Annotated in this window: 45 protein-coding genes (2 of these 45 running past the window's edge); 24 read left to right on the top strand and 21 right to left on the bottom strand. The window is 33.8% G+C overall.

What is annotated here, in order from left to right:
- The 10 genes from vgrG to BXU10_RS21060 all read right to left on the bottom strand — a co-directional run.
- A protein-coding gene (gene vgrG / locus BXU10_RS21100; protein WP_078229466.1) for a type VI secretion system tip protein VgrG crosses the window boundary here: on the bottom strand, positions 1-151 show its 5' end (the start). 1,646 nt of this gene lie to the left of the window's left edge; the window shows 151 of its 1,797 coding nt (coding positions 1-151); the start codon lies at positions 149-151; its stop codon lies off the left edge, out of view.
- 2 nt (positions 152-153) lie between these two features.
- Complete coding sequence (locus BXU10_RS21095; protein WP_078229465.1) at positions 154-825, bottom strand: hypothetical protein; 672 nt, start codon at positions 823-825, stop codon at positions 154-156.
- A gap of 10 nt (positions 826-835) precedes the next feature.
- Positions 836-1,006 (bottom strand): DUF5908 family protein, encoded by a 171-nt coding sequence (locus BXU10_RS25080; RefSeq protein WP_189328112.1) that lies wholly within the window; start codon positions 1,004-1,006, stop codon positions 836-838.
- Positions 1,007-1,011: 5 nt separating this feature from the next.
- A complete protein-coding gene (locus BXU10_RS21090) occupies positions 1,012-1,470 on the bottom strand; it encodes a phage tail protein (protein WP_078229464.1) in 459 nt (152 codons plus the stop codon).
- Positions 1,470-1,943 (bottom strand): phage tail protein, encoded by a 474-nt coding sequence (locus BXU10_RS21085; protein WP_031455486.1) that lies wholly within the window; start codon positions 1,941-1,943, stop codon positions 1,470-1,472. Before BXU10_RS21085 ends, BXU10_RS21090 begins: the two co-directional genes overlap by 1 nt.
- Positions 1,944-1,996: 53 nt before the next feature.
- On the bottom strand, positions 1,997-3,574 hold the full coding sequence (locus BXU10_RS21080) for a phage tail sheath C-terminal domain-containing protein (RefSeq protein ID WP_078229463.1): 1,578 nt from the start codon (positions 3,572-3,574) through the stop codon (positions 1,997-1,999).
- 37 nt (positions 3,575-3,611) lie between these two features.
- Positions 3,612-4,445 carry a hypothetical protein gene (locus BXU10_RS21075; protein WP_078229462.1) on the bottom strand — a complete coding sequence of 278 codons (834 nt, stop codon included), beginning with the start codon at positions 4,443-4,445 and terminating at the stop codon, positions 3,612-3,614.
- The gene (locus BXU10_RS21070) at positions 4,442-5,011 is read right to left on the bottom strand and encodes a DUF4255 domain-containing protein (protein WP_078229502.1); all 570 of its coding nucleotides are present in this window, start codon (positions 5,009-5,011) and stop codon (positions 4,442-4,444) included. The genes BXU10_RS21075 and BXU10_RS21070 overlap by 4 nt, the downstream gene beginning before the upstream one ends.
- A 357-nt stretch (positions 5,012-5,368) precedes the next feature.
- A complete protein-coding gene (locus BXU10_RS21065) occupies positions 5,369-6,223 on the bottom strand; it encodes a hypothetical protein (RefSeq protein WP_078229461.1) in 855 nt (284 codons plus the stop codon).
- Between the two features lie 274 nt (positions 6,224-6,497).
- Positions 6,498-7,403 (bottom strand): IS1595 family transposase, encoded by a 906-nt coding sequence (locus tag BXU10_RS21060; RefSeq protein WP_078226492.1) that lies wholly within the window; start codon positions 7,401-7,403, stop codon positions 6,498-6,500.
- Positions 7,404-7,558: 155 nt separating this feature from the next.
- Between BXU10_RS21060 and BXU10_RS21055 the strand changes: the two genes are divergently transcribed.
- Positions 7,559-8,788, top strand: a complete 1,230-nt coding sequence (locus BXU10_RS21055) for a PQQ-dependent sugar dehydrogenase (RefSeq protein ID WP_078229460.1) — start codon at positions 7,559-7,561, stop codon at positions 8,786-8,788.
- A gap of 37 nt (positions 8,789-8,825) precedes the next feature.
- Here BXU10_RS21055 and BXU10_RS21050 read toward each other — a convergent pair whose 3' ends face one another.
- Positions 8,826-9,881, bottom strand: coding sequence for a winged helix-turn-helix domain-containing protein (locus BXU10_RS21050; RefSeq protein ID WP_078229459.1), 1,056 nt, complete (start codon positions 9,879-9,881; stop codon positions 8,826-8,828).
- Between the two features lie 424 nt (positions 9,882-10,305).
- Here BXU10_RS21050 and BXU10_RS21045 point away from each other — a divergent pair, with 424 nt between their 5' ends.
- From BXU10_RS21045 to BXU10_RS21025, 5 genes are all read left to right on the top strand, one after another.
- Entirely contained in the window at positions 10,306-10,707 is a 402-nt protein-coding gene (locus BXU10_RS21045) for a DoxX family protein (protein ID WP_031455495.1), read from the top strand.
- Between the two features lie 190 nt (positions 10,708-10,897).
- Entirely contained in the window at positions 10,898-11,374 is a 477-nt protein-coding gene (locus tag BXU10_RS21040; protein ID WP_223255518.1) for a hypothetical protein, read from the top strand.
- Positions 11,375-11,476: 102 nt separating this feature from the next.
- A complete protein-coding gene (locus BXU10_RS21035) occupies positions 11,477-13,132 on the top strand; it encodes a peptidase domain-containing ABC transporter (protein ID WP_078229457.1) in 1,656 nt (551 codons plus the stop codon).
- 2 nt (positions 13,133-13,134) lie between these two features.
- Positions 13,135-14,490 carry an HlyD family secretion protein gene (locus BXU10_RS21030; RefSeq protein WP_078229456.1) on the top strand — a complete coding sequence of 452 codons (1,356 nt, stop codon included), beginning with the start codon at positions 13,135-13,137 and terminating at the stop codon, positions 14,488-14,490.
- The gene (locus tag BXU10_RS21025) at positions 14,471-15,889 is read left to right on the top strand and encodes a TolC family protein (RefSeq protein WP_078229455.1); all 1,419 of its coding nucleotides are present in this window, start codon (positions 14,471-14,473) and stop codon (positions 15,887-15,889) included. The genes BXU10_RS21030 and BXU10_RS21025 overlap by 20 nt, the downstream gene beginning before the upstream one ends.
- 66 nt (positions 15,890-15,955) lie before the next feature.
- Here the strand turns inward: BXU10_RS21025 and BXU10_RS21020 are convergent, their stop codons facing one another.
- The gene (locus BXU10_RS21020) at positions 15,956-16,315 is read right to left on the bottom strand and encodes a hypothetical protein (RefSeq protein ID WP_078229454.1); all 360 of its coding nucleotides are present in this window, start codon (positions 16,313-16,315) and stop codon (positions 15,956-15,958) included.
- A 165-nt stretch (positions 16,316-16,480) separates the two neighbouring features.
- On the opposite strand from BXU10_RS21020, the gene BXU10_RS21015 reads away from it, so the two are divergent.
- On the top strand, positions 16,481-20,521 hold the full coding sequence (locus BXU10_RS21015; RefSeq protein ID WP_078229453.1) for a two-component regulator propeller domain-containing protein: 4,041 nt from the start codon (positions 16,481-16,483) through the stop codon (positions 20,519-20,521).
- 75 nt (positions 20,522-20,596) lie between these two features.
- On the opposite strand, the gene BXU10_RS21010 is transcribed toward BXU10_RS21015, so the two are convergent.
- The 9 genes from BXU10_RS21010 to BXU10_RS20970 form a co-directional block, all read right to left on the bottom strand.
- On the bottom strand, positions 20,597-20,779 hold the full coding sequence (locus BXU10_RS21010; protein WP_223255527.1) for a helix-turn-helix domain-containing protein: 183 nt from the start codon (positions 20,777-20,779) through the stop codon (positions 20,597-20,599).
- A 5-nt stretch (positions 20,780-20,784) separates the two neighbouring features.
- A complete protein-coding gene (locus BXU10_RS21005) occupies positions 20,785-21,285 on the bottom strand; it encodes a hypothetical protein (RefSeq protein ID WP_078229452.1) in 501 nt (166 codons plus the stop codon).
- A gap of 68 nt (positions 21,286-21,353) precedes the next feature.
- Positions 21,354-22,028 carry a hypothetical protein gene (locus tag BXU10_RS21000; protein ID WP_078229451.1) on the bottom strand — a complete coding sequence of 225 codons (675 nt, stop codon included), beginning with the start codon at positions 22,026-22,028 and terminating at the stop codon, positions 21,354-21,356.
- Between the two features lie 269 nt (positions 22,029-22,297).
- Complete coding sequence (locus BXU10_RS20995; protein ID WP_078229450.1) at positions 22,298-23,464, bottom strand: PQQ-binding-like beta-propeller repeat protein; 1,167 nt, start codon at positions 23,462-23,464, stop codon at positions 22,298-22,300.
- Positions 23,451-24,164, bottom strand: a complete 714-nt coding sequence (locus BXU10_RS20990) for a hypothetical protein (RefSeq protein WP_078229449.1) — start codon at positions 24,162-24,164, stop codon at positions 23,451-23,453. The genes BXU10_RS20995 and BXU10_RS20990 overlap by 14 nt, the downstream gene beginning before the upstream one ends.
- A 3-nt stretch (positions 24,165-24,167) precedes the next feature.
- The gene (locus tag BXU10_RS20985) at positions 24,168-25,160 is read right to left on the bottom strand and encodes a hypothetical protein (RefSeq protein WP_078229448.1); all 993 of its coding nucleotides are present in this window, start codon (positions 25,158-25,160) and stop codon (positions 24,168-24,170) included.
- 6 nt (positions 25,161-25,166) lie between these two features.
- Positions 25,167-28,040: an OmpA family protein gene (locus tag BXU10_RS20980; RefSeq protein ID WP_078229447.1), complete on the bottom strand. Its 2,874-nt coding sequence runs from the start codon at positions 28,038-28,040 to the stop codon at positions 25,167-25,169.
- 2 nt (positions 28,041-28,042) lie between these two features.
- Positions 28,043-28,540, bottom strand: coding sequence for a DUF4280 domain-containing protein (locus BXU10_RS20975; protein ID WP_078229446.1), 498 nt, complete (start codon positions 28,538-28,540; stop codon positions 28,043-28,045).
- Between the two features lie 11 nt (positions 28,541-28,551).
- Positions 28,552-29,742 carry a hypothetical protein gene (locus tag BXU10_RS20970; protein WP_078229445.1) on the bottom strand — a complete coding sequence of 397 codons (1,191 nt, stop codon included), beginning with the start codon at positions 29,740-29,742 and terminating at the stop codon, positions 28,552-28,554.
- 1,251 nt (positions 29,743-30,993) lie between these two features.
- On the opposite strand from BXU10_RS20970, the gene BXU10_RS20965 reads away from it, so the two are divergent.
- The 17 genes from BXU10_RS20965 to BXU10_RS20885 form a co-directional block, all read left to right on the top strand.
- On the top strand, positions 30,994-32,394 hold the full coding sequence (locus tag BXU10_RS20965; RefSeq protein ID WP_078229444.1) for a hypothetical protein: 1,401 nt from the start codon (positions 30,994-30,996) through the stop codon (positions 32,392-32,394).
- Between the two features lie 46 nt (positions 32,395-32,440).
- The gene (locus BXU10_RS20960; RefSeq protein ID WP_078229443.1) at positions 32,441-35,473 is read left to right on the top strand and encodes a TonB-dependent receptor; all 3,033 of its coding nucleotides are present in this window, start codon (positions 32,441-32,443) and stop codon (positions 35,471-35,473) included.
- Positions 35,474-35,484: 11 nt separating this feature from the next.
- On the top strand, positions 35,485-37,086 hold the full coding sequence (locus BXU10_RS20955; protein ID WP_078229442.1) for a RagB/SusD family nutrient uptake outer membrane protein: 1,602 nt from the start codon (positions 35,485-35,487) through the stop codon (positions 37,084-37,086).
- A gap of 1 nt (position 37,087) precedes the next feature.
- Positions 37,088-38,725 carry a glycoside hydrolase gene (locus BXU10_RS20950; protein WP_078229441.1) on the top strand — a complete coding sequence of 546 codons (1,638 nt, stop codon included), beginning with the start codon at positions 37,088-37,090 and terminating at the stop codon, positions 38,723-38,725.
- 212 nt (positions 38,726-38,937) lie between these two features.
- The gene (locus tag BXU10_RS20945; protein ID WP_078229440.1) at positions 38,938-40,524 is read left to right on the top strand and encodes a glycoside hydrolase; all 1,587 of its coding nucleotides are present in this window, start codon (positions 38,938-38,940) and stop codon (positions 40,522-40,524) included.
- A 130-nt stretch (positions 40,525-40,654) separates the two neighbouring features.
- Positions 40,655-43,075 (top strand): sugar-binding domain-containing protein, encoded by a 2,421-nt coding sequence (locus tag BXU10_RS20940; protein WP_078229439.1) that lies wholly within the window; start codon positions 40,655-40,657, stop codon positions 43,073-43,075.
- 130 nt (positions 43,076-43,205) lie between these two features.
- The gene (locus tag BXU10_RS20935; protein ID WP_078229438.1) at positions 43,206-44,576 is read left to right on the top strand and encodes a glycoside hydrolase family 27 protein; all 1,371 of its coding nucleotides are present in this window, start codon (positions 43,206-43,208) and stop codon (positions 44,574-44,576) included.
- Positions 44,576-47,155 (top strand): alpha-L-arabinofuranosidase C-terminal domain-containing protein, encoded by a 2,580-nt coding sequence (locus BXU10_RS20930; RefSeq protein ID WP_078229437.1) that lies wholly within the window; start codon positions 44,576-44,578, stop codon positions 47,153-47,155. Before BXU10_RS20935 ends, BXU10_RS20930 begins: the two co-directional genes overlap by 1 nt.
- 41 nt (positions 47,156-47,196) lie before the next feature.
- Positions 47,197-49,128 carry a family 43 glycosylhydrolase gene (locus BXU10_RS20925; protein ID WP_078229436.1) on the top strand — a complete coding sequence of 644 codons (1,932 nt, stop codon included), beginning with the start codon at positions 47,197-47,199 and terminating at the stop codon, positions 49,126-49,128.
- A gap of 1,013 nt (positions 49,129-50,141) precedes the next feature.
- The gene (locus tag BXU10_RS20915) at positions 50,142-50,897 is read left to right on the top strand and encodes a hypothetical protein (protein ID WP_078229434.1); all 756 of its coding nucleotides are present in this window, start codon (positions 50,142-50,144) and stop codon (positions 50,895-50,897) included.
- Positions 50,898-51,054: 157 nt separating this feature from the next.
- Positions 51,055-52,488, top strand: a complete 1,434-nt coding sequence (locus BXU10_RS20910) for a serine hydrolase (RefSeq protein ID WP_123922072.1) — start codon at positions 51,055-51,057, stop codon at positions 52,486-52,488.
- Between the two features lie 308 nt (positions 52,489-52,796).
- A complete protein-coding gene (locus BXU10_RS25365; protein WP_223255517.1) occupies positions 52,797-53,006 on the top strand; it encodes a hypothetical protein in 210 nt (69 codons plus the stop codon).
- Between the two features lie 5 nt (positions 53,007-53,011).
- Positions 53,012-53,332 carry an STM3941 family protein gene (locus BXU10_RS25360; protein ID WP_223255516.1) on the top strand — a complete coding sequence of 107 codons (321 nt, stop codon included), beginning with the start codon at positions 53,012-53,014 and terminating at the stop codon, positions 53,330-53,332.
- Between the two features lie 180 nt (positions 53,333-53,512).
- On the top strand, positions 53,513-54,082 hold the full coding sequence (locus BXU10_RS20900) for a hypothetical protein (protein ID WP_123922070.1): 570 nt from the start codon (positions 53,513-53,515) through the stop codon (positions 54,080-54,082).
- Between the two features lie 341 nt (positions 54,083-54,423).
- Positions 54,424-55,293 carry an alpha/beta hydrolase gene (locus BXU10_RS20895; RefSeq protein ID WP_078229431.1) on the top strand — a complete coding sequence of 290 codons (870 nt, stop codon included), beginning with the start codon at positions 54,424-54,426 and terminating at the stop codon, positions 55,291-55,293.
- A 142-nt stretch (positions 55,294-55,435) separates the two neighbouring features.
- A complete protein-coding gene (locus BXU10_RS20890; protein WP_078229430.1) occupies positions 55,436-56,722 on the top strand; it encodes a retropepsin-like aspartic protease in 1,287 nt (428 codons plus the stop codon).
- Positions 56,723-56,815: 93 nt separating this feature from the next.
- A protein-coding gene (locus tag BXU10_RS20885) for a WG repeat-containing protein (protein ID WP_078229429.1) crosses the window boundary here: on the top strand, positions 56,816-57,671 show its 5' portion. The gene runs 5 nt beyond the window's last position; 856 of the gene's 861 nt are visible here — the first part of the coding sequence; the start codon lies at positions 56,816-56,818; its stop codon lies beyond the right edge, outside the window.

The raw sequence follows: 57,671 nt of genomic DNA, 5'->3' as shown, positions 1-57,671 counted from the left end.
CAAGAATTACAATTTTTGCAATAGCGATTCGGTTTACTTTTTTTTCGATGTGAACAGAAAGCACGCTCAGTTCATCAGGTATTGTACTACCGTTAATTTTAACTGAGAATGTTGCAATTCCGCCACTTGGTATTTCGTTTGAAGCACTCATGATTAAGAAGGATTTACAGGAGGAAATATTAATTTACTGATACCTTTGAGATTTCTGAATTTGTTCAGGTTGTTGAATTGTGCCACTTGTATATAAAGGGAGTCATCATCCCACGTTTGTAAACACAACTGAGGTAATGACATTCCCTCTGTTACATTGACAATATGCGTTAAGTCCGGTGATTGAGGAGCATCAATCATTGTTACTGATTTGGGAGAAATATATTGACTGAAAGCCAAAGATATTTTTGCTCTCAAAGGATTCCCGTCTGGTTTAAACAGAGTGTATGAAATATCTATAGAATCCAGAACCCCATTAAAAGTAATATTCTGACCCCATTGTACTTTTACGAAATTAGGACGGTGAATTTTACCGTTATACGTATAAATAATAGTTTCCAACGCCTCTATTTCCTGTGCCATATCAATGCGTTTTGCATCTACAATACCTGTACAGTCTATTATGATTTCGAAACTTAGTTTATCGCTGGGAGTACTTTTATATTTTTGAGATGCAGAGCTCGTTGCAGGAGCCTGCTGTTCATTATATTCAATGCTTTTTTGTATTTTAATGGTATCAGGATTAATCATAAAGGCATACGGGCTTGCTGAGAATTTATTTTGAAATTCTTCATCAGTATATCCTGTTATTTTCATTAATTCCAGACTTGCCATTTTTTTATTTTTAACGTTTATAGCTATTCTCCTGATTTTTTTCGGCAATCAGCCTTTTGCATTCTTCTAATACCTGTTTTCTTAAAACAGATAATTCTTTTTCTTTCACTACAGAAGAATTTCTCGTATTGCTGCTTACGATTTCTGTCTTGATAATGAGTTCTCTTATTTCTATTGGCATAATTATTAAGCAAAAAGGTTATCAAATTTTGTGTCTGAAGAAATATCAAAATAGGTATAGGCGAGTTCAATAGATTCTATTGCAATACCGCTTTCCTGCGAGTTTAAGTCAGAAATAGCATATTTTACAGGATAAGCATTATTAAAAGTCCATTGCATGCATACAATACCGGTGGCATTAAGCAAACTCAAAATCACATTGTGGGGCTGAATCGTATTTGATAATCCCTGATCAATAGAGTTTGCACACCAGTTTACCAATTGAGATCCCACGGGTACTACGGCTCTTTTAAGAACTAAGTTTTGGCTGTTAGAAACAGTTGGGAGGCGGTATTTAAAACGATTCTCGCCTCCGCAAACAATTTCTTCAACACTTAATTCTTTCGAAATTCCTGATACCTCTTTGAAAGCTGCATCTACACCTGAAAATGAAAGTGTAAAATAGAAGCTAACCGGATAATCCATTATTTGCCACCATTTTTAATGATGAGCTGCTCATGTGCAATTTCGATAGTGTCTACTGCAACCTCATTTCCATCAGATTTTAAATCGGTGCTGGTAATTTTGGTTGGCCAGGCATTATTTAATGTCCATTGCATAGTTACATCGCCTTTTTCGTCTAATAATTTGATCAAAACTGTTCTTCTTTTAATCGTATTCATCACGATTTGCTGATGCCAGTCCCAAAAAGTATTATCGTTTACAAAAATGCCACGCTTCATGGTAACATTTCCGTATTTGGTAATTCCCGGCATTTTTTCTACAGAAAAAAGAGGGCTGTTACTTTTACGATATTCTATAATTTGATTTTCGACATCCATTCCTGTAACTTCCTGAAAAGCTACTTTTGTCAATTCAGTTCCAAGGTCTACTTCGAACCTAAACTTTGGCATTGGCCATGTTGCGCCTTGTACGCTTCCGTCATCTGGTGGTGGCATAATATTTTATTTTAAATTAAAAATTTCTTTGATTTACTAGAGTATTTCTTTGATTAACTAGAAGTTGCCATTTGCTGTTGAAATGTCAATACGATAAATTCTGCAGGATGAACTACTGCTACTTTTACAGTTACATTCATAAAACCATTCAAAAGATCATCTGCTGTCATTGTAGAGCCCAATCCACAGGCAACTGAATAAGCATCTGATGCACTCGCACCTTGCAGACCGCCTTGTTTCCAGATCGAATTAAGAAAACTGCTGATCATAGAAATTACGGCTTCCCAGGTATTTTTGTCATTTGGCTGAAACACATAAGCCTGAGCTGCGAGTTTACAAGACTGTTCAAGAAAAATCATGGTTCTTCTTACCGGAATATATCGCCAGTCCTGGCTATTTCCGTCTAAGGTTCTTGAACCCCAAATTAAAATACCCAATCCATTAAACATTCTGATTGCATTGATAGATTTTCCTGAAACGGCATCAACATTTAAATTTGCCTGCTGACTTTCAGAAATACTGATTGGTAATGAAGCTGCTCCAACAATAGAAGTATTTGCAGGTGCTTGCCAAGGGCCAACAGCATTGTCAGTGGTAGTAATAACCCCAGCCATAGCACCGCTTGGAGGCAGAATATTAGCATCAGTCAGTACGTGTTTTATGATTAACGAGTAAATTGGGCTCGCAATCAAAAGAGCGTTGTTGTTTTGAGTAACACTTAAACCGCTATCAGGATTTTGAATGTTGGCAATAATCGTAGCAACGGCCGGGTTAGGTGCATTTGGCGGATTGAGAATTGAGGCAAGCTGTTTTATATCACCACCAAATAAATTGGTATAATCAATATCCGAATTCTGCATTATGGTAGTTCCAATAAATGGATAATAGGCCATACCATAATTTAGGCCCAGAGCACCCGTGTTATTCCTGAAATTGGTAATGTCCTGAGTATACAAAATAGGATCAGGATCATCACCTCCAATAATATCAAATAAACACATGGCCGTTTGCATTTTTGTAGCCTGAAGAAGCATTGATTGCATAAGGGTACCATTGTCTGCAAGATTTAACAAAGTAGCTTCAGGACAAATGTACATCGTTGGTTCCGGTTCGTTTAGTAATAAAGTAAGACCGTTAGATAAGTCGTTTAACTGTACATTCGGATTCACAATCGGAGTACCCGGAGTCATTGGCTTTTGTGATCCGGGGCCATAAGTACCCACAGATACAATATACGCATCGCCACCGCCATTTTCATAAAAAAGCTTCACGCTGTTATACAAATAATAGACTGTATTAGGATCCGGAACTATAGAATAGTAAGATCCGTTGATCAACATATAGTCTCCCTTTGCCGGCTGACTTTTTTGTTCTACCAAATAATATTCAGGGCTATATTGTTTAGCAGGACTTGCTGGACTCGCAGGATCCGGTAAACAAAAAAATGCCTGAAAATCAGAGAACGATGTGATTCTTACCGGTACATTCGTGTACGATGTACCTTCATAAGAAGCTTGTGGCGTGTATCCAATAAATGCCGGTACAGCCGTAGCAACTGCTACTACTGAATTTGGAAAGGCATTTAATTCCTGAATATACACACCAGGGGTTTGGATGGTAGATAAATTCATTGATTTTTAATTTTTAATGTTCATTTTAATTTGTTTTTTATAGATAGATATACATTGGTGATGCTATTTGATTTGTGTTACTGTTTTTGACTATTTCAATTTGTGAAACATCAGGAACAGGTAGTCCTTTAATGATTACTCTTCCGTTTAAATTGCTTTGACCGGATCCATTTGATGTATTTTTATTAATTAAATCAAATTTGTACTTTGGTTTTTCACTAAGCAGAATATTAGTAGTGCTTGATGTAAAAAGGAGCGCTTTTTCTCCTGTTTGAAGAGTAACCTGCTGCGGACCATCAAATTGAATATTTTCTTTTTCAGTAATCGCCGGATTGTTTAAGGTAACGGCATTTTTATTAATAAAATAGTATTGCCATTGTGTCGCTCTGGCTTTAAATTTTATTTCAAACTGAAAGGGAGTAGTGGTTTGATTTTTTAGAATATCAGCAAAATAAATTTTTAAACTGCCAAAAAACGGAGCCATTGATTTTGTTTCTAATGTTGGGCTGAGCGTTGTAATACCATTATTATTCTGATTTTTATCATCATGGCTGTCAAATATAATTTCGCCGAGCCAGTTTATAGGTAATGCTGTAAAAAGAATGAAATTTGGATTACTGCATCTAATATCAAATTCAAAGTAATTCTGTGTAGTAGTTTTCGAAATATAATCGAATAAATTTGATAGTGATGATGTAGTACTGAACAAATCAAAACCGTTGTAAATAGTATTGATTTTAAAACCAAATCTCTTTAGTATTTTTTCTGTTTTATGATTAGCAATAAAATGAAGACAATTGCACTTGGTGTTATCAAAATAAGTATGATACACAGCTGTAGTAAATATTTTTATGTAATTGCTTTGTATCATGTTGTCAGAGCATTACTGGTATTGGTTACAGCTGGTGTAATCGCGATTGTTTCATTAGCCTGAACTTTTATAAGTTTCATTTTATAAATTATTGACGGCTGGTATTTTGCTCCCATTGCGGTCCATAAACTATGCATCTGATGGTACGAAATCTTTTCGTATTCAAATTCCAGTTTTGACAAGCCTTCCGGAATAGAAGAAGAGCTGGAAGCATCCAGATAATTATTAATCTGAAAAAAATAAATAATGGCATCGAGAAATTTTAGAGATTCATTATAATCGTCAAAATTACTGCTGATCAGGATGTCCAGATTGTATCTTTCGACAGGGTTAAAACTGGAATAATTTCCGTTTTCGAGCTGTTTGTTTTTTATATAAAATGGCTGATTGGTTTCTTTCTCCACATTGATTAAGGATAAAACCACTTTATTCTGATTCACTTTAGGAAATGTACCATTCACATCTACAATATAATTCAGGACGATTTTATCTTCGTCCAGTCCAAAACGGTTTTTTAAAAACTGTCCCAGTAATTTATTCGTAAATTGAAGTGATTGATTGATCATTTTAATATGATTTAAATTATTCAGAAAAGAGATTGTCAATGGCAGTGGTAAAATTACTTTAGAATTGAATTTGTGTAAGATTTTCAGAATGTACTTTTCGTATACATTGTTTAAAATTTCTGATGTTATATAGACAAAATGTAGACAGGAATATTTTTTAGTAAAAAGAAAGGATTTATTCATTATGTATGGTCAGTTTTAATACGATTTATGAAAGATGATTTTAGTGGTTTTTAGTTTTATTTAGGGTATGCTGTTAGTTTGTTATAAAATAAAAATTGATTCAGTTACAGGTTGTAAAATGAATCAATTAAGCTTTTTTATATCGAAAGATGAAGTGATTTTAAGAGACGCTTCTTAAATACGAAATGATATCCTGTTTTTTTCAAGTGTCAATTTCTTTTTTAAGCGGTATTTATGAGTTCGTACGCTTTCCTGATTAATACCGAGAAGGTTGGTAATGTCATTATTACTCATATTCCTTTTAATGTAGCAGCAATACTTTAAATCTTTAGGACTAAGGGAAGGATGTTTTTTGGCAAGGGCCAATAAAAATTCTGGATCTGATTGTTCAAAATAAATTTTAAAATCGTCCCAGAGTTTATTGTCATTGGCAGCCGTTTTAATACAATTTGCGATAGACATTAATTCTCTTCTGATAGTATCATCAACATTTGGGTACAGGAACGAAATACGTTTTTTAATATTTTGAAGTACTTCTACTTTTTGATCAAGTTCCATCACATAATGACTTAATTCTCTGGTATGATTAAAATCATTTTTTTGTAAGGCTGCTTCTGCAAATGTTGAACTCGCTTTATTTGTAGTTTCTGTTTTTTTTAAGACAAATATAGATTTGATTCTGTAGATTAAAAAAGCAACATTATTAATAAGCTTATATGGATGTGTAAAAATAATACAGTTTTTTGGCCAGTATGACGATTCGCATTCATAGCTTTGAGTTAAACATAAAATAGGAATATCTATTTTACTGGAATTGAAAGTACTGTCGTTTATAACAGGCTGATTTCTTTTGAAGCCTAAAATAATTAAGTCCGGTGCTAATGATTTTGCGGCATTATATAAATCGATAGCTCTGGAAACAGTAACCGTAGAAAAAGTAAAATCAGACATTGTTGACAATACATTTAATACCTGGGTTAAAACGAAGGTATCATCACATCCTATCAATATTGATTTTTTTTCAGGCATTTTGGTGATCGTTTTTTTGGGTTGGTTTATTATAGCAGTTTAAAATTAAAAATCTAATCATTTTAAAAAAGGAGAGTTTGTCACAGAACAGGTTTTTCTTGTCATGAAAAACATATTTTTTGTGTTGTTGATTAAAATGAAATGACTTTCTGTGAATTTTTAGCCGAGATTTATTTCCTTACTTTTTATTCTTTAATTGTCTAAATTGTATTTTATATTGTTATATGAAATAAGTTGCTAATGTTTAAAATTATATTTTATTATCCGTTTTTAGTCATAACCCTGTGATGCTTGCTATTACTAGCCTGTCGAATAATTTTTCCTCAAAATACCTCCTATTAAGCTTGTAAACGAACTCATTTAGGTATAATTGAAGATATTTTCCTTTAATTTTATGGAAATTTCCTAGGAAATTTCTTTTTGCATTACTAATTGCAATATGAACCCATCTTAAAGTTTCTGTGGTTGTTTCTTTATTGGATTTTTCAGTTATATGAATTTCTACATATTCTGCAATGTCTATATATGAAGTACTCTTGTCTGTAAAAAGGATACTTTTTTCAGAAATAGATTCCTGTATAGTTTGATTTATTTGCTCCGATGTATGATCCGTTAAAACCTTTGCTTTAAAATACCTGCACTGATTTGATTTTTCACCCGTTTCTATATCTTCTAAAACGGTAGATTCTGCCATAATTGCAACGTTAGATTTCCCAACAGCACCACGTCCACGAATTCCTTTTTCTTGTTCTATTTCAGTAGATTCAATTGTAAAATAACCCTCGTCAAATTCAATCATTCCTTCCAAAGTATAGCGTGCATCTCTATTTCCCATTGCTTTTCGAAGTTTATGAACCATAGACCAAACTGGCTCGTAACGTTTCAATCCCAATTGTTTTTGAATTTCTTTACTCGAAAATCCTTTTTTTGTTGCCGTTAATAAAAATATAGTTTTGTACCAAACCAAAAATGATAAATTCGAACTTTGCATTATCGTTCCACTACGTAATGAAATTCGACTTCTACATTTTTTACATTCATAGCTCCATCTGCTTTTTATCCAAAAATGTTCTGTGCTTCCGCATTTACATTGAACTCCGATCTTATCTCTTTCTTCTTTAAAATGAAGTCGGCAAGATTCTTCGCTTCCAAAATTTGCAGTAAAATTGAATATATTCATCGCTTTTTTTTATCAAAAATAAGGCTTTTTATTCAATTATGAGTAATTACGGATAATCAATAAATTATATAAATCATAAGATAAATCGTATAATTTTTTATAGAATTAATTTTAGATTTTTGAAAACTATTACAAAAAATTAAATCCCAAATACGATGAGAAATACAAATCAAATTCTGAGTCTTTTAATTGCATCTTTTACATTATTCAGCTGCTCGAACGATGATAAAAACACAAACGATCCGGGAACACCGACAAATCCGGTTGAAAATAATTCAGCCAATACAACTTATACTCCTGCTTTTGAGGGACAAACACGAATAGGCGGACTACAGACCAATACGAGTTATGAGGCAAAGATTATCACTTCAGCATTGACCAGTCCCTGGGGGGTCAAAAGCCTTCCGGATGGCAGACTTTTAGTTACCGAGAAAACAACAGGAAACTTACGCATTGTTAAAGTAACAGGTGAAGTAAGTGCCGCAATTACAGGTTTACCAGCGGTAAATTCGGCAAATCAGGGAGGTTTATTGGGCTTGTGTCTTGATCCTGATTTTACATCCAATAGAATGATTTATTGGGTGTTTGCTGAAGCAGGAACAGGCGGAAACCTAACAGCAGTTGCGAAAGGAAAGTTATCAAATGATGAAAAAACAATCGAAGGAGCGACTGTAATTTATCGTGCAAATCCGGCAAATGCAAGTACGCTTCATTATGGAGGCCGTATTCTTTTTGATAAAACCGGAAATCTTATCGTTAGTACAGGAGAACGTTCAGTGTTAGCAACCAGACCGTTGGCACAGTCGGTTTCTGCCGGTTTAGGAAAAGTGGTCAGAATAACCAAAGACGGACTGCCAGCAACTGGCAATGCTGTTTTTAGTCAGACAGGAGCTTTAGCAGAATTGTATACTATAGGGCATAGAAATCCGCAAGGGCTGGCACTTCACCCGACTACAGGTGAAATTTGGCTAAGTGAACATGGACCGCGTGGGGGAGATGAAATTAATCGATTAAAAGCAGGCTCAAATTACGGATGGCCAATCATAACTTATGGTATAGAATACGGAGGAGAGGCAATTGGAGATGCTATCCAGAAAAAAGAAGGCATGGAACAACCGGTGTATTACTGGGATCCTGTTATATCACCAAGCGGTATGACTTTTTATAAGGGTGACCGTGTGCCGGAATGGAAAAATAATTTATTTATAGGGGCATTAAGTGGTCAACATATAGCACGTCTTGCAATAGTAAATAACCGTGTTGTGGGAGAAGAAAGGCTTTTAGCTGGCGAAGGTCAGCGATTTAGAGATATTACTCAGGGCAATGACGGTGCTTTGTATGCTGTAACCGATCAGGGTAGACTTTATAAGATAGATAAGAAATAATGATTTCAATAAAAATGGCGCTCTCAGGCGCCATTTTTTATAGAGAACTGCGTTCAATATATCCAAACGGATTTTTGAAAAACTCTTTTTTATTGCTCAGTACTAATTCTGCAGCTTTTTGTCCCATGGCTTTAAAATCGCTGCTTAGAACACTAATGTCAAGAAGCGCCTTGAGTGGGGTTTCATTATAAGAAATGACACCTACATCAATACCAATTTGTAGCTTTTTTTCTTTTATCTGCTGAACAAGCTGCACCAAATCATTATCATCAATAACGATATAAGCTTCTTTTGATTCAAATTTCAGATCATTATTTACTTCTTCTATGATTTCAAAGTCAAGGGAATTATTTTGACAGAATTCTTTAAAACCATGTAATAAACCAACCGGAATTGGAAATAAGGTTTGGGTTGAAAACACCAAAATGATCTTTTTGTATTTTTTTAATTTTGCGAAAGCTTTTGTCAGCGCATACATTATATCCTCTTTAAAATCCTGATAAACTGCTGTAAAATTCCCTGAAATTTCAGAATAAGAATTGTCGAGTATCAAAAGTTTATCTTTCGGAATGGTTTCAATAGCTTTTAGAACTCTGTTTGTATAATTAATATGAGTTTTTTTGCTGGTTCTAAAATGAGGCATAATTATAAAATAGTTATAATTATTAATGTTTTTTTTCAAAGCATTAATAAAAAGCTGCTCATCACAATAATAGATATACATATTGACATGTCCTTTATTTCCAATTGTATCAACAAAAGCATTGTAAGCCTCCATTTTATAGGTACATGGTTTATTGATAAGAAAAAAAACATCAAACTTTGCTTTTGAGCCGGCATAGGAAACAAAATTTCCTGATCCCATCACGGAAACTATTAATTTCTGATCCCTTAATATTTTGTAAGCTTTTTCTGCAGTGTCCCGCGAGATCGAATTTTGGGTACTCAATTCATTTATTGATGGCATTTGCTGACCGGTCTTCATTTTACCATTCACAATTTCTGTGGCGAGAAAATCGGCTACCTGTATAAATTTAGGAGAGCCGGAATCCATTTTCAGGTTTATAGTTACATTATTTCTTTTTGATGCCATATAGGGGTTTCGGATATATTTTATAAAACTTTCGTTAATTTTTAACCACCTTCATTTTTGAAAATTATAGGTATGAGTTTAATTGTATGAATACTGAGTAAAGAATTAAAATTTTAACAAATATTTTATTTTATTTTTATGATTAATGTGTTTGGGTTGCTAAATGTTAATTTGATTGTTCTCAAAAATATAGAAATAGAATGCTGCATCTGTCCTGTGCTGTGCTGAAAATGTTTAGGGAATTATTTTTTTAACAAATACTAAATATCCAACTGCTAAATCATAAGTTGTAAAACTCAAAAGAATGAGTTTTTTAATCTTTCAGGAAGTATATTTTTACTATTTTTACCTTTAGCAGCTATCATACAGCAGCATTGTTTTGTATGAAATACTGATTTGTTTTACTAAATTTAAATATTAAAAAATGAGAAAAAACAATGATTTAGGTTTGTTAATACTTCGTATTACAATTGGATTTTTAATGCTTTTGCACGGTTTTGCAAAATTTGGCGGAGGGTTGGAATTCATAAGCGGTATGCTTGTAGAAAAAGGACTTCCGGGATTCTTTGCTTATGGTGTTTTAGTTGGTGAAATTTTGGCTCCAATTGCCATTTTAATTGGTTTTAGAACAAGGCTTGCAGCACTTATTTATGCATTCAATTGTTTAGTTGCCGTATTAATGGCGCATAGTGCAGATATATTCAAATTAGGAGAACACGGAGGCTGGGCGCTTGAGCTTTTAGGATTGTATTTCTTTGGTGCTCTTGCTTTATTTTTTACTGGTGGGGGAAAACTGGCAGTTTCAAAAAACAACAACTGGGACTAAAATATTCATTTTAAATCTGTAGTGAACTAGAGATAAGGGTCAGGCTGAGCAGAGTCGAAGTGGCTTTCAAATTATAAAATTTTTATCATCCTGTCAATTTCATCCAACAGATTAGGATAGACTATTTTATCATATACAAAGAGACTTTCGGGTCTCTTTTTTTGTTTTCTATTAAGAAAAAAATAACAGAATGAAATCCAATTCTAATGTTATTTTAATGTTGGTCATAAAATTTCGTCCTAACTTGCGCCACTTTAAGGACAGGGAAATGTTGAGCAGAATTAAAAATAGTATCTTATGTAAATGCCTTCAGGTATTGCTAATTGGGTACTTTCTAATCAGCAGTATTAACGTCTCAAATAGTTTTGGCCTTATCATCGCTGATAATGCAGAAACAAATACGGTTAGAGGTATTACCTGTAATTTCCTGAAAAAAATATTCAATTGCGACAGTATTCCGGAAGAATTGGATGACTACGAAACTAAGGAAACAAAAACCACTAAACTCGCAAAAGGGATTCCGTCATTAGATTATCTGGTACCTTTAAACACTTCATTAACTGTTTTGTACTTTCAAATTAGTTTAAAAACAAAAAACTATGTTGATAATCAAATATTCTCATTTGGTTTTCATGGTAAAATTCATTTACCTCCACCTCGATTCTAATATAAATACTTAATTTTGTTTGCTGTTAGAAGTAATTCTGACATCCTTATCTATGGTTTTTACCGTATGTAACATTTATTAATATTGTATTTATATAAATTCATGACACCATTAAAACGTTTTTACAATTTGCTTCATCTTGACAAACGCGATGTATATCAAATTATTTTTTATGCTGCTTTTGCCGGCCTTGTAAACCTTTCACTTCCTTTAGGGATTCAGGCAATTATTAATTTTATCCAGAGCGGACAGCTGAGTGTTTCCTGGATTGTACTTGTAATTTTGGTTACAATAGGAGTTGGTTTCGGCGGAATTCTGACCATTTTACAGCTTCGCATCGTAGAAAATCTGCAGCAGCGAATTTTTGTGCGCTCTTCATTTGAATTTGCCTACAGATTGCCTCTAATCAAATTTAAGGAAATGTATTCTGAATATGCCCCGGAAAAAGCCAATCGTTTTTTTGATACTTTAATGGTACAAAAAGGAACGGCAAAACTTTTACTGGATTTTTGTACTGCTTTTTTACAAGTTGGTCTGGGGATTATATTATTAGTCTTGTACCATTCTTTCTTTACGGTAATTGGTCTTTTGTTTATCGTCATTTTATATATCATTTTTAAATTTTCGTATAAAGATGGACTGGAGACGAGTCTTAACGAATCAAAATTTAAGTATAAAGTGGCAGCGTGGCTTCAGGAAATTGCCCGTAATAGGGATAGTTTTCGCAAAAAAGGAGGTTTTGAATATGCATTAGAAAGAAATGATGACTATGTAAGCAAGTACATAAACTATCGTGAAAAGCATTTTCAGGTAATGAAAAAACAATATATTCAGCTTATTGTTTTTAAAGTTATTGTTACGGCTGCCTTATTGTCTATTGGTGGTTTCCTGGTAATTCACCATCAAATGAACATCGGGCAGTTTGTAGCAGCTGAAATTGTTATCGTATTGCTGATCAATTCGGTTGAAAAAATTATTTTCGGATTGGAATCTTTTTATGATGTACTGACTTCATTGGAAAAAATTGGACAAGTAACAGACATGGAAATCTCATGTATCCCTGAAACATCAGCAGTCTCTGAAACAGGAATTAATATTGAAACAGAAAGCGTGGTTTACAATTATCCGGATCACAATAAAAAATCACTTAAAAATATTAATCTGAAAATAAATCAGGGGGAAAAAATCATTTTAAGAGGAACAAACGGAGCAGGAAAAAGTACTTTATTACGTTTATTATCTGGTTTACTTGAACCTGAAAGCGGTGCGATGTATGTGACAGATAATTATATGAACCGTTTAGACGAAGATGCCTACAGAGCACAGGCCGGAACTTTTTTACAGGGGGATACGCTTTTTGCCGGAACCATTCGCGAAAATATCCTTTTTGGAAACGATGAATTGAATAATGATGATCTAAAGTGGGCTCTTGATAATGTTGGGCTGACGCCTGACATCAAAACATTCCCAAACGGACTAGAACATCAGGTGCATCCGGGTGGTAATGAACTTTCTGCTTCAGATATCCAAAAGATTCTTTTAGCACGTAGTATTGTTCATAAACCTAATATATTATTTCTTGAAGATCCTGTTGATAAAATGGACGAACTGACTTCTGGTAAAATTGTAGATTTTTTACTTTCTGAAGAAAATGACTGGACGGTAATTGTAACTTCTAAAAACGATATCTGGAAGAACAAATGTGACCGTATGATAACGATCGATAACGGAAAAATTATTAACGACATAAAGCTTTAATCATGCTCAATATATCTAAAGATAATAATGTACTGATAACTCCGGGTAAATACAAATCTATTACCAGCGTAGCCCGCAGGCCACATTATAAAATTTTAAACAGGGTTATAATCGGATTTTTGATCTTTTGTGTAGCTTGCCTTTTTCTGCCATGGACACAAAACATTTCAGGGAGCGGTTCAGTAACGACCTTAAAACCTGATCAGAGACCACAAACAGTACATAATGCTATTGCCGGAAGAATAGAAAAATGGTACGTGCAGGAAGGTGATTATGTAAAAAAAGGAGATACAATTGTTTTTATTTCGGAGGTAAAAGAAGATTATCTGGATCCGAATCTTGTTGGCAACACCAAACAGCAGGTTGATGCCAAGAAAATGGCTGTAGAATCGTATGGAGACAAAGTAAATTCGCTTGAAGTTCAGGCACAATCGCTTAATACAGAAAGAGAATTAAAACTGCAGCAGGCCCAGAATAAAATTAAACAGGCCCAGCTGAAAATCAAGAGTGACAGTATGGATCTTGAAGCGATAAAAACACAGTTAAGAATCGCTAAAACTCAATTTGACCGTTCGACAGCATTGAATAAGGAAGGTTTGAAGCCGCTTACCGATGTGGAGCAAAAAAGACTGAAACTTCAGGAGTCTGAAGCATATATAGTGACGCAGCAAAACAAGCTTTTGAGCAGTAAAAACGAATTGATAAATGCAAGAGTTGAAATTAACCGAATTACAGCTGAGTACACCGAGAAAATTTCGAAATCAAAAAGCGATAAATATACTGCTTTGAGTACGCAATATGATACAGAAGCCCAAGTAAATAAATTGCAGAATCAATATGTAAATTATAGTCTTAGAAACGGTCTGTACTACATTAAGGCTCCTCAGAGCGGTTATGTCAACCGTGCTTTGCTGGCAGGTTTGGGAGAAACAATCAAAGAAGGGACTCCAATTGTGAGTATTATGCCGGCAAGTTATGATATTGCGGTTGAAACCTATGTTGATCCTATCGATCTTCCGTTGGTACATCGCGGTGCGAAAGTACGTGTCTGGTTTGACGGATGGCCAAGAATCGTATTTTCAGGATGGCCTGGATTATCTTATGGAACCTATGGTGGAAGAATCGTGGCAATCGAGAATTTTATAAGTTCTAATGGGAAATACAGAGTGCTTGTTTCACCTGATGGTCCGGATAATAAATGGCCAAAAGAATTAAGTATAGGAGCAGGGGCACAAAGTATCGCTTTACTTGAAACCGTTTCAGTATGGTACGAAATATGGCGTAACCTGAATGGCTTCCCTCCAAATTATTATAAATCAGACGAAAAAGAGGCGAAGGATGGTAAGGACAAAAAATAAATTGAAGTATGCTGTATCAGTCTTTTCTCTTTTATTTTTATTCGGCTTTTCTAATTTATACAGTCAGGATTTTAATAAAGAAGAATTGAGCTATAGCGAGTTTTTGGGATACGTAAAAAAGTATCATCCGCTGGTCAAGCAGGCTAATCTTGAAATTAGTACGGCTCAGGCTGCATTGATGCTTGCCCGAGGAGGATTTGATCCTAAAATCGAAGTCGATTACAATAAAAAAGAATTTAAAGGAACAGAATATTATTCGCTTTTAAACAGCAGTTTTAAAATTCCTACCTGGTACGGAATCGAAATTAAAGCAGGTTTTGACCAGACAGACGGGCAATACTACAACCCACAAAATCGTACTCCTGAAGCGGGTTTGACTTCTTTGGGAATTAATGTAGCCTTAGGTCAGGGAATGTTCATCAATCAGCGAATGGCTGATGTAAGGGAAGGGAAACTGCAGGTAAAACTGAGTGATGCACAGCGAAAACTTAAAGCTATTGAGGTTTTGTACAAAGCCAGCGAAGCGTATTTTGAATGGAGAAAAAGCTACAATGAAGCTGAACTTTATAAAAGATATCTTGGTTTTGCCAGCACTCGTTTTCAGGGTGTAAAAAAGCTGATTGAACTGGGGGACGCTCCGGCCATAGACAGTGTAGAGGCCGGAATTACTGTTCGAAACCGTGAATTAAACGTAGAAAACGGAAATCTGAAATTGGCTAAAGCGAAATTATATCTTTCGAATTATTTATGGATAGAAAATGTTCCTGTTGAGTTAGGAGATGCTGTTAAACCGGAAGAAAATCTGATAAAAACGCTGGAAGAAACCCTAAGAACCGATGCAATGATGGTGGATGTTCAGGGTCTGGACTCTCATCCGAAGATTCAGGCTCTGGAAACTAAAATGGGGATGCTCGAAATTAGCAGGGAACTGAAAGCGAATTCCTTGCTTCCTAAGCTGAATGTGGGGTACAATTATATTTCGGAGCCTTCTTATTTTAATTCTTTCAATACCGACGATTATAAGTTTAATGTCGATTTCAGCATTCCGATTTTTTTGAGAAAAGAGCGCGGAAGTTTAAAACTGGCAAAACTTAAAATTCAGGATTTAAAATATGACATTGACCAGCAGCGACTCGAACTTAAAAATAAAATCAAAGCACAGCAAACCGAAATTGCTTCTTTAAAAAGGCAAAAAGGAGTCATTGATAATCTGGTAAAAGACTATCTGACTATGCTGAATTCTGAAGAAAAGTTGTTCTCTTTTGGTGAAAGTTCTATCTTCCTGATCAATTCAAGGGAAAATAATCTGGTAAGTGCCAAACTATCACAAATTAGCATCGAAAATCAGTTTTACATTTCAAATGCCGAATTGTTTAAAATACTGGCAAATCCTGATTGATATTTTTTTTCTTTTCAAACCACTCATTTATTCAGGTAAAATAAGTGGTTTTTTATTTAAAGGATATTAGTTCAACCGTTCAGAAGTTGCTGTTCTAATGCAATGTTCGGTTCCCAGATAGAGCGGGTTTCCGTGTTTTTCAGACCAAAATCCTTCGAGTATATCTTTGGTAATGCATCTGTAAACCGCCACTCCTTTGTATGTTTTTTTGTCTTCTCCTTTATAACTAAAATTGATTACGAGAATATTATCCTTAAAAAATCCTGAGCCTTTTTGTTCCTGAACATTGTTGATGATCCACCTGGCTTTAATCCTGTTGTTTTTATCAAGAGAGAGTGTCAGAACACCTTTATAAGTCATTTCATCAGAACCGTCCTGATTACTTCCCAAAATAGAATAGCTGCCAGTTAAATCTTGTATTGTCATTATTTTATTTGTGTTTTAAAAAGAAAGTCGGCAAATATAATCGAACTTTTAATAATATAGGTAAATTGTGATTTTATTTATTTTTTATTCTTTTTTCTTGTGATTTTTTAAATTATTGATAAATTTATTGCTTGATTATTCTTTTCAATTTAAAATAAACAAATCTTGAAGAAATTTTTTATAAACCTGATTCTATTAGTGGGATTTTACGCACTTGTTTCGGCGCAGGAGAATCCGGTAAAATTTCTTGACATATCTGATGGGTTATCCAACAATTCGGTGACTACAATATTTCAAGATAGTGATGGTTATATGTGGTTTGGAACTTATGATGGACTGAACCGATATGACGGATATAATTTTAAAGTATTCCGAAACCGTATCAACGATAAAAAATCCTTGCCATTCAATACTATTTATAACATCGAAGGAGACTCGAAAAAAAATATCTGGGTTGGTGGTTCGAATGGGGTTTGTATTTACAATAAAAATACAGCCACATTTCATCCTGTTCGTTATACAGCTACAAATAAAAAAGTAAAAGTTTTAAAAGACATTATTCATCAGATGCGTTCTGTTTCTGATGATTTAGTACTGATAGCTTCTCAGAGTTTAGGACTGATAAGTTTTGAAAACGGCTCTTTCATCGGCAAACAAATTCCGCTTAAAATTCAAGGTAAAAAAAATAGTATTGATAATTATGATGCAGTAGCTATTCAGGATGATAAAAAAAACAGCCATTCCTGGGTATATGTCCGTAATATTGGAATCTGCAGGTATTCCTATCAGTCTAAAGTTTTACAAGTAGTTTTTCCGCTTTCAAAAGAAGTAAAAGCAATGAAACCGTCTTCTGATAGAAACCTTTGGTTAGGCACAGATGAAGGGCTTTTTCTTTTTGATACAAGATCGGGTACTCTTTCTGATAATTATTTTTCAAATAAATGCAGTGTTACCGATATTCTTGTTGATAAGAAAAAAGAAATCTGGATTACTACTGACGGTTGTGGGATTTACAGAATTATTGGTAACCAGGCTATTTGGCAGAATGAAGTTAATGGTAATCAACTGGCCAAAAGTAATTCGGTTTGGAGTTTGTATGAAGATAAAACCGGAAATAAATGGTTTGGCTCATTGCGTGGGGGAGTCAGTATGCTAAGCAATATTCCCAAGTATTTTAAAAGCATTAGATATAATGCAAAAGATCCCGCTGAAAATTTTATTTTGTCTTTTTGCGAGGATGAGAAAAATAACATTTGGGTAGGAACAGACGGTGCAGGTTTAAAATACTGGAACCGAAAAAATAATACTTATGTAAACTACGGAAATACCCTTTCGAGCAAATTTATTACCGGAATAACACGTGATAATAATAACGATATCTGGATCTCTACCTGGGCCGGAGGTGTAAACCGAATTAATAAAAATAATAACAGTGTAACCCAGTTTTCATGTTACAACCCATATACCAAACAAATAGAAAAAAATATCTGGTTTGTTTATATGGATTCAAAAGCCAATATCTGGGCAAGTGCTACAAACGAAGGTTCCTTGTATCTTTTTGACCGCAATAAAAACAGTTTTGTACTTTTTGACCGAAACATCAATAATTTGCAATGTCTAATAGAAACCAGGGATGGTAAGCTTTGGGGAGCAAATTACAGTACTTTGTTTTGTATAGAAAAAACACCAAAAAAAGTCAAAAAAACGGTAATTGGCAATCCGATTCGATGTATTCATGAAGATAAAGACAAAAATCTCTGGCTGGGGACACAGGAAGGCGGATTGGTTATGTTTGACAGAAAAACCAATCGTATTAAAAGATTTACTACAGATGAAGGCCTTCCGTCAAATACGGTTTTGAGATTACTGGAAGATAAGGAAGGGAATCTCTGGATGAGTACTTACAGCGGTATTTGCAGATTTGATAAAAAACGAAAAACATTCCGTAATTTTTCTGTAAATGACGGACTTCAAAGCAATCAGTTTAGTTTTAATGCCGGGATTCAATTATCGACAGGCGAATTTCTTTTTGGCGGTATAAACGGTTTTAATATCTTTTTTCCGGAAGCGATTAAGGGTTTCAATCAAAAAAATAACGTATTGCTGACTGATTTTTATGTCAACAATCAGCCAATTGAAGTAAGCGGAGTGGAAGTAACAACTTTAGACTCCGACAAAATGAAAGAAGTAAGTCTGGATTACGATCAGACCACTTTATCGGTAGAATTTGTTGCTTTGGATTATAATAATGCCGATAAAATAAATTATGCTTACCTGCTCGACGGCTGGGATGACCAATGGAATTATGTGGGTCAGGCCCGAAAGGCAAACTATTCAAGACTGCCGGAAGGAAAATATACTTTTAAAGTAAAAACCACCAATTTTGAGGGGGGCTGGAACAATGAAATCAATCTGATTTCAATTGAAGTTTTGCCGCCCTGGTACAGAACGTGGTGGGCTTATAGTTTATATGTTCTGGCTGTGGCAGGAATTCTTTTTGTGTATCTTGATTATCAAAAGAATAAGGAAAAATTAAAATATAAGGTAAAAATCGCTGAACTTGAAAGCAAGAAAGAAAAAGAAGTTGCTGAGAAACAATCATCGATGTTTACCTATATTTCACACGAATTCAGAACACCGCTTTCGCTCATTATAAATCCGCTTAAAAAAGCAGTTCAGAAAGAAAGTGTTCAAAATGGATCTTCAGGAAGTGATTTGGCTATTGCACACCGAAATGCCAGAAGACTTTTGAGTCTGGTAGATCAGCTTCTGCTTTTTAGAAAAGCCGAAAATGATGCTGATTCCCTTAGATTATCTCCTATAAATGTCAACAATCTTTGTAATGAAGTGTATCAGTGTTTTGTAAATCAGGCAAAAGAGAAGAATATAAAATACAATTTTGATATTCCGGATCATGAAATTGTGATTATCGGTGATTATGAAAAAATTGAAATCTCACTGTTTAACCTGATGTCAAATGCTTTTAAGTATACCTCAATTGGTGGGCAGATTGATCTTAAACTTACAGAAACTGATGATGATGTACAGCTAGAGATCGCTGATAACGGCGATGGAATCGAGAAAAAAGATATTGAGGTAATCTTCGAAAAATTCAAACAAATCAATTCAAAAGTTTCTATTGGAACCGGTTTTGGAATCGGGCTTTATATTGTCAAATATTTTACAGACAAACATAAAGGAACTGTAAGCTGTAGCAGTGAACCTGGTAAAGGGAGTACGTTTAAATTAACTTTTCTGAAAGGAGACAGCCATTTTGAAAATGCAGAAATTACAAACGACGTTCAAAAAAGAAGTCAGCTTTTTGATGAATTGATTATTGATGATGCCGAAGAAAGCAATGCGTCAGTTAATACAGTAGTTTCCGAAAGTGATTTACAAAAAGTGATGCTTACTGAAAAAAGAACGGTTTTAATTGTTGACGACAACGCTGAAATAAGAGGATATCTAATCAAATTATTTTCTGAAAATCATATAGTGTATAGTGCCGAAAATGGTGAAGAGGGTTTAAAACTAACCAAAAAACACATGCCCGATTTGGTAATCAGCGATATTACCATGGAAGAAATGGATGGTCTTGAATTATGCCGAAAAATAAAAGAAAGCAATGATTTATCTCATATTCCTGTAATTCTGTTAACCGCATCAAAAAATCCTGAAACCCATTTGCAGGGAATAAATGATGGTGCGGATGATTATATCACGAAACCATTTGATGATGAGATACTCGTGGCCCGTGTCGAATCGTTATTGCGAAACAGAAGCAATTTACGAACCTATTTCTTAAATAGTATAACTTTAAAAGAGAATACACAGAAAGTCCCTGTAGAATATCAGGAAATGCTGAAAAAATGTATTGATATTGTAGAAGCTAATATTCACAAAAGAGATTTTACAATTAGAACTTTTGCTCTTGAAATGGGTATGAGCCATAGAACACTTTATACCAAAATTAAGATCATTTCGGGACAGACTCTAAACGCTTTTATACGTTCACTGCGAATCCGAAGAGCTGCCATGTTGATGCTTACTGAAGATATTAATATTGCCCAGGCAAGTGCTGAGGTTGGTTTTGAAGACCCGAAATATTTCAGACAGCAATTCGTGAAATTATTTGGAATGACACCTTCAGAATACATCAAAAAGTATAAGAGTTCTTTTAATTCTGATTTGAATATTATTAAATAGTACTTGCTGGGTGTAATTCAAAACAGTTGTCAGGCTGAGCGGAGTTGAAGCCCTTTTTGATGATTCAAATAGCGATTAAACAGTAGTTTTATATTTAAGCCGGTATTCCCTGGGAGATATTTCCATGACCATCCTAAATGATTTTGAAAAATGAAACGGGTCATAATAGCCCAAAAAACAAGCAATTTCCTTTATTTTCATGGTGCTGAACTGCAAAAGAGAGCAGGACTTCTGAATTTTTAACTGATTGTAATATATATGTTTTACAAAACATTTTTGTTTTTTATTAACGAAAACTGTTCATACTCCTTAGCAGTTTGAATCAAAAAAGTGTCAAGATTACGATGTGTTTTTTTAATTGCTAAGGTTTTAAATAGTAATCCCCAAAAACGTGAACGCAATTTAAATACACATTTTAATTGAATATTTGTTTTAACTTCTCCCTGTTCAGAAAAAGAAAAGTGACACTCAACAAATTCTAATCCGATGAAACGGATGGAGCTAAAATCATTAATTTGGGTCGAAAATGATATGTCTGGTTTAAGAGTAAGTAATTGATATCTTGCAGTACTGTCGTCATCAAAATAAACGATATAATCACCTGTTCCTGGTTTTGAAAAATTATTTTTAAAGGTAGGAGATAAGAACTTGGGTACATACCAAAGATCTTCGAAAACTTTCAGCAGATTAAAAGTGAAAAAATGTGGAAACACCTCGCAAACAGGAACTGAAATCTTAACAAAAGAATGTAAATCTTTAATCATCAAATATTTTTTTACACTAGATCACTCTATTGTGTATAACATTTACTTTATCTTATACCAAGTCCACTTTATTCCGTTTTAAAGTTCTTTAAACTTTTAGAAACAAGTTTGTACTTATTGGTTTTTTCATCTTTCACTCCATCTAGAAAATATATCTGATTATTTTTTCTAAATACTCTTGCTTTTATATCCTCATCACTTGCTTTCTCATCACTATTTAAATCAATAGTGAGGCATCGTGTCCATGGTTCGTTATCAGAATGAAGGTAAGTGATAATTTCATTATGCCATCCTTTTTTATATCTGTAAACAGAAAAATCATCTGCTCCGTCATTATCTAAATCTCCTTCTTCAAATAATTTATCATCATTGGGATTTAGTTCTATAAGGTCAACTACTGAAAAAGCTTTTCCTTTAGAAAAAACAATATGCCCGCTATTTGGAGAAATGAAAGCATAATCGATAAAACCGGTGCCGTCAAAATTACCCTTTATTTTATGAGTAACTTCATTGCTTTTTTGACTTTCAGCTTGTAAACTATCGTTTAAAAATTGAGCTCTTTCAAAATCTATTGGAGCTTCTTGTTTTCTAAAATAACGCCCAATAAAATTTTGTACAACATATTCTACGTGACCGGGAATGTGTTGATAACCAATATAATTTGCAAACCAAAGTGTGCCAGTACAAAAAATAAAAAGTGCTATAAGTTTGTTCTTATGTCTTTTAAAAAAAATCTTTTTCATCAAAATTTACCTTAAAATTTCTAATTCGTCTTTGCCTTTAGGAATGTACAGGTAGATCTTAAAGAAATCAGCAATCGTACCATCTCCTTCATCAAATTTTGCTCATAATGCTGATTTACCTCTCATTTTTGCTTCCTGGCTTCTAAGCTCTAAACAAACTATTCTGCCATTACCATAAAGTTTAAGCTCATAGTCTTCTAATGGTTGAAGTTTATAATCCTTAATTGTAAAAGCTTCTAGTTAAGATTCTAATTTTCTAGTAATTTCCATTATTCGAAAACCATAAAGGTTTCATCTAAATTTCTATCCGTTTTGTAATGAACATCTTTTAATACTATAGATTCATTTTGTAATTTAGTATCAATTTTATATAAATTATTATCCGAACATAAATAGTAAAAAAAACTATTAACATAATTAACCTTACCAACTATTTTTCTGTTTGAAAAATATTTTCTTTTAGTTAATTTACCATTATTTTTATTTATTAATAATATATAATGTTCTGTATTAGCAACTAAATCATCAAAATTTGTTTCTATTGCTTCTAGATATTCTTCATTTGGGATTAAAAAATGTTTATTTCCCAAAACTTCTTCATCACTTTTGGGGAATTCTATTTTACAAACTCTTATTTGCCATTTTTTAGTTCCGGATAATTTATCTAAACAAACTATTTCATCACGTCCATAAAAAACATTGTTTTCATCTATTACTAAATTATTCGTAATGTAAAGTTTTTTCTCTGGGGTATATTGCCATTGAACATCTTTTTCATCCATACATAAGACAATTCCATGTTCATCAACTGAATAAAAAAACTTTTCATCTTTTATAACTTCATTATAAATAGAATTTTGGGAATCTACATACATAATTCCTTTTCCTGTATGTGGATCGATTATAGAAACATTACTAGCTAAACTTACTGCAAGATAATTTTTATAAATAATTGGAGAACTTTGTATCGGAAAAGGATACTGATTGGTCCAATTCGTTTTTTTTGTTTGGATGTCTATGGATTTTAATTCTCCATGACTGTTTGCAAAAATTATTGATTTACCAAAAACAATAGGATATTGATAAAATAATAGAAAATCAACATCTGAAAAGTCATACCCATAGGAAGATTGATCAGGTGAAACTTTATCATTATATTCCCAATTTATTTTTCCCGATACTTTATTGAGTTCAATAATTCTTCCATCACAATATGTTCTATAAATAATGCTGTCTAGGATTGTAAAGTATGTGATTTCATCAGTGTCTTTATTACCTGATATTTTCCAGTTCAATTTTTCTTTTTTAAGATTAATACTGTACATATCTCCATTACTAGTTGATAAATAAAGCGTATTATATTTCCTTTCTATGTTGTGGCAGGAAATAAAGAATAAAAACAATAAAAAGTAAAAATAATTTTTAATCGACATCATTATTATGTGGATTTAATTCATAATCAAAAGGAATTCTCTGTGAAAGATTTTCAACATACCAATTTTCTGGATCGAAAGAGTATCTAACAAAATCATATGCTATTCTTAATGGCATTTCAATATTACTTAGGTTTTCATTTTTCGTATTAAAACCAGATACCATACAAGTAATTCTTGCGATTTCAACTCTATCGGGATCACTATTTAATAAAGGAGCAACATAGCATTTTCCCATTTTTAACCTTGCTTCATACTTTTTGAGTAACTTTATAACGGGCTCACCATAATGCCTTACTATTGCATATTGACCTTCTGTATCAGTTGGAAAATCTTCTGCAACTTTTAATTTTGAAAAATCAACTTTTCTTAATTCTTCCAACTCTTCTTTGAAATCATCCTCAACTTCACCATCGTGAATATATAATAAACTGTCAAGAGGATATTTTGGTGGTTGAAGCACTACAATAGTATCTGGAGGATTTTTAACGAATTGTTTATCATACTCTTTTGTTATAAGTTGGTTATTATTTCTTTCCTCAGTAGTAAATTTATAAACAATGTATTCTCGCCAAAGATCGTGTATGTGCCCTGGAACATGTTTAAATCCTACCCAATTCATAAAAAGAAGTATTGCAAATCCTAAAAAGGAAATTGTAATAATCTTTTTTTTATGATTTCTAAAAAAACTCTTTTTTTTCATAGACTACCTTATCATTACTAATTCATCTTCACCCTCTGGAATGTATAAGTAAAACTTAAAAAAATCAAGCATTTCACCATCACCTTCATCAAATATTGCCCATAAAGCTGATTCTCCTCTAAAGTTATTATCTAAACTGTTAAGTTCTAAACAAACAATTTTCCCATTTCCATAGAATTTAAGTTTATAATTTTCTAAGGGCTGCATTTGATAATTTGGAATAGTAAAAGGATCTAAATACAAGTCTAAAATCTCTCGTAATTCTTTCTCATTAAAAAACAGACTTTGACGAGTTTCTTTTTCTTTTAAATCTAAGTATGAAAAATATTCTTCCTTTTTTTTCTCTTTTAATAGTGTTAACTGGGTTTTATAAAAATCAACTACTTTCTTTTCGAGTTTTTCCTGATTCCATTCTCTTAAATCCTGTCCATTATCAAGACTAGGAAATTCATAAGGTACTTTTGCTTCAAAAGTAAAACTGGCTTCGTAATAGGTTTTTCCATTGCTCAAAAATTCTTTCTCCCCATATACATTAGTATTTACAACTGTTGGTGTAGCATAATTCATAATTGTTTTTCCTGCTTGATCTCTCTTATTATTATCCGATTCTGATATTTCAATTTTCATTTCGGTATCATATACCAGTTTTGAAAGGTCTCTCCCATCAATTTTACCTGCTGGATACAATCTAAAAGTTATTTTTTGAATACCGCTCTTAAAAATGTAATTATTAATATCAAGTGTTCTTCCTGAAACCTCTTTTTGAAAATTTTTATGAAGAGGAATATCATTAACTAAAATTTCTGAGAAACATGCACTTTGTTCAAATGTTAGATAATACATTGGCTCGTAATTATAACGCTTAATACTTTTAAGCATTGTTTCTATGTAATTTGTACTAGTTAAATTGCTCATTTTTTCTGGTTTAGGGTTATTGTTTTGCTTGCAAGATGGAAATATAAAAAGTGCAGCTAAAATTAAAATCGTATTTTTCATATTGTTTTACTCTTGAGGTTTAGTATTAAAAAGGTAAATGGTTTTTAGAGTCTTTGTAAAACCTTCTAGGACTGTAAAATCTTTTGGTTTTCCATCATTTGAAGCAAGTGTAACAGGCTTTCTATTTGTAGGTTTTGCAGAAATACTCCCTAAATAAGTTCCTTTTAATCCAGAAAATTTTAGTTTTTGTGTGATAAAAAGACCTCTTCCATTTACTTTGTCAAAGCCATATTCAGTAATGACAATTGCTTCACAAGCCATTTTGAAAAGAATGTCTGCAGTCACTACTGTTTCTAAAGGCGAAAACTCAAAGAGTTTTTTACGAACACTACTTTCAAATGCAATAGTACCTGTTATTTTATTACTATAGCTGACGATGTTTTTTTGAGGTAAATTATTGAATTTATCTTTTAAAGTATACTGTTCTGTTAGACTATTGTATTGTATGTTTTTTTCAAAAGCTACTTCTCCAACCATGGTTAAAGTAAACTTAAAATCATTGTCTCCCATGTCAGACAAAATATCGTTTATTTTATCATTCTCCTTTTTCTTCTCTTCATCAGTTTCATTCTCTGTTGCTTTACTATAGAGAAGACTTTTCATCGTATACTTTTTTGTAAAGTCTATCGCCACAAGTGGATCAGCCTTAATATTGGCTTCATAAATGAGCGCCATTCTTCTGTCTGCCTGCATTTTGTAATACATTCCAGTATTTATAGCGATTGATGGAGGTACAAGCTCTGCTCCAATTTTATCAAGGTATTCTGATGCTTTTTTTATTTTTGCTGCAATTTTAACCACTCTTGCTTCTGCACTTCCTCCTCTTGTTATATAGAGCATGATTAAGTCTATCAATATCCCTATTGCTACCATTTCATAAATGATAAAGGCAACAATACGTCTGGTAGTCGTATCTGTTTTTATAAAGTCTAATTCTGTACTGCCTTTTAAGCTTAATTCTTCTCCAGTTTTTTCTATTTTTCGATCGTATATAGCATGTAGACCTGCATCATAAAATTCAGATTGAGTTTCCAGATATGCCAATAAAACCTTTGCACCAAGCCATTTTTCATGGAAAAAGCTCAAAATAAAACCTGCGATAGAGTTTTTAAGTTCATCTATTTCTTTACCGATTCCGTTCTTTAATTCTAAAGTTTTATCATGAAAAAAATAGGGGTCTTTGAAGGTTTCATCATCATCATCCCCCCAATTTCTGGTTTTATAATTGTACATAAAGTGACCAATCCATACAATATCAGGATACGCATTTATAGCGAAACTAGGGTATTTAATACCTGAATAATACGTACAGGAATGAAGATAATAGCTGTAAATGTTTCTGTAATTTTTTCCAAAATTAAAAGAATCCGTTATTTTCGGTACGGTAGGCAATCTGGAATTCAGTTTAACCTCAATTGAATTAGGTTTGTGTTCAATTAAATCATAAACAGCCGACTCCTTATAGCTGTCATACGATTTAATGCTATTGAGGTGTTCCTTCTTTTTATGACAGCCTTTTCTAATAAATCCGTCTATATTAATTTTTAACGCTGCCGGTTTTTTATAACTTGGTACTACAACATCGTACACAAGTGTTTGTGCGTTGTTTTCGAAAATCTTAAACCGCAGAGTGGTTCTTCTGTTTTCCTGGTGCTGCGCTTCAGACAGATTAGCTCCTGTGCGAACCGGTTTTGTTTTTCCGTAGCCTTTTCCAGAAATTAAATGGGAAGGAACTCCTTTTGAAATTAAATATTTAACTGCAGCATCTGCTCTTTTTGCAGACAAATCCAGATTGTATTCAGCTGTTCCTCTACTGTCTGTATGAGCACCGAGTTCTACAGGCAGAAAAGGCGGCTCTTTTAAATAATCCGCAATTTTATCTAAAACTGGTTTTGCATCATTACGGATGTCCCATTTATCGTAATCGTAATGTATTTGTTCTACAATATTAAAATTATCTTTAGGATCCATTTTACGGAGAAACTTTCCTTCATCAAAAAGTAAGTCAGTTTCATCCTGATAAGCGACTCCAATTTTTGTAAACTTGCAGGTGCCTGCATTTTTATCATATGTTTTTAACTTACCAACTTTTGCCTTGCTTAAACCAAGGTCTATTGTGGGCAAATCAAATTTATTTTCATCCTTCACACGTAAATAACGAGCATGATAAACATCATTATTATCGTCTTTTATGTATTTGTTTGTTGAAGGATCTTTTACTTTTATATAAAATTGTTCTGGATTGTCCCTATTTGTTATCTTGCCTTGCCAGGAAAGCGAATCTTTAATGATGATATTAACTTCACCATTATTTACAGGGATTTTACTATAAACTTTTATTAACTGATCGTCATTTGCACCCTCTCCTCGCTGAACTCTTCTGTATATTTCGATGATCAGATTATTTACTCCATTTAATCCTTCGGTAGTAAGATTAAGATAAAGTGGTTCTCCATAAGAAAACGGATGTGTTTTTCTTAAGTCTTCTCCCTGAGTTTCAGTCGCCCATGCACTGGAGATTATCTTAGGCTCACACAACCCGCTAATCAGTAAGCCTGCAGATTTTGAGTATGATGAATTTAGCAGACTTGTCTGGAGATAATAAGTAAAAGGGCCACAAAATTTTTTAGCCAATTTGATTCCGTAAATTTCATCGCCTTTTTTTGTCAATTTCAAAACACTTTTTCTTGGAGAATAGGTTTGAAAATGCCATAAAACAGTTCCTTTTTTCTCTTCTGCAGTGGTGCCATCATGCCATTCTGCTATTTTAAAGTAAACAAACTGGTCTGCTTTAATTTTAGCTCTAGGGTTTTTAACTGAAAAGTTACCAGCTATTTCACCCTTACCAGCCCATTCTATTTTTTTAATTCCTTTTGCCATAATTATATTTGTGATATACCGGTAAAATCAAATTTTGGTTGTATTAAATCATTCAGCCCTAATAACGGATTAATTTTATTCTGAACGTCAGGATTTGCATTTTTAAGATTTTGTTCTGATGGTTCTGCAATTTGTCCATGATCTAGTATTTCGATACAATCCGGAGTTCCCATTTTGCAGGTAGCTTTACTGTCTTCAAGTAAAATATTCCCACCATTGCTTAGTGTTACCTTATCGTAAAAGTTTTTCCACTCAGAAATATCTACTTTGCATGGATTGTAACTTCCACTGCCGTTTGGCTGCATTTTACAGGTTCCAAAAGTGTTTTTCTCTAAAGTTTGTCCAATATCTTTTGTAGTGGCTGTTAACTTTTCAGAACCATCTTTATCGTTTGTATAATGTTTCGATTGTGTTTTTACTTTTAAAACATCATTTTGTGATTCATTGCTGTACTTGCAGGTACAAGTCGCACCTTGTACGACAATATGTTTTTCGCTCATAATATTTAAATTTATCTTCCTGTTATTACTTCCAGAAATAACTTAAAAATGCTTGATTTTTTCTCTGTTATTTCTTCATCTAAAAATGAAAAATTTGAACTTAAGTTCAATTTGGCGTTTTCTTCTATATTTGAAATAACAACATTTAGTTTTTGAGGAATATCTAATTTAATTTCACACTCTAAATAAACGCTTTCCAGGACGTTGGTGTTCGGATCCAGAAAATAATACGCTGTATAGCTACCCTCTGCTTTTTCGGCATTGTTATCTTCTGAATCATCTTCAGGAAATAACAAATTGTTTTCAAAGTCATTTTTGCTTCTTAGATCTGAAAGTATACCGGTTTGCGTTATATTAATTAAATTATAAGCATCAAGAGTGGGTAAAATTGTCTGCTCAGCAGTAAATGACACATTTCCTGTTTTTTGAGATATAGGAAATTCTATCACCTGTTGAATGGTAAGGTTTTGGGTATATTCAATGTTTAGGCTGTTAAAAAAGACTTTTAAAAACCAATCTTTGGATAATGAATCAAAAATAATTTCATTATTTTGGAGCTTATCTTCAAATCTAAGCAGTGCTTCATGTAATATTTCTCCCTGAAAATCCTTAAGTACTTTGCGCTTTACCTTCTGCCAGCGTTTTCGGATATCTTCAAAATTATATATGGCAACTAATTCTCCTTTTGGATCAATAACTACTTGTAGGGGATAAAAGACTTTAGCCGTTTTCTCAGCTAATTCATCTGCCATTGTATCAGCCTCTTTTCCATCAACATATACTTGTGATATTCTATTAATTTCTATTAGCGAAAAATCATTTTTATCTTTATTTATAAACTTTACATTAATTTCTTCTTTTACTGTGTGCTGCTCTTCACCATTTTCCATGGTGTACATCGCTAAGTAATTATTGTTGAGTCCCTGAGGTGTAAATGGTAATTTGAAATTATTTGCAAAATGTACATTTTCACGATGCGTCGCTCTGGCGATTTTAGATTCTTCTGATTCAATTATCAGAAACTTCAAATGTGATTTAAAGTCCGCTTCGATTAAATCATCTAAGGGACATCGCATATTATGATAAGATCTCAAAGAATAAGAATCAACTTCTAATTGTTCTGCTACCTTTTTTAATGTATCACCTTCTTTTATTTTGTAAATTAAATGATCTTCATAAGTGAAATCAGGGATATATAACATGAGGCTAAATTTATTTTCGGGTTTTATTATATTTTTTTATTGATCAATCTTCCTAGCCATTTTTGTTTTCAAATCACTATTTTGAAGATTAATATCTGTTTATTTTTAAAATTGTAAGCAAAAAACCACAAAAAAGAATTAAAGCTTTAGTTTTTAAATCATATTAGTTTTACTTTTCGTACAATGTGCTTTTTTAAATATTAACAAGTTTAATAATACTTTTGAGTGTAAAAATTTTTGCGAATATATGTATTAATTTTTGAATCTTGTCTTGAAAAAATCGATAAAAAGTAAATTAATCCGCTGATAAGTAACTGAGAAGTGTTTAAAGGGTACAGGTAAACCCAACAACGCTTATTACGGACAGTATAGTTGGAGGAAATCCTATAGTAGAAATAGTCGACCACTTTGCTAATAACCGTAAATTTGCTGCGCTTTTGAAGGAAACTTAGGATTAGTAAAATTAATAATAGTGTCTTTTTATTTAGTAACAGATTTAGATAAAACAGCTACGAGTGTTTATCAATTAAAAACAAAAACAGAAAACAAATGTATTTGCATTATTATAATTTGTAAATACGTTTTTTTTCCTAAACAGTATTCTTCTAAAACATATTGCAAATTAGTTCAAAAACATTGACGCTATTAATTTAACTTTTTAATAATAGTAAAGTCAGTTTTTTAATCATAAACATGTTTGAATGATAAAATGTGATTTTAAATAGTAATTGTGTAATGTGTAAAAATAACCTGTTATTTTTTTGTACTTGGTAATTTTAAGTCTAAAAATATAGTTAATTACGATTTTGACCTCCTTTTTTTTCCAATTTACCCCTCTTTAAAAGTATGGATTAAACATTTCTTTGCAGTAATAGTAATAAAGTTATCAATTACTATGTAGTTATAAGTGTTTTTTTTACGATAAGTTTTTATCTGATTTAAAGAATTTGAGCACTCTTTAAATGTAGAAAGTAGAGTTAGTTTATCTTGTTACTTATCATACCCGCAGATTAATACCTGCGGGTTTAAAAAAAAATTAAATGCTGCCATAAGCAGGCAGAAACATAAATAAAAAAAAGAATCACTAACAAATTAACCAGACCAGATAATATGAAAACAATCAGTTAATCATTTGCCTGTTTTCCCAAAAAACAGTTAAAGCAAAATGCTAAAATTAACCTACAATTACAACCTACAATTAAGCTTTAAAAAGAAAACTTACTAAACGAACCTAACCTTAAAATTAAAGAAATGAAAAAAAATGTATTTTTATTTTTTCTTGCCCTTTTTGCTGTCCTTTTTACCGGATGTCAAAATAACGAATCAGATTTTCCAAGTTCTGATAACCCCACGGTAGTTGTATCAACAAAAGAAATTTATGGTGCACCAACCCGAAAATTTGAAATCAAAGCTGCTTTGGCAGATGATTTAGGACTAAAGAGTGTACACATTCAAATTCCTGAGCTGTCCCTTGATAAGGTGATTACTTTTGAAACTGATCCTTTACTTGAAACCTATAACCTGAGTTATTTTTTCGAGGTTCCTGCTGATAGAGGAACATCTGAAGCTTTTAAAATAAAACTGACAATAACTGATGTTTCAGGAAACGCTGTTGATGAAGAAATTAACCTGCGCTTAGACGGAGAATTTGCTGCTCCGGCAATAAGTATGCTTTCCCCAAATGAAGGAGCCGTTATTTTATTGTCGACCAGTAATATAATGCCGGTAAATTTTGTAGTTAATGATGATTCAGGTATCGATTATGTTCAGGTTAAGTGTGCTGCTCTTAATATTGATGAAACTGTTCAGTTACAGGGTTCTCCACAAACTTATACATTCAGCAAAGAATATGTCTTACCTGTTACTGCAGCAAATTATGTACTAACAATTACTGCTAAAGATAAATTTGCTATTCCTAATACAGGATCATTAAATATCAATGTTGTGGCTACGAATGAGTATCCTGCCATTTATTTATGTGATCAGCCAAAAGGAACTAACCTTAAAACAGATGCAGCTGGTGTTCCTATGTATTTCCATGAGAAAAACGGACAGAATTTTGAATTCAAATATTATGCTGATAAAGACAATAAAGAAATTTATTTCTTAGGACAGGAATCTGACTTTGCCCCACATTGTTTTGGATTAGATGGTTCAGGAAACATCGTTGATGCCGCTTCTTCAGCACCAATTATTTTACCTACCAAAGGATATTACAACATAAAAATGAATCCAAATACAATGGCTTATACAGTTACTAAGTATACACCTTCAAGTAAAGTTTGGGCAGATATTGCTAACGGATCATGGAATGATGATGAAGCGCTAAGAAAAACTTTTGTGAGTGTTTGTGGTGAAGGTGTTAAAGACGCTAACTGGGATACATGGAACGCGTGGGTTATGGGAAGTTTACACCTGGCTAATAATCCGGATAATCCATACCAATTAGTTGGAGAGATTACACTTACAGGATCAACTATGAAAATTACTTTCACAGGGCAGTGGTGGAATCCACAGTGGAGATTGATTAATAATGGTATTGCCACTATGTCTCCAGGAGAAAATGGTAATGGTGCATACACAGCAGCTCCGGGTGTTTACAAAGTTATTGTTGATACCGAGTTGGAAAGAGCCTTTATAACAAAAAAATAATTTGTTATAGGCTTTGTTATAACATTAATAAATAAAATAGCTAAATATGAAATTTAAATATATATGGTTTTTTATTGCCTTATTATGCAGTGCTGCATCATTTGCGCAAGTAACAATCAAAGGAACTGTAAAGGATAAAGCCAATGTGCCGATTCCCGGGGTTAATGTAATTGTTAAAGGAACTTCTAACTCAACAGCAACTGATTTTGATGGTAAATATTCGATTTCTGTTCCTAATGCAAACACTCAGATCGAATTTTCTTTCATAGGTTTTACATCTAAAGTCGTTGTTGCGGGAGATAAAACTACTCTTGATGTTACTTTAGAAGAATCTAGTCAGGTTTTGGATGAGATTGTAGTGGTAGGTTACGCATCTGTAAAAAAGAGCGATGTAACGAGTTCAATTTCTTCTGTAAAAGGAAAAGAACTTCAGACTATGACTGTTGGTAACGTGACCGAATCTTTGCAGGGAAAAGTAGCCGGTGTTCAGATTACCGGACAAGGTGGTCCGGGAGCACAGCCAAGGGTATTGATTCGTGGTATTTCAACTCTTAATCTTGGTACAGATCCGCTTTATGTCGTTGACGGTATTCCGATGGGAACCAGTATCAACTTTTTGAGTAATAACGAAATTGAGTCTATGGAGGTTTTAAAAGATGCTTCAGCAAGTGCTATTTACGGTTCGAGAGCATCTAATGGAGTTATTCTTATTACTACAAAAAAAGGTAAATCAGGAAAAACAAGATTTACTTTTGACCTGAGTTCAGGTATGCAGATGATGGAGAATCCATACGATATGGCAAATGCTGAAGGATATGCTAACATTATGAATACGGCTTATAATAATTCGGGTTATTCAGATTATTTACCAAATGCTTCCCAGTACAGAGGAAAAACAACAGACTGGTGGGGTGCAGGAATCAGAAAAAGTTCTCCGGTAACAAATGCTTCTTTAGGAGCTTCGGGAGGTTCAGACAAACACACGTATGCAGTTAGTTTAAACTATTACAATACAGAATCAATGTATGAAATAGGAGGATGGGAAAGAATCACAATGAGAATCAATAATGATTTCAAATTCTCAGATAAATTCTCAGCAGGAATCACTTTAAATCCTCGTTATGAAAGTTGGGGAGGTCCTAATAACTGGGCTGATTTTGTTAAAATCGATCCTATTACCCCAATTTACAAACCGGCAGATCAGTTAACCGGATTAGAAAACGAATACAGTATTTATGCACGTTCTCCTTCGTATGTATGGAATCCCGTTGCTGCTGTAAAAAGATATGACGATTATACAGACCAGTATAATTTAAACACAAATGGTTATTTGCAATATACGCCTATAAAAGGTTTGGTAATTCGTACGCAGGCTTCTATCGAAGTCGGTAATAAAGTACAAAGTATATTCAAACCGGATTTTATTATTGATGCAGCTCATGAAAAAGCAGAAATTAATAGCGTTGAGAGAAGAGCGACTACAAATCATGACTGGACATGGCAAAGTACTGCAACGTATTCAAGAAAATTTGCAGAGAAACACAATGCATCGCTGATGATTGGTACTACAATGGAAGAGTATAACGGTAATGATGTCTGGGGCTATGGAGAAGGTGTGCCGAATAACTCAGAATCTATGAGAGAAGTAAATGCGGCTACTAAAAACCGTGACAGCGAAGGTAATAGCTGGTCCAGTTCTATAATGTCATATATTTCTCGTTTTTCTTACAACTACGACAGCAAATATTATTTTACAGGAACTTTCAGACGTGACGGTTCATCAAAGTTCATGGCAAATAATAAATGGGCCAATTTCCCGTCTGCTTCAGCTTCATGGAGAATTTCTAATGAAGGCTTTATGGAAAGTACTAAAGAAGTTATAAGTGATCTTAGATTAAGAGCAGGTTGGGGTAAAGTAGGTAATCAAGGGCTGCCGGCTTCAGTTTATCAGTCTAATATCGGACAAGGTTACTACGTAATTGGAGGTGAAATGGTAGATACTTCTTATCCTTCATCCATGGCAAACAAGGATATCAAATGGGAAACTGTCGAGGATATCAATTTTGGAATTGATTTTAGTTTGTGGCAAAATAAATTTTCCGGTTCGTTAGAATACTATCAAAAGAAAACAAATGATATGTTGTTCAAGAAGCAATTTCCAACATACAGTGGTTTTCCGGGATATGCAACAATCTGGACAAATGTAGGTGCTATGCAGTCCAGCGGTATAGATTTATTGCTTTCGTATAAAAATAAAAAAGGAGATTTCTCATACGGTGCAGACCTGACTTTTACAACGGTAAATGTTGAAATGCTTTCTTTATCAACTGAAGGAGAAAGATTGTATGGTGCAGGAAACAGAACTTTGACAGTTAAAGGTGATGTACCGGGGTACTTTTACGGATATGTAGCAGATGGTTTATTCCAGAATCAAACTGAATTGAATGCTCACACAGATGAACACGGTAATAAATTACAGCCTTATGCAAAAGCAGGTGATATTCGCTTCAAAGATTTGAATGGAGACGGAAAATTAGATGATAAAGACAGAACAAAAATTGGTTCTCCCTGGGCAGATTACAATGTGGGTTTGAATTTAAATTTCGCCTACAAACAATTTGATTTGGTAGCTAATTTCTATTCAAGCATCGGAAATGATATCGTAAACGAAAACATTAAAGATTTATACAATGGTACAAGCTTAACAAACAAAGTAAGCGGATTAGATCAAATGGCATGGCACGGAGAAGGAACTTCTAATTATGTCCCTCGTTTGTCTAAAGATGACAACAATGAAAACTTTAGTAAATTTTCTTCTTTTTATGTAGAAGATGGGTCATTTGTCCGTATGAAGAACATTCAGTTAGGATATACATTCCAGAATAAATTTGGTTTGGACAAGTTGAGAATATCGTTGTCAGGACAGAACTTATGGACATGGACCAACTATTCAGGTGTTGATCCTGAAGTTGCAGGAGGAGATCCTAAAAAAGACGACGGAGTTAAAGGATCAGGTTTTGGCGGTTGGAACTATCCGGTTCAGCCAACCATTTTGATGGGTCTTAATGTAGCATTTTAATAATAGAAAACATGAAAAAAATAATTTTATCAATACTAGCTTTTTCAATGTTTGCAGTTTCCTGTGAGGATTTTATTGAAAAAGAAGAAAGAGGAACACAGACACTGGACAACTACTTTCAGACAGCGCAGGAATGTGAAAACTATACTAATGAATTAACGCAGAGATTACTGCTTTCTAAAGACTGGTATACATTACTTGCTCCAAGATTAGTAAACGAAACTGCTACTGATGATGCCTGGATGGGAAACACAGGACAGGATAATAGTGCGTTTAGACCAGGGGCTCAGTATGTTATCACTCCGGACAATATGGGAGGTTTAAATAGTCTTTATACGGCTCATTATTATACCATTCAATCAGCAAATATTGGTTTGGAAAAAATGGCTGTTTCGCCAATTACGGACACTCAGAAAAACCAATATATGGGAGAATCTTTGTTTGTTCGTGCCTATTGCTATTATGAATTGGTAAACTTTTTCGGGGCAGTACCTTTGTATACAAAATCTTTGGGAACCAGTGATTTAAAACTGGAGCGCAGTCCGGCAACAGCAGTTTATGCACAAATAGAAGCCGACTTAAAAGAATCTGCAGCAAAGCTGGAAGGAATCCCGGTAGCCAGAAACGGAAGAATAAACAAATGGGCTGCTTATGCTTTATTGGCTCGTGTTTCCTTATTTCAGGAAAAATGGGCTGATGCAAAATTATATTCCAATAAGGTAATAACTGAGGGCCCTTACACCCTGGAAGAAAATTTTCTGGACATCTGGAATGTAAACAATCATAACGGAAAAGAATCTATTTTAGAAGCTCAGTCTTCCTCTATACAAAACGAAGCTTTGGGTTCTATGCTGCCAACTTTTTCGGGAGCAAGAGGAGAGGACAAGAAAAACTTCCCTAGTAATGATGCAAAAGATGTTATTGATGGTTGGGGATGGTGCATGCCAACCAGTGATTTAGAGAATGCTTATCTTTCTGAAAATGATGTGATCCGCCGCAGAAGTACTATTACAAAATGGGGAGAAGCTGCTTATGGAGATGAGGTTTTAAATCCGACTCATAAATTCAGTTTAAATGATAATAAATCAGGACGTATCTGCCGTAAATATTATATTCCAATCGCTACACGCCGTACATTAGATAAAAAAGACGGGCACTTACCATTAAATGTTCCATTAATCCGTCTTGCTGAAATGTATTTAACAAGAGCAGAAGCAAGTTACCATACAAGCGGAGATGCTTTGGCGGATATTAATATCATCAGAGACCGTGTCGATCTGGACCCTAAAACAGGAATATCAGGGCCAACGCTTTTAAATCAAATCTATAAAGAGCGTCGTCTGGAACTGGCTTTTGAAGGATTACGTCTGTTTGATATCCGTCGTGAAAAAGATCCAACAACAGGAAAAAGAGTAATAGAAACTTTGATGGGCCCAAACGGTACTTTTGTAAAATACAATTTAAGTTCTACAGATCCTTATGAAACAACAAATACAAAAGAATCTCAGGATAAGGGGATTAATTTTGATCCTTCAAAACATTTACTTTGGCCAATACCGCAAATCGAGAGAGATTTAAGTGGAGGTGTAATTACTCAAAACCCTAATTATTAAGATGACATTATATAAAAATAATAAAGTAAGTCTGCTGTGTGCAGGCTTGCTTTTCGCCAGTTCTCTTTTTGTGAGCTGTGATTCTGATAAAAACGAAAATTCTGATTCTGATAATGCTGTTGCAGAACTAAAAATTAATCTGGATGCTAATCTTCAAACCATGGAAAGTTTTGGTGCTTCTGATGCCTGGCAGTGTAATTTTATTGGAAAAAACTGGCCTTCGGATAAAAAAAACAAAATGGCCGATTTGCTTTTCAGCAAAGAGTTTGATGCTGAAGGAAATCCAAAAGGTATCGGTTTGTCATTATGGCGTTTTAATTTGGGTGCAGGAAGTGCAGAACAGGGCGATGCCAGCGATATTGGTGATGAATGGAGACGTACAGAATGTTTCACTACAAACGGAGTAAACTATGATATGACCAAACAAGCCGGTCAGGTTTGGTTCATGAAAGCTGCAAGAGAACGTGGAGTAGATAAATTATTGGCTTTTTCAAACAGTGCCCCGGTTTATTTGACTCAAAACGGAAAAGCGCATGCAAGTATCAAAGAATATTACAATCTGAAAGAAGGAAAAATGTCTGAACTGGCTGATTTCTGGGTAACATCTTTAGATAAATTAAAATCAGAGCACGGATTAACAATCGATTATTTGAGTCCTTTCAACGAACCGCAATACGAATGGGATGGTTCAGGTCAGGAAGGGTCACCTGCTACAAATGGAAATATTTACAGTTTTGTTAATGTTTTATCTCCAAAATTACAATCTAAAGGACTAAGTTCTCAGATTGTAGTAGGAGAAGGAGGTTCTTATGAGCCTTTATACAAAACAATTTCAGGTAAAGAAAACAGATCGAACCAGATCGATTATTTTTTTGCTTCTAATTCTTCCAAAAACATTGCAGGTTTAAGCAACGTTAAGAAAACCATTTCTGCACATAGTTACTGGCAGGCATGGCCTTTAAGAGAGTTAGTAAATTCAAGAGAATTAGCTGCTGTAAGAGCGCAGTCTGTTGGAGGATTGAGTCTTTGGTCTACAGAATATTGTGTTTTAGAAAGCCCAGGAACGGCTGAATTGCCAGGTGGCGCAGGTCCGGGAAGGGATTTAGGAATGCCGTTGGCACTTTGGACAGCGCGTATTATCAGTACTGATATTGCTGTTGGTGGCGTAACTTCATGGCAATGGTGGACAGCTATTAGCCGTGGAGATTACAAAGACGGATTAATTCACGTTGATAATGGTTCAAGCAATGGAGCCGGTGATGCAAATTATTGTAAAAATGATGGATTTATCCGGGATTCAAAAACACTTTGGGCTTTAGGAAACTTTTCTTTCTTCGTAAAACCGGGAATGGTAAGAGTTCAGGTTCCAAGTGTAGATAGCGCAAAAGCTGTAAACGATGTGATGGTTACAGCTTATAAAGATGTTGCATCCAAAAAACTGGTAATTGTTGCAGTGAACATCAGTAAAGCAGCAAAAACATACAAATTTAACCTTTCAGGAGGTGTGTTAACAGATAATAAATTAACACCTTACACAACTTCTGAAACCTTGAGTCTTAAAAAAGGAACAGCTGTTGAAGCTACGAATTTAGAAATTCCTGCAAGATCAGTTGTGACTTATACAGGAACGTACAAATAGAGGTTCTAAGGGACTCAGTTGCTAAGGAATTAAGGTTTTGAAAAGTTGTGAATAACCACAATCTTGTCATCTCGACGAAGGAGAGATCTCTACAAGTAGCTCCACAAAGATTGAGTACTTGTATTACGGAGTTTCTTGTGGAGATTTCTCTTTCCTCGAAATGACAAACGAAGCGGATAATAAGATTGCGTCAATAAGAAAAACAATAATTAATGAAAAAAATATATATCTCGCTTTTAGTAGTAATGAGTTCGCTGTCTTATGGACAGCGAACCATAACTATCAGGACAGATAATGTGGTACAGATCATGGATGGTTTTGGAGGTTCGGATGCCTGGAGAACACAATTCGTTGGTAAAAACTGGCCGGAGCAGAAAAAAAATGGAATTGCAGATTTGTTGTTCAGCAAAGAAATTGATGCAGAAGGAAACCCAAAAGGAATCGGACTTTCGATCTGGCGTTTTAATCTCGGAGCAGGAAGTACAGAACAAGGCGAAAACAGCAAAGTTTCTGACGAATGGAGAAGAAGCGAATGTTTCCTCAATGCAGATGGAACCTACGATTTTTCAAAACAGGAAGGGCAGAGATGGTTTTTGCAGGCAGCTAAAAAAAGGGGAGTCGAAAAATTCCTGATATTCACCAACAGTCCGCCGGTTCACATGACGCACAACGGATTATCTTTTTCTTCACAAAAGAATAAACTGAATCTAAAAGATGGTGCAATTCCAAAATTTGCCGATTTTTTAGTTCAAAGTATTCAGGGACTGGAGAAAAATGAAGGTATAAAATTCGATTATGTCAGCCCATTAAATGAACCGCAGTGGGAGTGGATGCCAAAAAGCGGTGACACCAACAGTCAGGAAGGTACTCCGGCTACAAATCAGGAGATATACGAGGTAACGAAAGCACTTTCTGAGAAGCTGAAAGCCAAAAAAATGAGTACAGAAATTGTAGTTGCCGAAGCAGCACAAATCGATTATTTGTATGGAAATGTAAATGCAGAAAATCGCGATAATCAGATTGATTATTTCTTTGGAAAAACAAAAACGAATATTTCTAAATTTTCGAATGTTAAAAATGTTATTTTAGGCCACAGTTATTTTACAACCTGGCCGGTTGAAAAACAGGTTTTAAGCCGAAAATTAATTGCGGCAGGAGTAAAACAGAAACCGGGTTTAAAGTATTGGCAGTCTGAGTACTGCATTTTGGAGAACCCGGGTGAAGCTGAAATTCCGGGAGGTTCAGGCGGAGGAAGAGATTTAGGAATTCAGACAGCTTTGTTCGTAGCGAGGTTAATTCATAATGATATTGCACTTGCAAATGCTGCTTCATGGCAGTGGTGGACATCCATTACCCGTGCTGATTACAAAGACGGTCTTGTTTATCTCGATGATGGAAAAAGCACAGGTTCAACAGCACCGGATTATGTTCGAAATGATGGAGAATTTCACGATTCAAAATTGCTTTGGGCTTTAGGGAATTACTCTTTGTTTGTACGTCCGGGAATGCTGAGAGTTGATGTTCCGGATCAAAATGAACTTGATGCTGCAAATGATGTGATGCTCACAGCTTACAAGGATGTTCAAAACAAAAAACTGATTGTAGTAGCAGTGAACTGTGGAAAGTCAGCTCAGCAATACAAGTTTGATTTATCAAAAGGAACAGTAAAAAGCAATGAATTTACACCTTACACAACTTCTGATACTTTCAATTTAAAAAAAGGAACAGTTCAGAAAGTGAATAATCTGGAAATTCCGGCAAAATCAGTAGTAACGTTTGTTGGAGAATTACAATATTAAAAATATTTCAGGTTTCAGGTTTGATAACGAGCTTGAAACCTGAACCTGAGAAACCGAAGCAAAATACTAATTAACAAATTAAGGAAAGCTTAGAAACTTAGATTCTTAGCATCTTAGAACCTTTTGAAAAATGTTTACAAAAAAAATCTTATTACCCGTATTGCTCTTCTCGTGTCTGTCAGCGACCAGCCAGATTTCGTTTGGAGATTCTAAAAAAATTAATGATAACTGGAAATTCAATCTTCAGGAAACTCCGGATGCAAAAAACACAGCTTTTGACGACAGCAAATGGCAAAAAATAAATGTGCCACATGACTGGAGTGTAAAAGGCCAGTTGAGCCCAACACTGGCAAGCTGTACCGGATATTTACCGGGAGGAATTGCCTGGTACAGAAAATCAATCAATATTCCACAGAGCAAATCTGGCGAAAAAGTATATTTATACTTTGAAGGCGTTTACAACCGAAGCGAAGTTTTCATCAACGGACATTCATTAGGAAAACGTCCAAACGGTTATATTTCTTTTGCTTATGATGCAACACCATTCGTAAAATATGGTGGCGAAAATACGATTTCAGTTCGTGTAGATCACAGTCAAAGTGCCGATTCAAGATGGTACACCGGTTCTGGAATTTACAGAAATGTATGGGTAGTGTATGCTAATCCGGTTCATATTGCACAATGGGGAGTTTACGCTTATCCGGAAGTGAATAAAGGTAACGGAACTTTGAATGTTGAGGTTGAGGTAGAAAACGGTTCTAAAGCAAAATCAAGTCTTACTGTTGTGAATGAATTGATTTCGAAAGATGGAAAATCAGTTGCTAAATCTTCTTCTAAAGTTGATGTGGCGGCCAATCAGAACGGAAAGATTTCGACTAAATTAAATATCAAAAATCCACAATTATGGGATTTGGAGAATCCGAATTTGTATCAGTTAAAAACAACGGTTTTAAAAGACGGAAAGCAAATCGATGAAACGGTTACCAAAACAGGTTTCAGAAAATTCACTTTCGATTCAAATAATGGTTTTGCATTAAATGACAAATGGATGAAAATGAAAGGGGTTTGTTTACATCATGATGCCGGAGTTTTGGGTTCAGCAGTTCCTCGTGAAGTTTGGAAAACCAGATTGCAAACGCTGAAGGAAATTGGTGTAAACGCAATCCGTACGAGCCATAATCCGCAGGCTCCTGAATTTTATGAACTTTGCGACGAATTAGGATTATTGGTATTAAACGAAGCGTATGACGAGTGGGAATTCCCTAAGCGTAAATGGCTGGAAGGCTGGAATTACGGAACTCCTGGATTCGAAGGAATGTTTGATATTTTTGCCGACTGGGCAGAAAAAGATCTGGAAGATTTTGTACTCCGCGACAGAAACCATTTATCAGTATTTGGATGGAGTATCGGTAACGAAGTAGATTATCCTAACGATCCGTATTCTCACCCTGTTTTGGATAAAGGGAAAGAAGGTTTCGGACAGGCAAATTACGGAGGTTATAAAAAAGATGCTCCAGACGCCATGCGTTTAGGAGCAATTGCAAAACGTTTGGTTGCAGCCGTTAAAAAATACGATAAATCACGTCCGACAACGGCTGGATTAGCCGGAGTTGCGATGTCTAATGAAACAGAATATCCTGGAGCTTTGGACATTACAGGATACAATTATACAGAAAGCAAATACCAGTCGGATCACGAAAAATATCCAAACAGAGTCATTTTCGGAAGTGAAAATGTGCATGACATGGAGCCTTGGTTAGCTGTAAAAAACAACAGACATATTTTTGGGCAGTTTTTATGGACAGGAATTGATTATTTAGGTGAATCAGGAAGATGGCCTTCAAGAGGATTCTATTCAGGACTGGTTGATTTTGCCGGAGTAATCAAACCAAGAGGCTATTTCCGTCAGTCATTATGGTCAGATAAACCAATGTCTTACATCGGAACTTATCCTTTAAAAAATGAAAAAGATATTTCTAAAGATGCCTGGGCAATCTGGAACTACGAAGCAGGACAAAAAATCCGTGTGGTTTGTTATACTAATGCTGCAAAAGCTCGTTTGGAATTAAACGGAAAAGTAGTAGGCGAAACCAAATTGTACGACGAAAAAACCGGAATCATTTACTGGGATATTCCTTTTGCTTCGGGAAAATTAGAAGCTGTTGGATTGGATAAAGACGATAAAGAAGAAAGCCATTACGCAATTACAACAGCACAGCAGCCTGTTGAATTGACTATTGCAGATAAAAATATCACAATCAGTAAAGACAGAGGTGTTGCTAAAATAATGGTTCAGGTTAAAGATCAAAACGGTCTTCCGGTTATGCTTTCAGACAATGAAGTAACTTGTACCATTAGTGGTCCGGGAGTTTTATTAGGACTTGAGGCAGGAAACAACAGCGACATGACAGATTATACAGATAACGTTCAGAGGGTATATCACGGTCATATTGCTGCATATATTGAAGCAACCGGAGAAGCACAGCCTATCAAAGTTACTTTTACAAGCCAATGGTTGAAACCGGTTGAAATTACTGTGAATGTAAGATAATTTAGTTAGTTTATTTTAATTTGAGTTAAACCTGTCTGCATTTCGGTATTCGCAGGCAGGTTTTTTGTTATAATGAAGAAAAGTTTATTATATTTGAAGTGTACTATCAACACTTATTTTTTTTACTGATATGAAAATAAAAAGCATAATAATATTTAGTTTAGGAATTTTTTTAACATCATTTTTTTCAAATGCTCAAAAAGCAGTTTTTAAAAAAGATGAATTTAAGCAATGGGCACAAACGCCTCCAATGGGCTGGAACAGCTGGGATTGTTATGGTCCAACGGTAGAAGAACACGAAGTAAAAGCCAATGCCGATTATATGGCAAAAGAGCTGAAAAAATATGGTTGGGAGTACGTAGTGGTTGATATCAGATGGTTTGTAGAAAATGACAAAGCAGGAGGGTACAACCAAAAAGATCCACGTTATGTAATCGATCCATATGGAAGATATTTGCCTGCTGTAAACCGTTTTCCTTCCGCTAAAGATGGTCAGGGATTCAAACCGTTGGCAGATTACATCCACAAAAAAGGATTGAAATTCGGAATTCACATTATGCGTGGAATTCCTAAAAAAGCGGTTGAAGAAAAAATGCAAATAAAAGGAGCAAATGGAGTTACAGCCGACCAGATTTACACCACAGCCTTACAGTGCGAATGGTTAAAAGATAATTATACTGTTTTAGCAGACAAACCGGGAGCACAGGAGTATTATGATTCTATTTTTGAATTATACGCACAATGGGGAGTAGATTTTATTAAAATTGACGACCTGTCAAGACCGTATCACGAAGGTGAAATCAATTTGATCAGAAATGCAATCGATAAATGCGGACGTAAAATCGTATTGAGTACATCACCTGGAGAAACACCAATTTCAGCAGCTGCACACGTAACGACTCACGCGAATATGTGGCGTATGGTCGACGACGTTTGGGATACCTGGCCACACATTACACATTTGATGGATATTGCTCAAAAATGGTATCCGCATATTGCTCCGGGAACATGGCCTGATTGTGATATGATTCCGTTAGGACGTATTTCAGTTAGGGGAGAACGTGGAGAAGACAGAATGACGCGTTTGACAAAAGACGAACAATATACACTGATTACATTCTTTAATATTTTTAAATCGCCTTTGTTTTTTGGTGGTGATTTACCAAGTAACGATGCCTTTACTTTATCATTGCTAACGAATAAAGAAGTGGTGAAAATGCACAATGAAAGTACTGATGTAAAACAGCTTTTCCACAAAGACGGAAAAATTGCCGTAACTTCAAAAAATCCAAAGGACGGAAGCGTATATCTGGCATTGTTTAATATTTCAGATACAGATTCTCAAAACGTTTCAATAAGTCTTTCAGATCTTGGAATAGCGGGTTTTGCCGGAGGAATAAACATGTGGACAGGTGAGAAACTGAATGTTTCTTCCAAAGAAGTTTCCATAACCTTAAAACCTCACAGCTCTGTTCTTTACAAACTAAAAAGCAAAAAATAATGAAGAAGTTTTTACAGCAGCATTTTTTTGGTCTGGCAGTACTTTTTGTAATTGTCTTTTTATCCTCTGGCTTTAGTTTCAAATCCAAAGCAGACAAACCGGATAAAGTATATCTTTTTGCCTATTCGACTTTAAAAAATAACGGTAAAAACGGACTTCATTTTGCATGGAGCACCGATCAGAAAAACTGGTTTGGGATTGGTCCTGAACACAGCTTTTTAAAATCAGATTACGGAAGCTGGGGACCAACAGGAAAAAGTATGTCTGAAGCTTTTTTAATAAAGGATGATAACGGAATTTTTCATTGTTTTTGGAGTGTGAAAGACGATGTTTTAGCACAAGCTTCAAGCAAAGACCTGATTAACTGGAAGAGTCAGCGTTATATTCAGGCAATGAAGAATATAACTAAAAAACTGGACGAGAAACCGGTTATTCAAAATATAACTGTAGGTAAAAAAGACGGTCAGTATGGTATTCATTGGGTTTCAGATAATACTAAGTATTACAATACGACCAAAGATTTTGTAAATTATACTGAAACGAAAGAAGATACAGACAATGCCCCTAAATTAACTGAAATTACGGTACAAGGCGACATTCAAAAAGGGACTATCACAATAGTTGACTGGAGTGTTGTCGAAATGCTCATCAGAACAATGGAATCTGTAAAATTCAGAGATAAGAAGGATAATACTTCGCCCAAAAGTGACAGCCTAATGTTGGCGGGTTTAAAACCTGTAACTGCTCAAATCAATATAAATGGCAGTGACGTTAAAAAAATCAGCAACATGCTTACGGGTGTTTTCTTCGAGGACATCAATTACGCAGCCGATGGCGGTTTGTATGGAGAAATGATTCAAAACCGTGATTTTGAATATGCCGTTAGCGATAAAAAAGGAAGAGACGAAAAGTGGAATGCCACTATGGCGTGGGATGGAGATTTTAAAATTTCTAAGGAAAATCCAATTCATGCCAATAATCCAAATTATGCAGTTCTTATAAAAAGTAGTGTCAGTAATACCGGTTTTGATGGAATTGCTTTGAAAGCCAATGAAAAATATGATTTTAGTGTTTTTGCAAAAGGGGTAAAACTTACCGTTAAATTAAAAAGTTCTGCAGGAGAAACTCTGGCAGAAACAATTGTAATCCCAACGGCTTCATGGAAAAAATTAACAGGTGTTCTAAAATCATCAAAAACAGTAACCGATGCACATTTAGAAATTAGTACAGCCGGAGAAACTGCTGTTGATATGGTGTCGCTTTTCCCTCAAAAAACATTCAGAAATCGTAAAAATGGTCTTCGTGCAGACTTAGCAGAAGCTATTGCAGGAATGAATCCAAAGTTTGTACGTTTTCCGGGAGGCTGTGTAGCGCATGGAGACGGAATTCATAATATTTACAAATGGAAGAATACGATTGGTCCTTTAGAAAGCCGTATTCCTGCCCGAAACATATGGAACTACCACCAGTCAATGGGATTAGGGTATTTTGAATATTTTCAGTTTTGTGAGGATCTAGGAGCCCAGGCCGTTCCAGTTTTGGCTGCAGGCGTTCCTTGTCAGAATTCATCTGATGGAGGAGCCGGACAGCAATTCGGAATCCCGATGGAAGATATGGACGAATATGTTCAGGATGTTCTGGATCTAATCGAATATGCCAATGGAAGCGTGAATACTATCTGGGGTAAAAAACGTGCAGAAGCCGGTCATCCGAAACCATTTAATTTAAAATATGTAGGTATTGGTAATGAAGATCTGATCAGTGATGTTTTCGAAGAACGTTACCGAATGATTGTAAAAGCAGTTCAGCAAAAACACCCTGAAATTATTATTATTGGTACAGTTGGACCCTTTTTTGAAGGATCAGATTACAATGAAGGCTGGGCAATTGCAAACGATTTGAAACTGCCAATGGTTGATGAACATTATTATCAAAGCCCGGGCTGGTTCATCAATAATCAGAACTTTTATGACAGCTATGACCGCTCAAAATCCAAAGTATATCTGGGCGAATATGCTTCACGAGGTAATGAATTTTATAATGCCCTTTCAGAAGCTTTATACCTTACTGGAATCGAACGAAACGGAGATGTGGTAACAATGGCTTCATATGCACCTTTACTGGCCCGCGAAAAACATACCCAGTGGAATCCCGATCTAATTTATTTTAACGGTCATGAAGTAAAGCCTACAGTAAACTATTTTGTACAACAGCTTTACGGACAGAACCCGGGTGATTTTTACCTTCAGAATACCGTAAAATTATCTGATGCGAATGACGAAGTTAACAAACGTATTGGCTTTTCCGCAGTGCAGGACAAGACAACAGGCGATTTGATTATAAAACTGGTAAATGTACTTCCGGTTTCCGTAGCACCTTCGATTACAGTAGCTAATCTGGGAACAGCAGAGAATGCAAGTTATACCTTATTATCAGGAAATCCTGAAAAAACGACTGCCAGACCTGTAACTCAACAGATAACTGCAAAAGAAGCATTTTCAAAAGAACTGCCTCCTTACTCATTTGCCGTAATACGTATAAAAGTAAATGAGAAAGTACTTTTAAATGAAACTTTTTAAATTTTGATATACTCGATTTTTTATTTAAACTCAACAGAATAATGAAAAGAACACAATTTAGCCTTGTATTATTTTTAGCGATTTTTAATCTTTTACAGGCCCAGAATATTCCGGCAGGAACACCTCCTGTTATTGCCGGCAAGGATTTAACCGCTTATTTATTTGTATATTTTACAGGAAATAGCATCGAAGAAGAAGCAGTTCGTTATGCCGTAAGTGCCGATGGGTATCATTACCATAACCTTAACAGCGATAAACCGGTTATAGACAGTAAGGTAATCAGCTCGACAGGAGGAGTGCGTGATCCCCATATTTTGCGTGGCGACGACGGCAAAACATTTTATATGGTGCTGACTGATATGACTTCTTCAAAAGGATGGGACAGCAACCGTGCCATGGTTTTGCTAAAAAGTACTGATCTTGTAAACTGGAAAACCAGTATCGTGAATATTCAGAAAGCATTTCCGGGCAATGAAAACCTGAAACGTGTTTGGGCACCTCAGACGATTTACGATGCCAAAGCCGGTAAATATTTGATTTACTTCAGCATGCAGCACGGAAATAATGCAGATAAAATCTACTACGCTTACGCAAATAAAGATTTCACAGCGCTTGAAAGCGAGCCAAAATTATTATTCATTCCAAAATCTGAAAAAGCCTGTATTGACGGAGATATTATCGAAAAGAACGGTGTGTATCATCTTTTTTACAAAACTGAAACCGAAAATCCGGGAATCAAAGTGGCTACCACAACCGATCTGACTTCAGGAAAATGGACAGAAAACGACAATTACCTCCAGCAGACCAAAGAGTCCGTTGAAGGTTCCAGTGTTTTTAAACTAAACAATTCGGACGATTATATTCTGATGTATGACGTTTACAAAAAAGGAAAATATCAGTTTACAAAAAGCACCGATTTAGAAAATTTCAAAGCAATTGACGATGAAATTTCAATGGATTTCAAACCACGTCACGGAACTATTTTGCCAATCACCCGTTCTGAATTGAAAAGGCTTTTTGCAAAATGGGGAACTCCTGCAAAATTTCCAAAAATAAATAACAACCCGGTTTTACAAGGATATTATGCCGATCCTGATATTTTATATTCAAACAAAACCAAAAAATATTACATCTACCCAACCAGCGATGGTTTTGATGGCTGGTCAGGCAAATATTTCAAAACTTTTTCATCAGAAAATTTGATAGACTGGAAAGACGAAGGCGTTATTTTAGATCTTCCAAAAGATGTAAGCTGGGCCAACAGAAATGCCTGGGCACCTTGTATCGTAGAGAAAAAGGTAAAAGGAAAATACAAATATTTCTATTATTTCACCGCAGCGCAAAAAATTGGTGTTGCCGTTTCAGACAATCCGGCAGGACCGTTCAAAGACAGCGGAAGAGCCTTGGTAGCAACCAAACCTGAAGGAGCAAAAGGCGGCCAGGAAATCGATCCGGATGTTTTTACAGATCCTAAAACCGGCAAAAGTTATTTGTACTGGGGTAACGGATACATGGCTGTAGCCGAATTGAATGACGATATGATTTCATTCAAAGGCGATATAAAATTGATTAAAGTAGACAAAACGTTCCGTGAAGGAACCTACGTGATTTACAGAAAAGGAACTTACTATTTTATGTGGAGCGAAGACGATACCAGAAGTCCAAATTACAAAGTACGATACGGAACTTCAAAATCACCTCTGGGACCAATTGAAATTCCGGAAAACAACATCGTAATTCAAGGAATCTCGGATCAGGGAATCTATGCAACAGGTCATAATTCGGTTTTACAAATTCCAAACAAAGACGAATGGTATATCACGTACCACCGATTTTCGTACCCAACCGGAATAAAAATGGGAGAGGCCGGAGGTTTCCACCGCGAAGTCTGCATTGATAAATTAGAATTCAATCCGGATGGAACCATTAAACAGGCAACCCCAACACATACAGGAATACAGACAATTAAGTAATACCTATTATTTCGTTGTAAAAAGCTGCTCTACTTTGCCCCGGAGCAGCTTTTTTTGTTTTATAAATTTTGAGTTTTAGATTTAGGAGCAGGGCTAGGGCTTTTAGGTTTCATAAGAGCTTTTTGCATTAATAACCGTTTGATGAAATCAAAAAGGACTGTCAGTTGAATGGAGTCGAAGCTCTTACTGATTTAAAAGATACTTAACGAATTATCAAAGTTTTTCCTATATTCGCTGAAATGAATAATAGTGATAAAATCACACATATCTGACCAAACACGCTAGCTATGTGTGATTTTGTCACACATATAAACAAGTTATGCGTCAGTTTAGTAGAAACCGGAAAATGAGTAAAAAATAATTCTATGCAGAAATGAGAATATTGAAAATTGTAATCAGAATTAGTTTGGTAGTTTTAATCTTTTTATCTGCATTTATGTGGTTAATCATAAATGGATCAAGTCATAATATAAAAACTGAAATGAAAATTGCCCCATTAATATTCATTGCGCTTTTTTTGTTTCTTTTATTCACAACGAAATATATAAAGCAAAAAGAAAATTGAAAAATTTATGAATAAAATTAAACTAATTTATTTCTCACTAGTTGTAATTTCAATACTCGGAATTTTGGTTGCGCCATATGGAATAGTAAACACAATGGTTAGTTTAAAATATGAAACCGAAAACATTCAAGATTGTGTTTCAAATGTTAGTGGAAAAAATCTTTGTGACACAATAAGAAATTTAAAAATAATCTTTGTTTTTTGTCTTCTGCTTTTAGTTTGCTTAATTTATTTCAGAAAGAAAATACTTAAACGAAAATCGAACAAAGAAGATTAAAAATTATAGTAACCGAAAAGAAAACCGAACGCATAACAGCCGTTTGGCGAGATTGGGGTTTTAGGCTTAATGTAAAGTTGGTCTTGTATTTGGAAAATTTATGCTTTACAAAGTAAAGGCCAAGCGCCAGAACGTTAGTGGATATTTTACTGCAGAATCAAGAATAACTCTATGAAAAAGAATATTATAATTGCATTATTATTTATAAGTCAATATTCAAATGCCCAATTTGATGGTAATTGGTTTACTTTTAGAATCGAAGATATATCTTTCAATACTATAACTAAAGACAAATTGATAACTGGGAGAATTGGTAATTACAATTCTAAGAAAGAATACATTGCTAGAGTTGATACTTTGAAAATCACAAAGCGCATTGTAAAAAATGACTCGATCTTATACATAATAACAAATCCAGAGACTAATAATTCAAAAAAAAATCAAATACATAAATTTGTTTACCATAAAAAGTCTAATACTCTTTCTACGTTTTTTTTTGATACTTTAAAGAAATTTCAGGAATTACAATCTAATACAGAAAATTTGGAAATTAAAGATATTGAGAAATTTATAAGTGAAGACAATTCAAATATCAGTTATCTAACTTATTATCGAAAAGAAACAATCGATACTTATATAAGTTATCCGAAGTTAATTGAGCAACCAACTGATAAAATTATAAAATTATACGAGAATCTCAGTTTGGTTTATATAGCTCTACATTCAAAAACTGAAGAAGAAATGTTTCCATATTTTCTTCTAAAAGGAATGTCGAAAAGTGTTATTCAAGTTCCTGCATATTTAGAATTAAAAATCAATCCATTGGTAAGCGCGGAAAATTACGATGAAATTCTAATTCGTGAGAAATTTATAAATAATAAAAGTGTAATTGATGCATTAGAGAAGTTTCAAAGCTCAATTAGATAAAAAAACATGCGCCAACTTCTATAACGGATTTGGGTAATAGGCATAATGGGAAGTTGGTTTTGTATTTGGGATTGATTATGCAAATCTAAAGTTAGTGCCAGAATGTTGGTGGCAATTATACAGACACTCAGTAGAAAACAAGAACATAATTAATCAAATGAAACATCTAACTAAATTTATTCTAATTTATATTTTTCTTGCAAACAATTTGTCAGCGCAAACAAATTTTAATATAGAAAAAAAAATCGATTCATTATTTTCTAACTATAACTCAAAAACTGCTGGTGTTGCAGTTGGCATTGTTAAAGATGGAGAACTAATTCTTAAAAAAGGATATGGTACTGCTAACCTTGAATATGATATACCTATAACACCAAAAACTATTTTTAATGTAGGATCTGTTTCAAAGCAATTTACAACCTTTTCAATTTATTTATTGGAAAAACAGGGCAGAATCTCATTGGATGATGACATAAGAAAATATATTCCGGAATTGCCAATTTATGAAAAAACAATAACGATTAAACATTTATGTTCTCATACAAGTGGGTTAAAAGACCAGTGGGCATTGTTAACATTAGCAGGCTGGAGAATGGATGATGTCATTACTTCTGAACAAGTATTGAAAATAATCTGCTCCCAAAAAGAGTTGAATTTTGAACCTGGAAGTCAATTTAAATATAGTAATTCAGGATTTACCTTGCTAACCGAAATTGTAAAAAGAGTTTCTGGAAAAAGTTTTAGTGAGTTTGCGAAAGAAAATATTTTCAATCCACTTGGCATGGAAAATACAATCGTTTATGATGATAACGAAAAAATAGTGAAAAACAGAGCCTATTCCTACGGCAGTGAAAATGGATTATATAGCAAAAGAAACCTTAACAGTTCTTCAGTTGGACCTTCGAATGTTTATACAACCGTTGAGGATTTAAGTAAATGGACTGCAAATTTTGAAAATCCTATAGTTGGCGATATTAATTTTATTAATCATTTTAATGAAAAGTCGTCATTAGATAATGGCGAACCTGCTATTTTAGCAGTGAGCGATGGGGAAACTATTTACCATGCCAAAGGTCAATTTATGAGAAACTACAAAGGCCTTAACGTTTATAATCATACGGGAAGCGATGCTGGTTTCAAATCCTATTTGGGCCGTTTTCAGGATAATAAATTATCCATCATACTTTTGAGTAATGATGAAAATTTTATTTCATACAAAGCAGGAATGGATATTGCAGAATTTTATTTATCGGATAAATTTAAAAAGAGAGCACCGATAACCGAAATTGAAAAGAAAGCCAAAGAAAAATCAAAATATGTTTCTACGACAAATCTAAAAGACTTTGAAGGTCAATTTCAGAATACTGATTTATCATCACTTTTTTTAATAAAAGTTATTAATGGAAAGTTAACGATGACACACAATAGATTAAGTGATGTTATTCTTAATGAAGTCGAGAAAGACAAATTTACAGGAGCAATTACATTTTCTGTAGAAGTAAGTTTTCAAAGAAACAAAAAAAATGAAATAGTAGGACTAAGCATTACAAATTTTGGAGCAACAAATGTCAAATATATCAAGATAAAATAACTGCTTACAACAGCTACAATGGATTTGATCAATTGGCTTAATGGAAAGTTGATTTTGTATCTGGAATGATTTGGCAAATCCGAGAATAGAGCTTAATTTAGTACCAAACCTGCTGTAGTTCCAAAACGTCAGGCTGTGAAAAAAACTCTGAAAATTTAGAAAGTATTCGGAGGGCTACCAAATAAAAATCTCAAATACGGGATTCTCAAGAGGGTAATTTTAGTTTTTTTACAGACTGACGTTAGCCGTCATTGTACGGCAGAAAAGGGAAAAAGAACTAAAATTTAAACCAAAACGAAACTAAAATAATGTCAGAAGAAAATCAAATTGAAATACCATTGAGTAAGCAAAAATTATATTTAATGTTATTAGGCTCAATAATATTTGTTATAATCGGAACTTGGTTAGTAGTAAATCCACCTAAAAGTAATCATCAAATCTTTGGAAATCCAATGATAATTTTTATAAGCGGAATATCTGCAATTGTTTTTTTGGGTATACTACGTTTATACTTTTAAAAATAATGCCTGATAATAAACCAGGTTTAATAATTAACTCTGAAGGAATAATTGATAATTCTAGTGGAGTTTCCGCAGGAATAGTTTTGTGGAAAGATATAATCGAAATTTCTACAGCGAATGTAATGAACCAAAAATTCTTAATGTTTATTGTAAAAAATCCTGAAGAATATATAAATCGTCAAAATGGAATTGTGAAAAGAAAAGCAATGGAAATAAATTATAAAACTTATGGTTCACCAATTAGTATTTCCGCAAATACTTTAGACACAAATTTCGAAGAGTTATATAAATTGTTACAAAGAAAATTCAAAGAAAGAGCATAAAAACAACGAACGGCTACAACGGATTTGGGCAATTGGCTTAAAGGAAAAATGTTTTTGTAGTTGGGATGATTTGGCACATCATAAGAATGAGTTTATGTCGAACTTACGCAGAAAACCCAAAAAGCCATGAAAATTTTCGACTTTTTCAAAAGCAAAAAAAAGAATTTAAAACTAATCAAGGTGGAAAAGGAAAGCCCACTAATTAACACTTTGATAAATCATCACTTTTGCATAAAAGATTCAAATAATAATGAAATTCTAAAAGTTTTGAATGCTTCTTACACCGAAAAGGTATTAGTTGATAATAAATTTAATTGGAATTTTCTATTTGATGAAAAAACGAAAAATTTTGACAAACAATTTTTATTATTTGATAAAATTAATGAATGGAATTATCTACGATGGAATGTTTGGGATTTTGAAGAAACTAAAAAAATGACATTAATTCTTTCAAAAGAATTAAATACAAAAGTATATTATTTTTTTATTGACCCTTGGATTTGTACTTGTAGATGGATTATGGCAGACAAAGGCCAATTAATAGAATCATATTTTGAAAGTCACGAAAAATTTTTAAATGAAGATGGAAATTGGGAATTTGTGAATAAACCAAAAAATAAACAAAACAAACAAGAAAAAGCCGAGTTTTGGGAAGACAAATTTTGGAAGTTATACAAACGATCATGCCAACCAATTGACATAATAAATCACAGACAAAATATTTCAGCAATTAAAGGAGAACTTAAATAAAAAACAACTTTCTTAAAAAAAGGTTAAACCAAAATAAAACCACTTTGGATTTGCGAAGTATTATCGAATAGTATGAATTTGAATGAAAAAATCTTAAAGAAGTTTGTATTCTGATAAAAAAATATATTAAAACCAAATAGTTTACAGCTACTATAATGAATTTAGGCAATTTGCTTAATCAAAAGATGGTTTTGTATTTGGAATAATTTGGTAAATCCGAAAAATGGAGTTAATTTAGGCTTAAACCATCTGAATACCTGATGTTTGCGTCAATTATCCGGGTGACTACAAAAAGTAAATCTTTGATATATTACCAAATTTAAAATTATCAATATTTAACCATGACAACTACTCTTAATTGTAAAAAGTATACCCTTATGCTTTTTTTGTTTTTATCATTGCAATCAAAAGGACAAAATGTCGAATTGTTTAATCACATATCTAATGAAGTAATCACAATACCATCCAAAGTACTAAATGAGGAACGTCAAATTTACATTCATGTTCCAAAACAGGAATCCGCAAGCCCTAACAAGACTTTTCCCGTGTTGTATTTATTAGATGGGGAAAATCATTTTCATATACTTTCCGCATACATTGACTACTTAAGCTATTATGAGATAATCCCTCCAATTATAGTAGTTGGTATTATTAGTAAAGACCGTAGAAAAGACCTTACACCTACCAAAAGTACAATTGATTATTTTGGAAAAATCGACTCTACCTATAAAACAAGTGGTGGCAATGAACATTTTTTTCAATTTATGCAATCAGAGTTAATACCCTACATTGAAACAAATTATAAAGCTGGATCATACAAAATATTTGCCGGGCATTCTTTTGGTGGCATTACAACTATAAATTGTATGTTTACATATCCTGATATGTTTAATGCCTATATAGCCATTAGCCCTTCGCTTTGGTGGGATAATAAATATATATTAAAACTCGCAGAAAACAAATTGACAAAATCAGTTTATCTCAATAAAATGCTTTTTTACAGTACAGGAAACGAAGGTATTAATGAACAGAATTCATTTCATACTGATGTGTTGAAATTTGATGGTTTGATTGTAAATAGAACACTAAAAGGACTTTTATATAAGTACAAATGCTACCCGGAAGAAAGCCACATGAGTGAACCAATAGTTGCTTATTATGACGCATTGCGATTTATTTATCAGGACTGGAAACCTCCATTGAAAAAATAATAGTGGAGATTATCACTGAAAACAGTCGCTAAAAATGTAAAGAATTTTCTTTGGGCTGTCTGTTTTTAAATTAAGGAAAAAGCAAACACATTACATTAAAACGTAGTAGCATTTTATAACGAAATTCACAATTAAAGATATTATGAAAAAAAATCAAATTCTCGTTATTTTAACCCTTATTGCAACATTTGTTAGTTGTACAAAAAAAACAACTAACAAGATTGTTGAAGACAAATTAAATTTCTTGCTTGAACAGAAAAATTATTTTCAATTACAAGATGAACTATTCAAAAATTTGAATGAGTTGAGTGATGACCGGATTTTGTACTATAATGTATTCATAAATAAAGCATTTGGACAATGGGAAAAATCCAATCATGAAATTGAAATTCTTTTAAACAAACACAAACAAGCTTTAAACGACAGCTTAACCGTTAAGTTACTTGATGTTCAGGCATCCAATTACCTGTTTTTATATGAATACAAAAAGGCAACGAAAATTTACAACGATATTTTGACTACTTATAAAAAGGTTTTGGACAGTGCTGATTTAGAAAATTATAAAAACACAAAAAATTTGTTTGGGACATTTTCGGATGTAAATCAGCAGAAAATGCACAAAGCCAAAGATGTAACTTTAAAATCGTATAGAAACAAATTCAATCACCTTATGATACCGGTAAAGGTAGATACTGTCAACGAAGATTTTATTTTTGACACTGGAGCAAATTTGAGTACAATATCTGAAAGCCAGGCAAAGAAAATGAAGCTTAAATTGTTTGAACAAATTGTAGATATTGGTTCATCAACTCAGAAAGATGTTCAGTCTAAATTGGCATTAGCTGACAGTCTGTATGTAGGAGATATACTTTTTGAAAATGTGTTGTTTATTGTTATGCCTGATAGCCAATTAACATTTCCTCAAATAAATTATGCCATAAAAGGAATAATTGGTTTTCCGGTAATTAACCAATTGGGCGAAGTTTACTTACATAAAGACGGTAAGATATTTATTCCGGGAGTTGCTTCAAAAAAAACTGAACAAAATATGTTTTTTGAAGGGTTAAATCCAGTAGTTAGGCTTTTCTCTAAAAGTGACACTTTATTATTCACATTTGACACTGGTGCCAAGAATACAGAATTATCCTTTAAATACTATAAGGATCATAAATTGGATGTTGAAAAAAAAGGAATTATGCAAACAAATCAAAGGGGTGGTGCTGGCGGCAAGGTAGAAGTTAAAGAATATATGCTTTCAAACTTCCCAATTCAAATTGGACAACATAAAACAAGTTTAGATAAAATTCCTGTTACGTTGGAAGAGTACGATTTTAATAAATACTTTGACGGGAATTTAGGACAAGATGTTTTTTTAAAGTTTAATACGTTGATTATCAGTTTTAAAAATATGAATATAGACTTTAAATAAATAATGAATGTACAAAACGGTTGCTAGCAATGTAGCAAGAAATGTCTAAATATCATCATAAATTAAATTTCTACTTTTATTTTATACAAACCAATGAAATTACAATTAATACTTTTCTTTTTAATTTTTCAATATTTGGCAAGTGCTCAAAATGACCCGGAACTGTTTCCTAAAAAGGACAGAATAGCTGGAGGACTTGGCTATTTTCTTGAAGACGGAACAAATGTAGTAAAAGGTCAGTTTTGCTCAGCATCTTATAACATTGACGGCTATTATATGGTTTCCATTGCAGAACACGAAATTAGCGAGAATGGATATAAAAATGAAAATCATATACCTGGAACTGAAAAATATGGACTCCTTAACAGCAAAGGCAAATTTGTTGTCAATTTTGAAGAAAATTACAGTTCAATTGATGTATCAAATGGTATTATAGTGGTTCAAAAAAATAATTTGTACGGAGTTGTTAATGAAAAAAAAGAAATAGTAATTCCAATTGAATATGATGAATTAGACATTCAAAATCAAGAAATATTTATTGCTAAAAAAAACAATAAAACGGCTGTAATAAATTATGAAAACAAAATTATAGTTCCTTTCATCTATGATGAGATATTTAGTTTTGTAGAAAACAAAACAACACATAATTTCTTTGTAATTGTTAAGAAAGCAGATGAAATGGGAGTTATAGACAGAAACAATAAAATAATTATTCCGTTTTCAAAAAAAAATTTACAATTTATAACAGAAAAATTAATATGTATAAAAAAAGGAGGAAAATATAGTTTAGTTGATTTTAATCTAAAACCGATTATAGCAAAAGATTTTAAAACGATGTCCCAGGAAAATATAGATAATAGTGAAATTTACGCTGAGGATGAAAATTACAGCTATTATTTTACAAATAATGGAAAGGTTTTGAAGAAAGAAAAAATATCAAAAATGAAAG

The sequence above is a fragment of the Flavobacterium sp. LM4 genome (genome assembly GCF_002017935.1).
Taxonomy (GTDB): Bacteria; Bacteroidota; Bacteroidia; order Flavobacteriales; family Flavobacteriaceae; genus Flavobacterium; species Flavobacterium chungangense.
This window is presented reverse-complemented; position numbering and strand designations above follow the sequence as displayed.

Bases quoted from the DNA above. Each gene is read 5' to 3' on its own strand.
- BXU10_RS20945 (WP_078229440.1), top strand. From the start codon at position 38,938: ATGAAAAAAATATATATCTCGCTTTTAGTAGTAATGAGTTCGCTGTCT.
- BXU10_RS25080 (WP_189328112.1), bottom strand. From the start codon at position 1,006: ATGCCAATAGAAATAAGAGAACTCATTATCAAGACAGAAATCGTAAGC.
- BXU10_RS21025 (WP_078229455.1), top strand. From the start codon at position 14,471: ATGGTAAGGACAAAAAATAAATTGAAGTATGCTGTATCAGTCTTTTCT.
- BXU10_RS21035 (WP_078229457.1), top strand. From the start codon at position 11,477: ATGACACCATTAAAACGTTTTTACAATTTGCTTCATCTTGACAAACGC.
- BXU10_RS21075 (WP_078229462.1), bottom strand. From the start codon at position 4,445: ATGATACAAAGCAATTACATAAAAATATTTACTACAGCTGTGTATCAT.
- BXU10_RS21070 (WP_078229502.1), bottom strand. From the start codon at position 5,011: ATGATCAATCAATCACTTCAATTTACGAATAAATTACTGGGACAGTTT.
- BXU10_RS20970 (WP_078229445.1), bottom strand. From the start codon at position 29,742: ATGTTATATATCCCTGATTTCACTTATGAAGATCATTTAATTTACAAA.
- BXU10_RS20955 (WP_078229442.1), top strand. From the start codon at position 35,485: ATGAAAAAAATAATTTTATCAATACTAGCTTTTTCAATGTTTGCAGTT.
- BXU10_RS21000 (WP_078229451.1), bottom strand. From the start codon at position 22,028: ATGAAAAAGATTTTTTTTAAAAGACATAAGAACAAACTTATAGCACTT.
- BXU10_RS21045 (WP_031455495.1), top strand. From the start codon at position 10,306: ATGAGAAAAAACAATGATTTAGGTTTGTTAATACTTCGTATTACAATT.
- BXU10_RS21085 (WP_031455486.1), bottom strand. From the start codon at position 1,943: ATGCCACCACCAGATGACGGAAGCGTACAAGGCGCAACATGGCCAATG.
- BXU10_RS20890 (WP_078229430.1), top strand. From the start codon at position 55,436: ATGAAAAAAAATCAAATTCTCGTTATTTTAACCCTTATTGCAACATTT.
- BXU10_RS21060 (WP_078226492.1), bottom strand. From the start codon at position 7,403: ATGAATATATTCAATTTTACTGCAAATTTTGGAAGCGAAGAATCTTGC.
- BXU10_RS21080 (WP_078229463.1), bottom strand. From the start codon at position 3,574: ATGAATTTATCTACCATCCAAACCCCTGGTGTGTATATTCAGGAATTA.
- BXU10_RS20950 (WP_078229441.1), top strand. From the start codon at position 37,088: ATGACATTATATAAAAATAATAAAGTAAGTCTGCTGTGTGCAGGCTTG.
- BXU10_RS21050 (WP_078229459.1), bottom strand. From the start codon at position 9,881: ATGGCATCAAAAAGAAATAATGTAACTATAAACCTGAAAATGGATTCC.
- BXU10_RS20960 (WP_078229443.1), top strand. From the start codon at position 32,441: ATGAAATTTAAATATATATGGTTTTTTATTGCCTTATTATGCAGTGCT.
- BXU10_RS20940 (WP_078229439.1), top strand. From the start codon at position 40,655: ATGTTTACAAAAAAAATCTTATTACCCGTATTGCTCTTCTCGTGTCTG.
- BXU10_RS20925 (WP_078229436.1), top strand. From the start codon at position 47,197: ATGAAAAGAACACAATTTAGCCTTGTATTATTTTTAGCGATTTTTAAT.
- BXU10_RS25360 (WP_223255516.1), top strand. From the start codon at position 53,012: ATGCCTGATAATAAACCAGGTTTAATAATTAACTCTGAAGGAATAATT.
- BXU10_RS20930 (WP_078229437.1), top strand. From the start codon at position 44,576: ATGAAGAAGTTTTTACAGCAGCATTTTTTTGGTCTGGCAGTACTTTTT.
- BXU10_RS21040 (WP_223255518.1), top strand. From the start codon at position 10,898: ATGAAATCCAATTCTAATGTTATTTTAATGTTGGTCATAAAATTTCGT.
- BXU10_RS20975 (WP_078229446.1), bottom strand. From the start codon at position 28,540: ATGAGCGAAAAACATATTGTCGTACAAGGTGCGACTTGTACCTGCAAG.
- BXU10_RS21005 (WP_078229452.1), bottom strand. From the start codon at position 21,285: ATGATTAAAGATTTACATTCTTTTGTTAAGATTTCAGTTCCTGTTTGC.
- BXU10_RS21065 (WP_078229461.1), bottom strand. From the start codon at position 6,223: ATGCCTGAAAAAAAATCAATATTGATAGGATGTGATGATACCTTCGTT.
- BXU10_RS21090 (WP_078229464.1), bottom strand. From the start codon at position 1,470: ATGGATTATCCGGTTAGCTTCTATTTTACACTTTCATTTTCAGGTGTA.
- BXU10_RS25365 (WP_223255517.1), top strand. From the start codon at position 52,797: ATGTCAGAAGAAAATCAAATTGAAATACCATTGAGTAAGCAAAAATTA.
- BXU10_RS20935 (WP_078229438.1), top strand. From the start codon at position 43,206: ATGAAAATAAAAAGCATAATAATATTTAGTTTAGGAATTTTTTTAACA.
- BXU10_RS20985 (WP_078229448.1), bottom strand. From the start codon at position 25,160: ATGAAAAATACGATTTTAATTTTAGCTGCACTTTTTATATTTCCATCT.
- BXU10_RS20980 (WP_078229447.1), bottom strand. From the start codon at position 28,040: ATGGCAAAAGGAATTAAAAAAATAGAATGGGCTGGTAAGGGTGAAATA.
- BXU10_RS21095 (WP_078229465.1), bottom strand. From the start codon at position 825: ATGGCAAGTCTGGAATTAATGAAAATAACAGGATATACTGATGAAGAA.
- BXU10_RS20915 (WP_078229434.1), top strand. From the start codon at position 50,142: ATGAAAAAGAATATTATAATTGCATTATTATTTATAAGTCAATATTCA.
- BXU10_RS20910 (WP_123922072.1), top strand. From the start codon at position 51,055: ATGAAACATCTAACTAAATTTATTCTAATTTATATTTTTCTTGCAAAC.
- BXU10_RS20995 (WP_078229450.1), bottom strand. From the start codon at position 23,464: ATGATGTCGATTAAAAATTATTTTTACTTTTTATTGTTTTTATTCTTT.
- BXU10_RS21030 (WP_078229456.1), top strand. From the start codon at position 13,135: ATGCTCAATATATCTAAAGATAATAATGTACTGATAACTCCGGGTAAA.
- BXU10_RS20990 (WP_078229449.1), bottom strand. From the start codon at position 24,164: ATGAAAAAAAAGAGTTTTTTTAGAAATCATAAAAAAAAGATTATTACA.
- BXU10_RS20965 (WP_078229444.1), top strand. From the start codon at position 30,994: ATGAAAAAAAATGTATTTTTATTTTTTCTTGCCCTTTTTGCTGTCCTT.
- BXU10_RS21020 (WP_078229454.1), bottom strand. From the start codon at position 16,315: ATGACAATACAAGATTTAACTGGCAGCTATTCTATTTTGGGAAGTAAT.
- BXU10_RS21055 (WP_078229460.1), top strand. From the start codon at position 7,559: ATGAGAAATACAAATCAAATTCTGAGTCTTTTAATTGCATCTTTTACA.
- BXU10_RS20895 (WP_078229431.1), top strand. From the start codon at position 54,424: ATGACAACTACTCTTAATTGTAAAAAGTATACCCTTATGCTTTTTTTG.